Annotated in this window: 60 protein-coding genes and 4 pseudogenes (1 of these 64 cut by a window edge); 21 read left to right on the plus strand and 43 right to left on the minus strand. The window is 69.2% G+C overall.

The window, feature by feature from the left end; genetic code table 11:
• Positions 1–106: 106 nt before the first annotated feature.
• Together L1066_RS28425 and L1066_RS05715 are read left to right on the plus strand one after the other, a co-directional pair.
• Positions 107–259 (plus strand): P1 family peptidase, encoded by a 153-nt coding sequence (locus tag L1066_RS28425; protein WP_376707644.1) that lies wholly within the window; start codon positions 107–109, stop codon positions 257–259.
• Positions 231–407: a hypothetical protein gene (locus tag L1066_RS05715; protein WP_235735397.1), complete on the plus strand. Its 177-nt coding sequence runs from the start codon at positions 231–233 to the stop codon at positions 405–407. The genes L1066_RS28425 and L1066_RS05715 overlap by 29 nt, the downstream gene beginning before the upstream one ends.
• A gap of 217 nt (positions 408–624) precedes the next feature.
• Here L1066_RS05715 and L1066_RS05720 read toward each other — a convergent pair whose 3' ends face one another.
• The 6 genes from L1066_RS05720 to L1066_RS05745 all read right to left on the minus strand — a co-directional run bounded on the left by L1066_RS05720 (position 625) and on the right by L1066_RS05745 (position 5,174).
• On the minus strand, positions 625–1,164 hold the full coding sequence (locus L1066_RS05720; RefSeq protein WP_235735398.1) for a hypothetical protein: 540 nt from the start codon (positions 1,162–1,164) through the stop codon (positions 625–627).
• Positions 1,165–1,346: 182 nt separating this feature from the next.
• Entirely contained in the window at positions 1,347–1,694 is a 348-nt protein-coding gene (locus tag L1066_RS05725; RefSeq protein WP_235735399.1) for a hypothetical protein, read from the minus strand.
• A gap of 51 nt (positions 1,695–1,745) precedes the next feature.
• Positions 1,746–2,192, minus strand: a complete 447-nt coding sequence (locus L1066_RS05730) for a sigma-70 family RNA polymerase sigma factor (RefSeq protein WP_235735400.1) — start codon at positions 2,190–2,192, stop codon at positions 1,746–1,748.
• Between the two features lie 6 nt (positions 2,193–2,198).
• A complete protein-coding gene (locus L1066_RS05735) occupies positions 2,199–3,326 on the minus strand; it encodes an alpha/beta hydrolase (protein WP_235735401.1) in 1,128 nt (375 codons plus the stop codon).
• Positions 3,244–3,864, minus strand: a complete 621-nt coding sequence (locus L1066_RS05740) for a TetR/AcrR family transcriptional regulator (protein ID WP_235735402.1) — start codon at positions 3,862–3,864, stop codon at positions 3,244–3,246. Before L1066_RS05740 ends, L1066_RS05735 begins: the two co-directional genes overlap by 83 nt.
• Positions 3,861–5,174, minus strand: a complete 1,314-nt coding sequence (locus L1066_RS05745) for a flavin-containing monooxygenase (RefSeq protein WP_235735403.1) — start codon at positions 5,172–5,174, stop codon at positions 3,861–3,863. Before L1066_RS05745 ends, L1066_RS05740 begins: the two co-directional genes overlap by 4 nt.
• A gap of 139 nt (positions 5,175–5,313) precedes the next feature.
• On the opposite strand from L1066_RS05745, the gene L1066_RS05750 reads away from it, so the two are divergent.
• On the plus strand, positions 5,314–6,081 hold the full coding sequence (locus L1066_RS05750; RefSeq protein ID WP_235735404.1) for an SDR family NAD(P)-dependent oxidoreductase: 768 nt from the start codon (positions 5,314–5,316) through the stop codon (positions 6,079–6,081).
• Positions 6,081–6,851: an SDR family oxidoreductase gene (locus L1066_RS05755; RefSeq protein WP_235735405.1), complete on the plus strand. Its 771-nt coding sequence runs from the start codon at positions 6,081–6,083 to the stop codon at positions 6,849–6,851. Before L1066_RS05750 ends, L1066_RS05755 begins: the two co-directional genes overlap by 1 nt.
• On the opposite strand, the gene L1066_RS26465 is transcribed toward L1066_RS05755, so the two are convergent.
• Entirely contained in the window at positions 6,797–7,798 is a 1,002-nt protein-coding gene (locus L1066_RS26465) for an FAD-binding protein (RefSeq protein WP_312007127.1), read from the minus strand. The genes L1066_RS05755 and L1066_RS26465 overlap by 55 nt on opposite strands.
• Positions 7,705–8,259, minus strand: a pseudogene (locus L1066_RS26470) (FAD-dependent oxidoreductase); the annotation flags it as partial. The pseudogene L1066_RS26470 and the gene L1066_RS26465, both read right to left, overlap by 94 nt.
• Positions 8,260–8,286: 27 nt before the next feature.
• Here L1066_RS26470 and L1066_RS05765 point away from each other — a divergent pair.
• The 5 genes from L1066_RS05765 to L1066_RS05785 are packed head-to-tail and all read left to right on the plus strand — an operon-like array spanning position 8,287 to position 13,309.
• Complete coding sequence (locus L1066_RS05765) at positions 8,287–9,477, plus strand: CaiB/BaiF CoA transferase family protein (protein WP_235735406.1); 1,191 nt, start codon at positions 8,287–8,289, stop codon at positions 9,475–9,477.
• Between the two features lie 29 nt (positions 9,478–9,506).
• The gene (locus L1066_RS05770) at positions 9,507–10,412 is read left to right on the plus strand and encodes a cyclase family protein (protein WP_235735407.1); all 906 of its coding nucleotides are present in this window, start codon (positions 9,507–9,509) and stop codon (positions 10,410–10,412) included.
• Positions 10,351–11,382 (plus strand): MmgE/PrpD family protein, encoded by a 1,032-nt coding sequence (locus tag L1066_RS05775; protein ID WP_376707645.1) that lies wholly within the window; start codon positions 10,351–10,353, stop codon positions 11,380–11,382. The genes L1066_RS05770 and L1066_RS05775 overlap by 62 nt, the downstream gene beginning before the upstream one ends.
• Complete coding sequence (locus L1066_RS05780) at positions 11,316–11,840, plus strand: MmgE/PrpD family protein (RefSeq protein ID WP_376707646.1); 525 nt, start codon at positions 11,316–11,318, stop codon at positions 11,838–11,840. Before L1066_RS05775 ends, L1066_RS05780 begins: the two co-directional genes overlap by 67 nt.
• Complete coding sequence (locus L1066_RS05785; protein ID WP_235735409.1) at positions 11,837–13,309, plus strand: dihydroorotase; 1,473 nt, start codon at positions 11,837–11,839, stop codon at positions 13,307–13,309. The genes L1066_RS05780 and L1066_RS05785 overlap by 4 nt, the downstream gene beginning before the upstream one ends.
• Positions 13,310–13,387: 78 nt before the next feature.
• On the opposite strand, the gene L1066_RS05790 is transcribed toward L1066_RS05785, so the two are convergent.
• Positions 13,388–14,314 carry a VOC family protein gene (locus L1066_RS05790; protein WP_235735410.1) on the minus strand — a complete coding sequence of 309 codons (927 nt, stop codon included), beginning with the start codon at positions 14,312–14,314 and terminating at the stop codon, positions 13,388–13,390.
• A gap of 17 nt (positions 14,315–14,331) precedes the next feature.
• On the opposite strand from L1066_RS05790, the gene L1066_RS05795 reads away from it, so the two are divergent.
• Genes L1066_RS05795 through L1066_RS05810 form a run of 4 tightly spaced genes read left to right on the plus strand, consistent with a single transcriptional unit; the run spans position 14,332 to position 16,151 of the window.
• Positions 14,332–14,700, plus strand: coding sequence for an MDR/zinc-dependent alcohol dehydrogenase-like family protein (locus L1066_RS05795; RefSeq protein WP_235735411.1), 369 nt, complete (start codon positions 14,332–14,334; stop codon positions 14,698–14,700).
• Positions 14,636–15,130, plus strand: a complete 495-nt coding sequence (locus L1066_RS27530) for a zinc-binding dehydrogenase (RefSeq protein ID WP_312007131.1) — start codon at positions 14,636–14,638, stop codon at positions 15,128–15,130. The genes L1066_RS05795 and L1066_RS27530 overlap by 65 nt, the downstream gene beginning before the upstream one ends.
• Positions 15,130–15,351, plus strand: a complete 222-nt coding sequence (locus L1066_RS05805; protein WP_235735413.1) for a zinc-binding dehydrogenase — start codon at positions 15,130–15,132, stop codon at positions 15,349–15,351. The genes L1066_RS27530 and L1066_RS05805 overlap by 1 nt, the downstream gene beginning before the upstream one ends.
• Positions 15,348–16,151 carry an SDR family oxidoreductase gene (locus tag L1066_RS05810; protein WP_235735414.1) on the plus strand — a complete coding sequence of 268 codons (804 nt, stop codon included), beginning with the start codon at positions 15,348–15,350 and terminating at the stop codon, positions 16,149–16,151. Before L1066_RS05805 ends, L1066_RS05810 begins: the two co-directional genes overlap by 4 nt.
• A gap of 687 nt (positions 16,152–16,838) precedes the next feature.
• Here the strand turns inward: L1066_RS05810 and L1066_RS05815 are convergent.
• From L1066_RS05815 to L1066_RS05845, 6 genes and pseudogenes are all read right to left on the minus strand, one after another.
• The gene (locus tag L1066_RS05815) at positions 16,839–18,422 is read right to left on the minus strand and encodes an HNH endonuclease signature motif containing protein (protein ID WP_235735415.1); all 1,584 of its coding nucleotides are present in this window, start codon (positions 18,420–18,422) and stop codon (positions 16,839–16,841) included.
• 336 nt (positions 18,423–18,758) lie between these two features.
• Positions 18,759–19,823: an Ig-like domain repeat protein gene (locus L1066_RS27535; protein ID WP_235735416.1), complete on the minus strand. Its 1,065-nt coding sequence runs from the start codon at positions 19,821–19,823 to the stop codon at positions 18,759–18,761.
• On the minus strand, positions 19,820–20,521 hold the full coding sequence (locus L1066_RS05825; protein ID WP_235735417.1) for a hypothetical protein: 702 nt from the start codon (positions 20,519–20,521) through the stop codon (positions 19,820–19,822). The genes L1066_RS27535 and L1066_RS05825 overlap by 4 nt, the downstream gene beginning before the upstream one ends.
• A 118-nt stretch (positions 20,522–20,639) precedes the next feature.
• A pseudogene (locus L1066_RS28430) lies at positions 20,640–21,490 on the minus strand (HpcH/HpaI aldolase/citrate lyase family protein).
• Positions 21,490–22,062 (minus strand): alpha/beta hydrolase, encoded by a 573-nt coding sequence (locus L1066_RS05840; protein WP_235735420.1) that lies wholly within the window; start codon positions 22,060–22,062, stop codon positions 21,490–21,492. Before L1066_RS05840 ends, L1066_RS28430 begins: the two are co-directional and overlap by 1 nt.
• Positions 22,063–22,183: 121 nt before the next feature.
• Positions 22,184–22,507 carry an antibiotic biosynthesis monooxygenase family protein gene (locus L1066_RS05845; RefSeq protein ID WP_235735421.1) on the minus strand — a complete coding sequence of 108 codons (324 nt, stop codon included), beginning with the start codon at positions 22,505–22,507 and terminating at the stop codon, positions 22,184–22,186.
• Between the two features lie 59 nt (positions 22,508–22,566).
• On the opposite strand from L1066_RS05845, the gene L1066_RS05850 reads away from it, so the two are divergent.
• Positions 22,567–23,394, plus strand: coding sequence for a hypothetical protein (locus tag L1066_RS05850; protein WP_235735422.1), 828 nt, complete (start codon positions 22,567–22,569; stop codon positions 23,392–23,394).
• Entirely contained in the window at positions 23,391–24,251 is an 861-nt protein-coding gene (locus L1066_RS05855; protein ID WP_235735423.1) for an NAD-dependent epimerase/dehydratase family protein, read from the plus strand. Before L1066_RS05850 ends, L1066_RS05855 begins: the two co-directional genes overlap by 4 nt.
• Before the next feature lie 91 nt (positions 24,252–24,342).
• Here the strand turns inward: L1066_RS05855 and L1066_RS05860 are convergent, their stop codons facing one another.
• Positions 24,343–25,584: an LPXTG cell wall anchor domain-containing protein gene (locus L1066_RS05860; protein WP_235735424.1), complete on the minus strand. Its 1,242-nt coding sequence runs from the start codon at positions 25,582–25,584 to the stop codon at positions 24,343–24,345.
• Positions 25,585–25,652: 68 nt separating this feature from the next.
• Between L1066_RS05860 and L1066_RS05865 the strand changes: the two genes are divergently transcribed.
• On the plus strand, positions 25,653–25,958 hold the full coding sequence (locus L1066_RS05865) for a hypothetical protein (protein ID WP_235735425.1): 306 nt from the start codon (positions 25,653–25,655) through the stop codon (positions 25,956–25,958).
• Here the strand turns inward: L1066_RS05865 and L1066_RS28435 are convergent.
• The 7 genes and pseudogenes from L1066_RS28435 to L1066_RS05895 all read right to left on the minus strand — a co-directional run.
• Positions 25,850–26,188 (minus strand): annotated as a pseudogene (locus tag L1066_RS28435) (neocarzinostatin apoprotein domain-containing protein); the annotation flags it as partial. The gene L1066_RS05865 and the pseudogene L1066_RS28435 sit on opposite strands and share 109 nt — an antisense overlap.
• A 26-nt stretch (positions 26,189–26,214) precedes the next feature.
• Positions 26,215–29,100 (minus strand): branched-chain amino acid ABC transporter permease/ATP-binding protein, encoded by a 2,886-nt coding sequence (locus tag L1066_RS05870; RefSeq protein WP_235735426.1) that lies wholly within the window; start codon positions 29,098–29,100, stop codon positions 26,215–26,217.
• Positions 29,097–29,837 (minus strand): ABC transporter ATP-binding protein, encoded by a 741-nt coding sequence (locus L1066_RS05875; RefSeq protein ID WP_235735427.1) that lies wholly within the window; start codon positions 29,835–29,837, stop codon positions 29,097–29,099. Before L1066_RS05875 ends, L1066_RS05870 begins: the two co-directional genes overlap by 4 nt.
• On the minus strand, positions 29,818–30,039 hold the full coding sequence (locus L1066_RS05880) for a hypothetical protein (protein WP_235735428.1): 222 nt from the start codon (positions 30,037–30,039) through the stop codon (positions 29,818–29,820). The genes L1066_RS05875 and L1066_RS05880 overlap by 20 nt, the downstream gene beginning before the upstream one ends.
• A complete protein-coding gene (locus tag L1066_RS05885) occupies positions 30,036–31,181 on the minus strand; it encodes a type 1 periplasmic-binding domain-containing protein (RefSeq protein WP_235735429.1) in 1,146 nt (381 codons plus the stop codon). The genes L1066_RS05880 and L1066_RS05885 overlap by 4 nt, the downstream gene beginning before the upstream one ends.
• 81 nt (positions 31,182–31,262) lie before the next feature.
• Entirely contained in the window at positions 31,263–31,871 is a 609-nt protein-coding gene (locus tag L1066_RS05890; protein ID WP_235735430.1) for a hypothetical protein, read from the minus strand.
• Entirely contained in the window at positions 31,787–33,232 is a 1,446-nt protein-coding gene (locus tag L1066_RS05895) for a hypothetical protein (RefSeq protein ID WP_235735431.1), read from the minus strand. The genes L1066_RS05890 and L1066_RS05895 overlap by 85 nt, the downstream gene beginning before the upstream one ends.
• Before the next feature lie 104 nt (positions 33,233–33,336).
• Between L1066_RS05895 and L1066_RS05900 the strand changes: the two genes are divergently transcribed.
• The 3 genes from L1066_RS05900 to L1066_RS05910 all read left to right on the plus strand — a co-directional run bounded on the left by L1066_RS05900 (position 33,337) and on the right by L1066_RS05910 (position 34,834).
• On the plus strand, positions 33,337–33,963 hold the full coding sequence (locus L1066_RS05900; protein ID WP_235735432.1) for a class E sortase: 627 nt from the start codon (positions 33,337–33,339) through the stop codon (positions 33,961–33,963).
• A 13-nt stretch (positions 33,964–33,976) separates the two neighbouring features.
• On the plus strand, positions 33,977–34,147 hold the full coding sequence (locus L1066_RS05905; protein WP_235735433.1) for a hypothetical protein: 171 nt from the start codon (positions 33,977–33,979) through the stop codon (positions 34,145–34,147).
• A 207-nt stretch (positions 34,148–34,354) separates the two neighbouring features.
• Complete coding sequence (locus L1066_RS05910) at positions 34,355–34,834, plus strand: dihydrofolate reductase family protein (RefSeq protein ID WP_235735434.1); 480 nt, start codon at positions 34,355–34,357, stop codon at positions 34,832–34,834.
• Here L1066_RS05910 and L1066_RS05915 read toward each other — a convergent pair.
• From L1066_RS05915 to L1066_RS05985, 15 genes and pseudogenes are all read right to left on the minus strand, one after another.
• Positions 34,828–35,577 carry a maleate cis-trans isomerase family protein gene (locus L1066_RS05915; RefSeq protein WP_235735435.1) on the minus strand — a complete coding sequence of 250 codons (750 nt, stop codon included), beginning with the start codon at positions 35,575–35,577 and terminating at the stop codon, positions 34,828–34,830. The two genes, L1066_RS05910 and L1066_RS05915, sit on opposite strands and share 7 nt — an antisense overlap.
• Positions 35,574–36,299 carry a hypothetical protein gene (locus L1066_RS05920; RefSeq protein WP_235735436.1) on the minus strand — a complete coding sequence of 242 codons (726 nt, stop codon included), beginning with the start codon at positions 36,297–36,299 and terminating at the stop codon, positions 35,574–35,576. Before L1066_RS05920 ends, L1066_RS05915 begins: the two co-directional genes overlap by 4 nt.
• Positions 36,300–36,304: 5 nt before the next feature.
• Positions 36,305–37,120 carry an SDR family oxidoreductase gene (locus tag L1066_RS05925; RefSeq protein ID WP_235735437.1) on the minus strand — a complete coding sequence of 272 codons (816 nt, stop codon included), beginning with the start codon at positions 37,118–37,120 and terminating at the stop codon, positions 36,305–36,307.
• Between the two features lie 97 nt (positions 37,121–37,217).
• The gene (locus tag L1066_RS05930; protein ID WP_235735438.1) at positions 37,218–38,045 is read right to left on the minus strand and encodes a hypothetical protein; all 828 of its coding nucleotides are present in this window, start codon (positions 38,043–38,045) and stop codon (positions 37,218–37,220) included.
• A 22-nt stretch (positions 38,046–38,067) separates the two neighbouring features.
• Entirely contained in the window at positions 38,068–38,808 is a 741-nt protein-coding gene (locus L1066_RS05935; protein WP_235735439.1) for a hypothetical protein, read from the minus strand.
• Complete coding sequence (locus L1066_RS05940; protein WP_235735440.1) at positions 38,805–40,094, minus strand: aromatic ring-hydroxylating dioxygenase subunit alpha; 1,290 nt, start codon at positions 40,092–40,094, stop codon at positions 38,805–38,807. Before L1066_RS05940 ends, L1066_RS05935 begins: the two co-directional genes overlap by 4 nt.
• 12 nt (positions 40,095–40,106) lie before the next feature.
• Positions 40,107–41,027, minus strand: a complete 921-nt coding sequence (locus L1066_RS05945; RefSeq protein WP_235735441.1) for a dienelactone hydrolase family protein — start codon at positions 41,025–41,027, stop codon at positions 40,107–40,109.
• Positions 41,028–41,112: 85 nt separating this feature from the next.
• On the minus strand, positions 41,113–41,922 hold the full coding sequence (locus L1066_RS05950) for a hypothetical protein (protein ID WP_235735442.1): 810 nt from the start codon (positions 41,920–41,922) through the stop codon (positions 41,113–41,115).
• A gap of 108 nt (positions 41,923–42,030) precedes the next feature.
• Complete coding sequence (locus L1066_RS26475; protein WP_312007142.1) at positions 42,031–42,630, minus strand: aldehyde dehydrogenase family protein; 600 nt, start codon at positions 42,628–42,630, stop codon at positions 42,031–42,033.
• A complete protein-coding gene (locus tag L1066_RS26480; protein WP_312007143.1) occupies positions 42,627–43,463 on the minus strand; it encodes an aldehyde dehydrogenase family protein in 837 nt (278 codons plus the stop codon). Before L1066_RS26480 ends, L1066_RS26475 begins: the two co-directional genes overlap by 4 nt.
• On the minus strand, positions 43,460–44,680 hold the full coding sequence (locus L1066_RS05960) for an FAD-dependent oxidoreductase (protein WP_235735443.1): 1,221 nt from the start codon (positions 44,678–44,680) through the stop codon (positions 43,460–43,462). The genes L1066_RS26480 and L1066_RS05960 overlap by 4 nt, the downstream gene beginning before the upstream one ends.
• Complete coding sequence (locus tag L1066_RS05965; RefSeq protein ID WP_235735444.1) at positions 44,677–45,591, minus strand: isocitrate lyase/PEP mutase family protein; 915 nt, start codon at positions 45,589–45,591, stop codon at positions 44,677–44,679. The genes L1066_RS05960 and L1066_RS05965 overlap by 4 nt, the downstream gene beginning before the upstream one ends.
• Positions 45,588–47,086: pseudogene (locus L1066_RS05975) on the minus strand (aldehyde dehydrogenase family protein). Before L1066_RS05975 ends, L1066_RS05965 begins: the two are co-directional and overlap by 4 nt.
• Positions 47,083–48,411 carry an acyl-CoA dehydrogenase family protein gene (locus L1066_RS05980; RefSeq protein WP_235735447.1) on the minus strand — a complete coding sequence of 443 codons (1,329 nt, stop codon included), beginning with the start codon at positions 48,409–48,411 and terminating at the stop codon, positions 47,083–47,085. The pseudogene L1066_RS05975 and the gene L1066_RS05980 overlap by 4 nt, the downstream one beginning before the upstream one ends.
• A gap of 10 nt (positions 48,412–48,421) precedes the next feature.
• The gene (locus tag L1066_RS05985) at positions 48,422–49,699 is read right to left on the minus strand and encodes a flavin reductase (RefSeq protein WP_235735448.1); all 1,278 of its coding nucleotides are present in this window, start codon (positions 49,697–49,699) and stop codon (positions 48,422–48,424) included.
• A gap of 159 nt (positions 49,700–49,858) precedes the next feature.
• Here L1066_RS05985 and L1066_RS05990 point away from each other — a divergent pair, with 159 nt between their 5' ends.
• The gene (locus L1066_RS05990; protein WP_235735449.1) at positions 49,859–50,569 is read left to right on the plus strand and encodes a GntR family transcriptional regulator; all 711 of its coding nucleotides are present in this window, start codon (positions 49,859–49,861) and stop codon (positions 50,567–50,569) included.
• Positions 50,570–50,575: 6 nt separating this feature from the next.
• Here L1066_RS05990 and L1066_RS05995 read toward each other — a convergent pair whose 3' ends face one another.
• A complete protein-coding gene (locus L1066_RS05995; protein WP_235735450.1) occupies positions 50,576–50,992 on the minus strand; it encodes a carbon-nitrogen hydrolase family protein in 417 nt (138 codons plus the stop codon).
• Positions 50,989–52,248, minus strand: coding sequence for a carbon-nitrogen hydrolase family protein (locus tag L1066_RS06000; RefSeq protein ID WP_235735451.1), 1,260 nt, complete (start codon positions 52,246–52,248; stop codon positions 50,989–50,991). The genes L1066_RS05995 and L1066_RS06000 overlap by 4 nt, the downstream gene beginning before the upstream one ends.
• A gap of 82 nt (positions 52,249–52,330) precedes the next feature.
• Between L1066_RS06000 and L1066_RS06005 the strand changes: the two genes are divergently transcribed.
• A complete protein-coding gene (locus tag L1066_RS06005; protein ID WP_235735452.1) occupies positions 52,331–53,713 on the plus strand; it encodes an MFS transporter in 1,383 nt (460 codons plus the stop codon).
• A 51-nt stretch (positions 53,714–53,764) separates the two neighbouring features.
• On the opposite strand, the gene L1066_RS06010 is transcribed toward L1066_RS06005, so the two are convergent.
• The 3 genes from L1066_RS06010 to L1066_RS26485 form a co-directional block, all read right to left on the minus strand.
• Entirely contained in the window at positions 53,765–54,595 is an 831-nt protein-coding gene (locus tag L1066_RS06010; RefSeq protein WP_235735453.1) for a type IV toxin-antitoxin system AbiEi family antitoxin, read from the minus strand.
• 259 nt (positions 54,596–54,854) lie between these two features.
• Complete coding sequence (locus L1066_RS06015) at positions 54,855–55,439, minus strand: hypothetical protein (RefSeq protein WP_235735454.1); 585 nt, start codon at positions 55,437–55,439, stop codon at positions 54,855–54,857.
• Positions 55,439–55,453, minus strand: partial view of an isochorismatase family protein gene (locus L1066_RS26485; RefSeq protein WP_312007145.1) — the end only. It continues 273 nt past the right edge of the window; the window shows 15 of its 288 coding nt (coding positions 274–288); the start codon falls outside the window, past its right edge; its stop codon occupies positions 55,439–55,441. Before L1066_RS26485 ends, L1066_RS06015 begins: the two co-directional genes overlap by 1 nt.

Consider the following 55,453-nt stretch of genomic DNA (forward strand, 5'->3'; position numbering starts at 1 on the left):
ACCTGCCCGACCTGCGCCGCCCCGACGTTGCCGAGGCGGCAGCAGCGAGGAGCCGCCGCGAAGGAACTTCCCCTGTCGCGCGGGCGCCACTCGCCACCACGATCGGGTGATCGCCACCGACGCGACCCTGACCGAGGCGCAGTGCCAGAAGATGGCGGGCATCGGCCACGACGGGCTGGCGCGCGCGATCAACCGGTGCACACCATGTTCGACGGCGACACCCTCTTGCGATGGCCACCGGCGCCCGCGAACCCCGTGACGTCTTCGGCTACCAGGAGCTCCTCACGCACGCCGACGCGGTGGTGACCCGGGCCGTCGTACGCGCCGTCGTGGCTGCCACCTCGACCCCTGACTCCACCCCGCCGATGCGCTGTTACCGGGAGGCATTCGGCACCGCCTTCGCATGACCTCCCCGCAACGTCCTGCTCAGCGACTGCGGACCGACTTCCACACCTCACCGTCGGTGCTGACCAGCACCCGGTCACGGTCAGGGTCGCAGCCACGAGAAGATGGGCATCGGAACTGACGTTGTGCATGTCGAGCTGCGTCCTCGAATCCGATCGGCTCGATCTCGCGAAGATCGCTGCCGTCGGGGAGAGCCCTTGAAGAGCTGGGGCCGGTCATTCAGTTCCCGCCGAGCAACGCCATCACGAGCTCACCGTCTTCACGGATCATCCCGCCGAGATAGAACCGGGGGTCCAGGTCCACGTCGCGCGCCGCGCTCGTGCCGTCCGGGAAGAGTCGGACGACTCGCTGCACCGGGAACAAGGTGGCTCCGTCGCCGCCGAGCAGGATCACCCTGGTCCCGGGAGCCGCGCTCGGGACGAACGCCGTGAGATGTCCACCGCGGTCGGCGTCGTTGCGCATCCGGGTGTCACCGCCGTCGTCACTGGTCCACATCGAGTTCTCCCCCTCGGCGGTCAGGCCGCTCCGGTCGGCGAACACCGTGCGCAGCCTCTCACCCTCTGGCATCGGCACCGGATGGGTCGTCGCGGCGCGCGCATCCACTGCCCTCAGCGCCACGATGGGTACGCCGCTCCCATTGACCTGGGTCAGCAGCTCACCCTCCCCCAGTGGTCCCTCATCGGTCGACGCGTGCAGCATGATCTCGCCGTCCGCGTCGAACAGCCGAGGTTCGGCGCCGGGCTTGAACGGAGCAAACACGAACCTCCCCGCCCCCAGCAGCCGTCAACCTTCCTTCGGGCCGGATCGCGAACATCACGCGCTCGTCACCGGTCTTCACCACGAGCAGCTGCTTGAGTCCATCGCATGCCTTGGTGCACGCCCAGACTCCGGCCACCACGTCCTCACCGGGGGCCAACGTGAACTGGGTGAGATAGGAGTCCTCACCCTCGAACCACGCGGGCTCCTGCGCCAATGGCCTCCCGTCGTCTGGCGGACGCTCCCGGCCCTGCGTGGCCGACTCCTTCGGCTCGGTCGACGCCGTCTGGCTTGGCCCCTCGCTCCGGTGTCCCGGCCGGGGCACCGGCATCGTCATCCCCTCCGGCTCCGAGCCACACGCCGCCCAGCACCGCGAGCACGGCCAGGACCGAAGCGCCGCCCGCCAGCGCGTGCCGGCGGCGGCTGCGACCCACGCCTGCGGCTCGCAAGAGCCCGAAGGCCGGCGGTTGGACGTCGGCAGCCACATCGTGACCGAACTCGGGGTCGTTCAGCAGGTCGTCGATGTCAGGCATGGGTCTCCTCCTCGTTGGCGAGCAACGCAGCCAACGCCGTCCGCCCGCGGCTCAACCGAGCCTTGACCGTGCCGACAGGCACCCCAGCGTGTCGGCAACCTGCTGGATCGGCAGGTCCGTCAGGTAGTGCAGGGCGAGGGCTTCGCGCTGCCCAGTCGGCAACGCCCGCAAGGCCTGGACGAGCGCCATCCGTTGAGTGGAGAGTTCCGGGTGCAGCGGTGCTATGGCGTGGGTGACTCCCAAGCGCTCACCGAGTTTGCGGCGCCGGTGTCGCGAACGTGCGCTGTTGACGGCCACCGTGCGCAGCCACGCTTCGGGGTTCTCGACACGAGCGAACTGCCCCGGCCTGGAGGCGGCCTGCACGAACGCCTCCGCAACGACCTCCTCCGCCTCGGTGAGGTCGCCGCACACGGCGTACAGCTGGCCGACGAGGCGGCGGTAGGAGGCCTCGAAGCACTCCTGCACCCGATCCATCCCCATGCCGGTCCTCTCCGTCACGTCGACTCACACCCCACACGACCCCCGAGCCGGGTGAAAGGTTGCGTCATCGTGTCGAGAACCGCGGGTTCGCGCGATCCAACTGAAGGTTGGCGCGATCCAACTGAAGGTTCGCGGGTCAGGAGGGGTGGTGGGGGTGAGGTGTCGGCGCAGGAAGTGCAGCGCATGCTCGACTGCGGGCTGGTGCCACGGCTTGCCGGGGAACACGTCGAAGTGGTCGCCCGGGTAGTGGCGTACCTCGGCGCGGGCCCTGACCGCTGCTGCCATCGAAGCCTGCGGCGGCGCGCTGCGGTCGAAATCGGCGACCTGGACCAGCACCGGGCAGGTGATCTGGGCAGCGGCCTCCAGCGGCGCCTTCGTGCCGAGCTCGAGGCTCACGTCGGCAGCGACCTCGTTGCGCCAGGTGGGGCCGGCAATCGACAGGTAGTCCTCGTAGGCACCCGAGAGGGTGAGCGCGCCCGGCTGCCCGGGGTGCGCCACGACGGGCATCATCACCGGTCCACGTCCGACCTTGGTGGAGAGGCGGGAGCCGATGCCGGTCAGGCTCGAGCGCACCAGCTGCCCGACCGAGTGGTGCGGCAGTGCGTGCTTGGCCGCGGCCATGCCGTCGACCATCGGCACCACGCTGATCACCGCGGCGATGCCTTCGGTGTCGGCGGCGATCCGCAGCACGTGACCACCGGCCAGGGAGACGCCCCACAGCACGATCCGTTGCGGGTCCACGCCGGGCAGCTGTGCCGCGGCACGTACGGCGGCGCGCCAGTCCTCGACCTGCGCCCGGGTCGACACCACTTGACGAGGCGTTCCCTCACTGGCGCCGAACCCTCGGTAGTCGAAAGCGAAGGCCTCCACGCCCGCCGCGGCGAAGGCGCTGGCGAAGGGCACCAGCCCGGAGTCGACCGTGCCGGCCAGCCCGTGGGCCAGCACGACCACGGGACGACCGGCCGCGGTGCCGAGTTCGTCGTGGGCGGCCGGGATGTGGAAGCCGGCGCACCGGGTGCCGCCGGACTCGAAGGCGACCTCATGGGGGTCGCGATGTCGATGTCGATGCTCATGATCCGTAGATGCTCCTGACCCAGATGGCGACGAGCGCAGCGATCCGCTCGTCGGTGGTGTGTGCTCCAGCGCGCGCATGGCTCTCCATCGCGCGGTCGTTCAGGTCCAGCAGGGCCGTGGCCAGGGCCTCGGCGTCAGGCCCGTCGACAGCTCGGCCGCCCGACCTCTCGTCGCGGATCATCGCCGCGACCGCCGGGACGAACGAAGCCCGATCGGACTCCCACAGCTCGGTCACGACCGGGTTGGGGCCGCGAGCCGTCAACATGGCGAGGTAGAGCGGCAGCCGATCGCCGACCGACGCGAGCAGCGCTCGCAGTGCGGCCTCGATCCGTTCAGCAGGATCGCGGGAGACGTCGAGCAGGATCTCCCCCGCGGCGGCGGACTCGGCATAGTGCTGGTCCATCAGCGCGGCGACTGCGATGGCCTTGCTCTCGAAGTAGAAGTAGAACGCCGACCGGGTCACCCCGGCCCGTCGGGAGATCTCTGCGATCTGCACGTCCTCCAGCCCGACACCCTCCTTCAGCATCTCCTCGAGGGCAGCCAGCAACGCCGTCCGTCGCTCGTCTCCCCGCTTGGGACCGCGACGGTCGAGGCGATCGGCAGCAGCGCTGCTCATCGCACCCGGGCCCGACCCTGCGGCAGCTCCTTGGTGCGCAGGTCGTGCTCATAGATGAAGTAGTCGAGCTGTTGCGTGTGCCGCGCGCTGGGGACCATGTGGGCGGTGTACTTCTCCTGGTCGGCCGTGATGACGCGTTCCATCTCGTCGACGCCGGGCAGCTCGTAGTTGCCCGTGAGGTGCGCCGCCACCAGCCGCGCCTGCGCCTCCACGAAGGGGAACAGCGTCGGGGTCGCCTGCGCGAAGCCCACGAAGGCGAGGTCGTCGACACCGGGCTTGAAGATCCGCTTGAAGAGCCGGATCTGGTTGTCGGGTGCCGAGATGAACTCCGGGTCGAAGAACGGGAAGGTGATGTTGTAGCCGGTGGCGTGGATGATCACGTCGAAGTCGGCGCAGCTGCCGTCCTCGAAGTGCACCGTCTCGCCCTCGAAGCGGCTGATGTTGCCCTTGGCCGTGACGTCGCCGGAGCCGAGACGCAGCGGCAGCTCGACCGACTGCGTCGGGTGTGCCTCACCGAACTTGTGGTTGGGCTTGGGCAGGCCGTAGTTCTCCGGGCGTCCTGAGATGAACGGCTGGCCGACCTGCGACATCCAGCGCTGCCACGACAGCGGGATGTGCGGCGAGGTCTTGTAGTACTTGTCGGCCGGGACCCCGGCGAGATACTTCGGCACCACCCATGCGCCGGAGCGCGTCGACAGGGTCACCTCGGTCTCGAGGGCCCGGGACGAGAGCTCGACCGTGATGTCGGCCGCGCTGTTGCCGATGCCGATCACGAGGATCCGCAAACCGTGGAAGTCCATCGGCGTGCGCGGGTCGATGTAGTCGTGCGAGTGCATCTGGATGCCGGTGAACTCACCGGGGAACGACGCCATCCGCGGGTCCCAGTGGTGCCCGTTGGCGACCACGAGGAACTCGAACTCCTCGACCGCGCCGTCGAACGTCTCGATCTCCCAGCCACCGCCTGCCTTCGGCCGCGCCTGCTCCACGCCGGTCTCGAAACGGATGTGGCGGCGTACGTCGAACGCATCGGCGTAGTCGTCGAGGTACTGCTTGACCAAGGTGTGGTGCGGGAAGTCCGGGTAGTGCTCCGGCATCGGGAAGTCCTTGAAGGACAACTGGTGCTTCGAGGTGTCGATGTGCAGCGAGCGGTAGGCGCTGCTGTGACCGTTGGGGTTGCCGAAGGCCCAGTTTCCACCGACCCGGTCCGACGACTCGAAACAGGTGATCGGCACGCCGTAGTCGAGGAGCATCTTGCTTGTCGTCAGGCCACTGATGCCGGCGCCGATCACGGCGGTGCGAGGTGCGCTCATCGCGACTCCCAATCAGTTGGAGGGGCGAGTTCCGACCCCGCGGTGATGTCACCCTCGAAGCGTCAGGGGTGACGTGACTCACTTTAGGCACTAGAGTTGACACACGTCAATTAATCTCGACAAGAGTCAGGACCTGCACATGAGCAACCCGCGCACCACGGTCGTGATCGGTGGGGCCTCCGGCCTCGGGCGATCCACGGCAGCACACCTCGCCTCCCTCGGCCACCGCGTGACCGTCGCCGATCTCGACGGCCCCGGAGCCGCCGACGTTGCTGCCGACCTGGACGGCAACCACCTCGGCGCAGCCGTCGACGTCACCGACGAGACGAGCGTGGCCGCGCTCTTCGACCGGACCGTCGACCACTTCGGCGCCTTCGACGGCGTGGTCAACTGCGCTGGCGTGAGCACCCTGGCTCCCGTCGTCGACCACGACGCGGCCGAGTTCCGTCGCACCGTCGACGTCTGTCTCAACGGCTCCTTCCTGGTGCTCAAGCACGGCGGCAAGCGGATCACCGACGGCGGCGCCCTGGTCTCGCTCGCCTCCCTCAACGCTCGCCAGCCCGGCCCCGGCCTGGCCGCCTACTGCGCCGCGAAGGCCGGTCTGGTGATGCTCAGCCAGGTCACCGCACTCGAGCTCGGGCCGCGGCGGGTGCGGGTCAACACCGTCTCCCCCGGCCTCGTCGTCACCCCGTTGACCGCTGGCGCCGTCGAGATCCCGGGCGTGCGCGACGACTACATCGACAACACCCCCTTGGGCCGCAGCGGGGAGCCCGACGAGATCGCCCGGGCCGTCGCCTACCTGCTCGACGCGGAGTGGGTCACCGGCGAGAACATCGACATCAACGGCGGTGCCCACCTCGCCCGCTACCCCGACCTCCCCGGCCTGATCACCAAGGCCTTCGGTTGATGCAGTCCCCCTTCCGGACCGACCTGCTGACCGGATCGGTGGCGCTGGTCACCGGCGGCGCCACCGGCCTGGGCCTCGAGGTGGCCCGGCAACTGGGCAGCCACGGCGCCGCCGTCGCGATCTGCAGCCGCAAGGAGCCCAACCTGCGCGAGGCCGTGGCGACCTTGCACGCCGAAGGCATCCGTGCGACGTACGCCGTCTGCGACGTGCGCGACGCCGAGCAGGTGCGCGCGGCGATGGACGCCGTGCTCTCCGGGCACGGCAGGCTCGACATCGTGGTCAACAACGCAGCCGGCAACTTTCCTGCCGCGGTGGCCGAGATGAGCACGAACGGGTTCCGGGCGGTCGTCGACATCGACCTCGTCGGCACCTTCAACGTCTCGCAGGCCGCGTACGTCGCCTGGTTGCGCGAGCACGGCGGCTCGGTGGTGAACATCTCGGCGGCGACGCAGTACCGGGGCATGGCGCAGCAGGCCCATGTCACGGCTGCCAAGGCGGGCATCGATGCCTTCAGTCGCAGTTGCGCGATCGAGTGGGGCCCCGACGGCATCCGGGTCAATGTCGTCGCGCCGGGCGGCATGGCGGGCACCGAAGGGGTGCGGCGAGTCGCCGGTGGCGACGAGAAGTCACGTTCCGGCAACGCTCCGCTCCGACGTCTCGGCACCACCACCGAGGTCGCTCGGGCCGTGCTCTACCTCGCCAGCGACGCCGCCTCCTACGTCACGGGCGCAACGCTGGTCGTCGACGGCGGTGGCTGGCTCACGACCTGATCCGCCAGACGCACCCCCAACAGCCGACCGAGCGTGAGCGCCGGCGTGAGCAGCATGCCGCCGCAGAAGCTGTTGCCGCAGGTGGCGGCAGCACCGATCACCTCACCGACGGCGAAGAGGCCGGGCACGACCACACCGGCCTCGTCACGCACTCCGCAGTCGGCGTCCGTGTCGAGGCCTTGGAAGGTGACCAGCGTGATCGCGTGGTTGCGGATCGCATAGAAGGGCCCCCGCTCGATGGGCGCCGGCAGGTGCATGCGCCCGAAGTCGGGGTCGACTCCCGTCACCACCGCGGCGTTGTAGGCGCGGACCGTGGCGGCCAACCCGTCGGGGTCGATGCCAGCGGCCTCGGCCAGGGCCGACACCGACTCGGCCGCATGCACACCGGGGCGCGCGTTGGCCATCGCCCGCACCTCCTCGGGCTCCTTCCCGACCACGATCTGCTGCTCCCCCGTGGCAGCAGCAAGTGCGCGGTCGTCGAAGACGGTCCAGAACGTCTGCTCGGGCACACTGGTCAGGGCACGCTCCTTCTCGTCGATCGAGGGCTCGTCCTCGGCCACCCAACGACTGCCCTCACGATCGACGTAGATCTCCCACGGCGGGCGCTCGCTCGTGAGCCGTTGCCGGTCGTGCCAGTTCGCTCGCCCCGGCGAGATCGGGTCGGGCAGGCCACCGAAGGTGGGCAGGTGGCTGCCCGCCCCCTGGAGCCCGGCACCGATCGACCGTCCGAGATGGATGCCGTCACCGGTCGAGGTGCGCGCCCCTGCCGACACCAGCGGCACCCCTCCAGCTCCTCGAACAGCTCCGGGTCGGCGGCGTAGCCTCCCGTCGCCAGCACGACGTACGCCGCCTCGACGGTCTGCTCCCGACCGCGGCGGAGCACCTCCACCCCGGTCACGGGTGACTCCCCGCCGCCGACGAGCCCGGTCACGGCGGCGCCGGTCCACAACTCGAGGCCATGGGACGCGCGGACCTCGGCGACCTCGGCCTCGAGCACGGCGAGGATCGACAGTCCTTCGTCGACGCCATAGACGGTGCGGGGGATGCGGTAGGGCTCGTGGCCGTGAACGATCCGCGGCGTCGCGGGATCGAAGGCGAAGCCGCGGTCGGCCAGCCAGTCGACGGTCGCGGGTGCGTGCTCCGTGACCACCTCGACGATGTCGTCGCGCGCCGTCCCGCGGCTGATCCGCGCGACGTCGGCCCGGTGTTCGGCGGGTGAGTCGACGATGCCGAACTCCCGCTGGCGACGCGATCCGCCCGCGGCGAGGTGGCCGCCGCTGAGGTGCAGCGTGCCGCCAACCCGGTCGTCCTTCTCGACCACCAGGACCCGTGCACCCCCGCGGGCCGCGTGCAGGGCGCACATCAGACCAGCTGCTCCGGCTCCGACCACGACTACATCAACCCGCATGGTCCTAGATCATATATGATTCTTCTCATGGGTCCTCTGCACGGAGTCCGCGTCCTCGACGCGTCCACCATCCTGGCCGGTCCGCTGGCCTGCCAGCTGCTCGGCGACTTCGGCGCCGACGTCATCAAGATCGAGCACCCCACCGCAGGCGACGGGATGCGCGGCCACGGTCCGTCGAAGGACGGTGTGCCGATCTGGTGGAAGGAGATCTCCCGCAACAAGCGCACACTCGGGTTGAGCCTCAGCAAGGAGGACGGCGCCGACATCTTCCGGGCCCTGGCCGCCCAAGCCGACGTGATCGTGGAGAACTTCCGCCCCGGCACCCTCGAACGATGGGGCGTCGGTCCGGACGTCCTGCATGCGATCAACCCGGGTCTGATCATCGTCCGGGTCACCGGCTTCGGGCAGACCGGGCCCTATGCCTCCCGCGCCGGATTCGGCACCCTTGCCGAGGCAATGAGCGGATTTGCCCACCTCACCGGGCAACCCGAGGGACCACCCACCCTGCCGGCCTTCGGCCTGGCCGACTCGATCGCCGGCATCGCCGCATCCTCGGCAGTGTCGATGGCGCTCTATGCCCGGGAGAAGAACGGCGGCACCGGTCAGGTCATCGACCTCAACCTGCTCAACCCGATCATGACCGCGGTCGGCCCCGGCCCATCGGTCTTCCAGCAGACCGGCGTCATCGGCGAGCGTCACGGCAACCGCTCCACCAACAACGCGCCCCGCAACACCTACCGCACCTCCGACGACCACTGGGTCGCGATCTCCACCTCCGCCCAGGCCATCGCCGAGCGGGTGATGCACCTGGTCGGCCACCCCGAGGTCATCGCCGAGCCGTGGTTCGCCGCCGGTCACTCCCGCGCCGAGCACGCGGACGAGCTCGACGAGATGGTCGGCTCGTGGATCGGTGCCCGCACCCGCGACGAGGTGGTCGACGCCTTCGCCGACGCCGGCGCTGCGATCGCCCCGATCTACACCGCCAAGGACATCGTCGAGGACCCGCATGTCCGGGAGACGGAACTGCTCGTCGAGGTCCCCGACGACGACTTCGGCTCCGTGCTCCAGCACAACGTGATGTGGGGGATGTCCGAGACCCCCGGCGCGATCCGCTTCACCGGCCGCGACCGCGGCCATGACACCGACGAGGTGCTCGAGGCCCTCGGGCTCGACCGCGAGACCCGTGACCTCCTGCGCTCCCGCGGCGCCATCTCCTGATCCCGACCCGTGAGGAACTGAACGCACCCATGGCAGCCACCAACACCCCGGCCACCAACACCACCGCACTCCTCCTCGACGCCGCCGCCCGCGGGCTGGAGGTGCACGACCTGGGCCGCACCCTGACGGTCGGGATGCCCCAGTCGCCCAATCACCCGGCGTACTGGCACGCGATGCCGCGCCGCCATGGCGACATGGTCCGCCCCGACGGCGGGTCCGCGGCCAACGACATGATCTCGATGGGCACCCACGTCGGCACCCACGTCGATGCGCTGGCGCACGTCTCGCAGGATGGCAAGCTGCACGGCGGGACCGACGCCGAGGCGGCGCAGGTCGGTGGGAAGTTCGTCGATCACGGCGCGCACACGATCGCGCCGATGGTACGTCGCGGGGTGCTGCTCGACGTGCCCGGAGCGCTGGGCGTCGGTCGCCTCGAGCCCGGCGAGGAGATCACGGTCGCCGCCCTCGAGCGGACCCTCGCCGAGCAGGACACCGAGATCCGCGAGGGTGACGTCGTGCTGGTGCGCACCGGCTGGGGACAACACTTCGACAACGGTGACGGCGACACCTACCGCGGCCTGTCGACCGGGGTGCCGGGCGTCTCGGCCCCCGGCGCCACCTTCCTGGCCGACTTCGGCATCCACGCCACCGGCGCCGACACGATCGCCTACGAGCAGCTCAAGCCGGGTGCCGGTCACGGGCTGCTCCCGGCCCACCGGGTCCTGCTCGTCGAGCGCGGCATCTACATCATCGAGGCGATGGACCTCGAGGGCCTGGCGGCTGCCGGCGTCCACGAGTTCCTCTTCGTGATGAGCCCGCTCAAGTTCTTCGGCGCCACCGGCTCCCGGTCCGCCCGTTGGCGGTGGTCGGAGCATGAGCGCCTGGTCCCCCGCCGCCGATGCCCAGCTCGCGGGCAACCCGACGTACACACCTGACGGTGGCCCCACGCTGTCCCAGCAGCTGGCGTCGTTCGCAGCGCACTGCGCAGCCGAGGGCGTGCCCGACGACGTCGTGCGTTCGGTCAGCCAACGCACCCTCGACGTGCTCGGCCTCTGCGTGGCCGCCCACCGGCTGCCGACCAGCGCCGCAGCCATCGGACACGTGCTCGACCAGGGCGGGCACCCGCAGGCGACCGTGGTCGGCGAGGGGACGTTGGTCAGCGCTGCCCAGGCAGCGTTCGCCAATGGCGTGCTGGCGCACTCCCTCGACTACGACGACACCCACCTGCCGTCGGTACTGCACCCCAGCGCCAGCGTGGTTCCCGCAGCTCTGGCCGCGGCCGAGCATGCCGGCGCGTCGGGCGAGCTCACCGTCCGTGCGATCGCCGTCGGCCTCGAAGTCGCGGTGCGGCTGGGCATGGCCGGCTACGACGCCGACCTCGGCAACTCGGTCTTCTTCGAGCACGGGCAGCACGCCACGTCGATCACCGGCGCGATGGGCGCTGCCGTCGCCGCTGCCATGGCCTACGGCCTCGACGAGCAGGGCATCGCCGATGCCCTGGGCCTCACCGCGTCCATGGCCTCCGGCGTCATCGAGGCCAACCGCACCGGCGGCACCGTCAAGCGGCTGCACTGCGGCCTGGCTGCGCAGGCGGGTGTCACCGCCGCCCAGCTGGTGCGGCGCGGCTTCACGGGTCCGCCGACGGTGCTCGAGGGCCGCTTCGGGTTCTTCGAGGCCTGGCTCCACGGCCAGTTCTTCCCCACTGCCGTGACCGACGGACTCGGCACCGAGTGGTCGGTGCCCGGGATCTTCTTCAAGCCCTACCCCGCCAACCACTTCACGCACACCACGGTCGACGCCGGGCGAGCCTTCCGGGAGCGCGGGGTCACCCCTCCGACGTGGCCCGGGTGGTCGTGGGGGTGGCCACCTCCACGGTGCGCACCATCGGCGAGCCCCTCGAGGTGAAGCGCAGCCCCGAGACCGGTTACCAGGCCCAGTTCTCCGGTCCCTACGCGTTTGCCGCCGGCCTGTTCGGCGGGGGCGGGCTGGGCACCGCACTCGACGACTACTCCGACGAACTCGCCCGGGACCCGGCCCGCCGGGCGCTGATGGCCAAGGTCGACGTGGTCGGCGACGAGCGGTGCAGCGCGATCTATCCCTTCCAGTTCCCGGCCGTGGTCACCGTGACCACCACCTCCGGCGAGGTGCTGGTCGAGGAGGTGCTGGCCAACCGCGGCGGCCCCGCCCGGCCGCTCTCCGACGAGGAGCTGGCCACCAAGTTCCGCGACAACGTCGCCGGGCGGCTGCCCGACGACGCTGCCGCAAAGGTGCGTGACGACGTACTCGCCCTGCAGCACGCCACCGACCTCACGTCGGTCCTTGAACCACTCTCCACCACCTTCCAGCGAGGAGCAGCCCAGTGAGTGAACTCGACCTGATCATCACCAACGTCTCGGTCGTCGTCGACGGCGAGAGCGAGCCGCAGTCGGTCGACATCGGCATCGTGGACGGAAGGTTCGTCCGGATCGAGGCCGGCCTCGATCCGGCGCTCGCCGTCGAGGTCGTGGACGGCGGCGGCAAGGTCGCCTTCCCCGGCGTCGTCGACGCGCACCAGCACTGGGGCATCTACAACCCGCTGCCGGAAGACGTGCGTACCGAGTCCCGCGCCTCTGCCCAAGGCGGTGTCACCACCTCGCTGTCCTACATGCGCAGCGGGCAGTACTACCTCAACAAGGGCGGCCCGTATGCCGACTTCTTCCCCGAGGTGCTCGCGTTGAGCGACGGCAATGCGCTGATCGACTACGCCTACCACCTGGCGCCGATGAGCAAGGAGCAGATCGGCGAGATCCCCGCGCTCGTCAGCGAGCACGGAGTGACCTCGTTCAAGGTCTTCATGTTCTACGGCAGCCACGGACTGCACGGACGCAGTGACGACCAGTCGGCGTTCCTCATGACGCCGCCCGGTGAGCGCTACGACTACGCGCACTTCGAGTTCGTGATGCGTGGCGTCCAGAAGGCACGCGAGGCGCACCCCGAGCTCGCCGACCAGATCTCGCTGTCGCTGCACTGCGAGACCGCCGAGATCATGTCGGCCTACACCAAGCTGGTCGAGGAGGAGGGCTCCCTGACCGGGCTGCCGGCCTACTCCGCCTCGCGGCCGCCACACTCCGAGGGCCTGGCCGTGACCATCGCCTCCTACCTCGCCCACGAGACCCAGCTGCCGACGATCAACCTGCTGCACCTGACCTCGCGCAAGGCCGTCGAGGCCGCGCTGACGATGGCTGCGGCGTTCCCACACATCGACTTCCGTCGTGAGGTCACCGTGGGCCACCTGCTCGCGGACTGCGACACCGCGCACGGCGTCGGCGGCAAGGTCAATCCCCCGCTGCGCCCGCGCGAGGACGTCGAGGCACTGTGGGGCTTCCTGCTCGACGGCAAGATCGACTGGGTCGTCTCCGACCACGCCTGCTGCAAGGAGGAGCTGAAGTTCGGCGAGCCCAAGGAGGACGTGTTCCTCGCGAAGTCCGGCTTCGGTGGCGCCGAGTACCTGCTGGCCGGCATGGTCAGCGAGGGCCGCAAGCGCGGCCTGTCCTTCGCCCGCATCGCCGAGCTCACGGCGACCAACCCGGCGCAGCGCTACGGCCTGGGCGGGCGCAAGGGTGCGATCAGGATCGGCCTCGACGCCGACATCGCCCTCGTCGACACCGACCACACTTGGACGGTGCGTGCCGCGGAGTCCGAGTCGACGCAGGAGTACACGCCGTTCGAGGGCGCCGAGCTGACCGCCAAGGTCACCGACACCTTCCTGCGGGGCAAGCAGATCATGACCGACGGCAAGGTCACCACCGACGAGCCCGGTGGCCTCTACCTCAACCGATCCGGCGTCAGCTGAGGTAACCGGCGCGGCAGCAGGACAGCGGCAGTCTGGTGTCTCTGAGTGACACCAGACTGCCGCTGTCTTTGGTGGGAGCTACTTCCGCTCCACCACCAGGTGCGGGGAGCCGAAGGGCGCGTTGACGGTCGCCGCGCGCGTCAACCCGTACGGCGGGAAGTCGAGGTCCACGGTCGCCGCGCCCGCCGCGGTGACCACATCGTCCAGGTCGTCGGTGAGCACGGCGAGGCCCAGCAACCCACGGCGCGGTGCAACGCTGCGGCCGGCCAACGAGCCACCGGCATCGGTGGCCAGGCCGTAGTCGACGATGTTGACATAGGTCTGCTGCCGGCTCGGTCCGACGGTCACCGACCGCACTCGGAGCTCCTCCTCCACACCCATGAGGGCCGAGAACGAAGCGTCGACGAAGTCGTACTCGTAGACGACCTCCCAGCCGAAGGTCTCGCGATACCAGTCCACCGTGGGCGCGGCGTCGGTGAGCGGAAGCGAGATGCTGATCGGCTCGCTCGCGATCCGGTCCCGCACCTCGGCGAAGTCGGTGAAGAAGCCGGCGTCGCCGTGCAGGAACGCGGTCACGACGTTGTCGGCACCCGTGTGGTGGGCCTCCTTGAAGGCCCCCTCGTTCGTCTCGTACGACGCCTCTTCGGTGTGCATCGCGAAGCCTGCGGCCGCCGCGTGATCGAGCGCCGCAGCAAAGTCGGGAACGTAGAAGTCGATGACCCGGAAGGCGTCACGGAGGATCCGGCCATCGGCGTCCCGCACCGGCTGCTGGGCCACGGGCGAGTCGGCGTCGAAGCGGACCAGCACCGCCCCCGTTTCGACGCCGGGCGTCTGCAGGGCGACCAGCTCGACGGGGCACTCGGTGCCGAAGAGGTGTCGGGCCTGCTCGGCGCCCAGGGAGGCGCCGCCAGTCACCTCCATGCCGAAGACATCGACCAGGAGGCGCTCGTGCTGGGCAATCTGCGCAGTGGAGATCAGCGGACCGTAGATCCTGGAACCCGTCATGTATATATTATATCTACATGACATCTTTGCTTGGAATGACCTCCCGGGCCGTCGCCGTCGCACGCACACCCGATGGTGCGCCGTCCGCCGACGACTTCGAGGTCGTCGAGCTGGACCTTCCCGCACCGTCCGACGGTGAGGTGGTGGTCCAGGTCGAGGCGCTGTCGCTCGACCCCTACCTGCGCTCGCTGCTCGATGTCGGGCACCTCGGCGAGCCCGCCGTCGGCATCGGCCAGACCCTGCCCGGCCGGGGCGTCGGCACGGTGGTCGAGAGTTCCTCCCCGGCCTGGCGATCGGCACGCGAGTCATCGCCGACGTCGGGTGGCGCGAGCACGTCGTACTCCCGGCGACGCAGGCGCAGCCGGTCACCGTGCCCCCGGGCGTAGCGACCTCTGCCGTCCTCGGCGTGCTCGGCATGCCCGGCCTCACGGCGTACGCCGCCCACACCCGCCACCTGCAGCCGGAGGCGGGCGACACCGTCGTGATCGGCTCGGCCACCGGTGGCGTCGGCTCCTCGCCGGCCAGCTCGCCAGGCTCGCCGGCGCTCGGACCGTGGCGCTCGTCGGCGACCGGGCGAAGGGTGAGATCGCCACCTCGCTCGGCTACGACACAGTGGTGGTGCGCACCGCTCCCGATTGGGTCGAGCAACTGCGGGCGGCCGCGCCCGAGCGGATCGACGGTTACCTGCACATGGGCGACCAGGCAGTGCTCGACGGCGTCATGGAGCACCTGGCGATCGGCGCACGCGTCTCGCTGATCGGCCTGATCGACCAGAGCAACGGCGCTCCCCGACCCGGCTCCGCGCCGGAGCATTGATGGCGGCTCGCGCGACGGCCCACGGCATGGTCGTCTACGACCACCAGGACCTCGCCGCCGAGCACGTCAGTCGCGTGGCCCCGTTGCTGGCGGACGGCCGCATCCACGCACCCGAGGACCGCTACGACGGTCTCGAACTGGCCGGCGAAGCCTTCGCCGCACTCATGTCTGGCCGCAACCGCGGCAAGGTGATCGTCCAGGTCTCCCAGGAGGAGCAGTGAACAACGTCGTCATCACCGGCAGCACCCAAGGGGTCGGCTTCGCACTGGCCCGCGAGTTCCGGCGCCGCGGCGCCGGCGTGGTCGTCACCGGCAGAAGACAGTCCAGCGTCGATGAGGCTGCCGAACGCCTGCGTCAGGAGCCCGGCTCCGGCACGGTCGTCGGCCGTACCGTCGACGTGAGCGACCCGGAGTCGCCCGTCGCCCTCTGGGAGGCGGCCATCGACGCCCTGGGCCACGTCGACATCTGGGTCAACAACGCCGGCTATGCGCACACCACCACGCCGATCGTCGACACCCCGACCGACGCCGTGCGCACGATGGTCGAGACCAACATGCTCGGCACCATCTTCGGGGCGCAGGCCGCCGTGCGCGGCATGAGCGCGCAAGGATCCGGCAAGGTCTTCAACGTGCTCGGCGGTGGCAGCGACGGCAAGGTCCGCCCCAACATGGGCGTGTACGGCTCCACCAAGCGCGGGCTCGACTTGTTCACTCGCGCGCTGGCCAAGGAGGTCGAAGGCACCGGGGTGAGCGTCGGCCAGGTCCGGCCGGGGATCCTGATCACCGAAGGATGGTTGCGCGAGGCCGCTGCCGACCCGGAGAGCGTGCGCTCGCAGCGCAGGATCCTCAACATCCTCACCGACCACGTCGATGACGTTGCACCGGAGTTGGTGGCACGGATGCTGGCCAGCACGAAGAACGGCGACGAGATCGCCTGGTTGACCACCAGCCGGATCGCGCGGCGCTTCATGACTCCCGGCATCAGCCGCAAGCGCGACGTCCTCGCCCGCTACGGCCTCTGACTCTCACCCCTGCCCCGATCCCGTCGAGCCGGACCCTCCGCCGCCCCACCCCGCCGTTGGTCGAGCTTGTCGAGACCCCTGCCGCACCCCCGCTGGTCGAGCTTGTCGAGACCCTGCCCCGGGCCGTGCCGTCCGGGGCAGCCTCCTCGCTGGGGCGGCGCGTCGTGCGCACGGCTCTTTGGGTGGGTTGCGTGGGGTGGGCGCCCGCCGCGGCCAAGCCCCTTGACGCTCCGTCGGCAACCCCGGACGTCCCACCCCGCCCCTGTACTCCGTTGGTCGGCCTGTACCCCGTTGGTCGGCCTGTACCCCGTTGGTCGGCCTGTACCCCGTTGGTCGGCCTGTACCCCGTTGGTCGGCCTGTACCCCGTTGGTCGAGCTTGTCGAGACCATGTACGCCTGTTGGGTCGACCTGTACGCCGTTGGTCGAGCCTGTCGAGACCTTTCCCCGCGGGTCAGAGGGGTCTCGACAGGCTCGACCACCGGCATCCTGTTCTCGAACCCACGCCATCCCCGCTGGTCGAGCTTGTCGAGACCACCCCGCCGCCCCACCTCGTTGGTCGAGCCTGTCGAGACCTGCCTCCGGTGTGTGGGCGTGCCTGTGCCCCGGGAGAGCGTGTGTTCTCCCGGGGTGGGCGGGTGGTGCTTGTTTGGCAGGCGCTGCTTGTGACCTGTGCTGCTCAGCTGGGCTCAGCTGGTGTTGGTGGTGGTGGTGTCGAGGGTTCCCTGTGGGGTGACCAGCCAGGTCCTGCCGTGCTGGCTGGTCCAGATATAGGTTCCGTCCCTGGTCCGGCGGTAGCGCCAGTGGCCGTGGGTTTTCATCAGGTGGTGACGTCGACACAACGGCGCGAGGTTCTCGGGCCGGGTTTGTCCGGGTGGGCCACCCTCACCGGGTGGTTGGTAGGGGTCGATGTGGTCCAGATCGGCGTCCCAGCTGGAACGTTCACAGTTGGGATACACACAGTGTGGGTCACGGAGTCGGACGAGGGTGTCCATCCATTCGGGTGGATCGTGACGATCCACCGCATCGGTGCGGTTCAGGTCGACGACTGGGGTGATGGTCGCAAGGGAACCGTGGCGGGTGATCCAGTCTCGTAGCTGGGTGGTGAGGACCTGCCCCAACCGGTCGGTGGAGGTGATCCCGTCGCCGTCCAACCCCAACTCGTGGGGGTCGAGGCCCAACGCGAACAGGTCCGCGAGGTTGACGTGGGCCATCACCCGCAACCCACGACGGCGTCCGAACGGGCCCGGTGTCGTCACCAACCGACCCGGCTTCACCCCAATCACCAGCTCGCCCAGCACCGGGTTGCCCAGCACCGGCTCGCCACCCGCCGCCGCAACGGCGGAAGAGGTGCCGGTACCGGTGCTGCTGCCGGTGCCGCTCTCGCTGTCGCCGATACCCGCGTCGATACCGATGTCGGTGCTGTCGGTGCTGCTGTCGTCGTCGGTGAGGGTGGGGTAGGTGAGGGTGGGTTGTTCGGTGTCGTCGGTGAGCCGCCCGATCGCCTTCGCACGCCGCTGGTTCACGTCGTCGGTGTCACCGAGGCGCCGCATGGCTTCGGCCTCGGAGTTGAGGAGATCCATGAACCGGGTGAGATCCAGCGAGTCGCCGACGGCTTGCAGCTCGGAGGTGCCGGCGATGCCGCCGGCTCCTTCTTCGTGTCCGGCGTGGGGGTGGTGCAGCCACACACCCCAATCCGCCTTCCCCTTCGCCGCGCTGGGGTCCTTCACCAGTTCGGGGTGGAACTTCGCGATCGCCATCGCCAACCACTTCTCAATCGTCGGCCACCCCGACAGGCCGGTCGCAGCGAGCTGCTCGTCGAACCACCGTGCAGCGGCGTACGACAACTTCCTCGTGAGTAGCGCGACACGGCGGGCGTTCCACCCCGGAACCTCCAGGGCCTCGACCTTCGCCCACAGCTGCGGCAACCGGTGCACCAGATCGAGGGCGTCGGCGACCAACGCGAACCCAGCAGCACGCGACATCCCACCTGATGCGGCGAGCTCCTCCACCGCGAACAACGCGACATCAGGAGTGCCGTCACCCGAGATCCTGTCTTCACAGTCGGTGGGGAACAGGGTCTCGTCACCCACCACCGCCTTCGGCTTGTCCGGAGACGGCGGGTGCATGATCGCCCACTGATAAGCCAAACGCAGCTTCTTGCGGACCATCTTCAACTCGACGACCCGGTCTTCGGCCAGGAAGCCGAGCAGCGTCCCGCCATCAAGGTCAGAGACCTCGTACGGCTGGTGCCGGGCGTCGATTTCGATCATGGAACCAGTCCAACATTTGACTCCGACACAACCCGACGATCACGAACTCAACCTGTGGACAACCACCGGCCGCGCTGCCGGAACGAGGTCTCGACAAGCTCGACCAACGGCGGCGGGGTCTCGACAAGCTCGACCAACGGGGTAGGCGCGGGGTCTCGACAGGCTCGACCAACGAACCGGGCTCGACATCCGAGGGGTGGGGCGGGGTGGTCACGAGGGGCGCGACCACTCGGCAAGGGCCCCGGAGCTGTTGCTCCGGGGCCCTTGGCCTTGTCTCGCGTGCCGCCAGCGTCGATCAACGGCGCTTCGGGCTTGTCCCTCCCGAGGGGGTGGGTGTCACTTGACCTTGAAGTTCACGTTGGTCTTGGACTTCTTGAACTGCTTGTTGCCCTGGTAGACGGCGTTGACCTTGTACTTGCCCTTCTTCTTCAGCTTGGCCTTCTTGAGGACCAGCTTGGCAACGCCCTTCTTGTTGACCTTGACGTTCTTGGCGACGACCTTCTTCTTGCCGGCCTTGACGACGATCTTGACCTTGCCATTGGGGGTGCCGGAAGCGGCCTTGACCTTGATCTTGATGGTCGCCTTCTTGGCCTTCTTCGCGTACTTCGCCGTGGCCTTGCTGCTGGTCTTGACGGCCTTGGGGGCGGGCGGCTGCGGCGCTGCAGTCACGGGCACGTTGAACTCGGCCGGCGTCGCAAGGGTGCAGGGAATGGTCGCGGCAGAGCCAACGGCGAGGGTGAACTCTTCGACCGACACCGCAAGAGTGTCACCGGCCCCGGCAACAGCACCGGTCATCGTCGGGATCGCCACCGGAGTGCCGCCCTGGAAGTCACCCGTGCGGGTGCCGGTCAGGTCACCGAGATCGGTGCCGAGCGTGGCCACGAACTCCTGCCCGGGGAGGCTGACGAACGGCGGCGCAGTGTTGGGCATGTCCTCGAGGTCGGCGGAGAGTTGGACCGAGCCGCCGTTGGTCGCCTGAGCGCTGAACTGGACGTCCGTGTCATACGCGAAGTCGTTGCCCGAGAACGTGCAGTTCAGGGCGAGGTCCTTCACGATCGGCTCCACCGGGAGCTCAGTCACCGGCACCTCGAACTCCACGGGAGCCTCGAGGGTGCACGGAATGCTGGCCGACGAGCCCACGGCGAGGTCGAACTCCTCAACCGCAATGGCCAACGAATCGCCCGAGCCGGCAACCGAACCGCTCATCACGGGGATCGCGACGGGGGTCCCGCCTTGGAAGTCACCCGTCCGGGTGCCGGTCAGGTCACCGAGATCGGTACCGAGCGTGGCCACGAACTCCTGTCCCGGGAGGCTGACGAACGGCGGCGCTGTGTTCGGCATGTCCTCCAGCTCCGCAGTCAGGTCGACACCGGTCTCGGTGGCCTGCGCTGCGAATGTCACGTCCGTCTCGTAGGCGAACTCATTGGAACCGAAAGCACAGTTGAGGTTGAGGTCCTTCTCGATCGACGGCTCTTCGTCCTCGATCGCACCGACGGTGTCGATGATCGTGGCCTCCCCGAGTCCGGGGTGCAGACGGTCGGGACGGTCGTGTTGCTCGGGCTGAAGGAGGTGCCGATGTAGAGGTCACCCTCCAGGGTCGAGACGCCGAGTTCGATGTCGGTGGCACCACCGGTGATCACGGACCAGCTCCCGGTCCCGACCAGGTCGAAGGCCTCCACGTCGGTGCCCATCGCACCCTCGCGGTCCCACTGCGCGAAGGTGAGCTCGGCGCTACCAGCAACGCCGGAAGTGTCGGTCGTGGCCGTCATCGTGCCACCCATCCGGTTGACCGGACTGGGCTTGAACAGATCGATGTAGGCCTGGTCGAAGCGCAGTGCCGCAGTCAGCGTCGGCGTCGCGGTGTCGCCGTCGGCCAACTCGTCCGGGGCGTCCGTGTCGAATGTCAGCGTGGCTGCTCGCTCCCCGCCGTAGGAGGCGAAGCCGCCAGCCAGCTGAAGGTCACAGGTGTAGCTGATCGGGCCAGCCGCTGCCTGCGCCGGGGCGGCCAACAGGACTGCAGGCACAGCAAGCGCGCCTGCAGCCAGGGCAGTGGTCGCGAACGCCGCCACTCCCCTGCGCTTGTTTGATCGGAACTGCATGTTTCCTCCTCGGGCGGCCACGACTCGGGTGTGGCCTACGTCTCACGAGGGAGAATATACGATATCTGATAGTAGGCATAGCCCCAGTCAAACGTTCCCCGCAACTTTTCGTACGTCGTCAGCGACCGGCCCGCGCCAGCACCAGCCGGGCCTGCCTGGCCACGGCTTCGTCAAGCATTCGACCCCGGGAGTCCAGCGCGATCCCCGAGCCAGCGGCAGCCATGGCGGCCAGCACGTCCCGCGCCTCGGCGACGACCTCCTCGCCCGGAGTGAAGACGTCGTTGACGACCGCGACCTGCGCAGGATGGATGCACGCCCGCCCGACGAACCCCAGGCGCGCCAACGCCTCGGTCGAGGTCCGCAACGCATCGAGATCACGGAAGTCGGTGGACACCGGAGCGATCGGCGGCGCGATGCCCGCCGCCGCCGACGCCACCACGATCTGCGAGCGCACCCACAACAGCTCACGCTCGTCAGGCCCGAGCGTCACACCGAGGTCGGCCCTCAGGTCGGCCTCCCCACCTGGAGTCGGTGCACCCGGGGAGCCGCTGCGATCTCGGCAGCCCGCAGGATCGCGGCACCACTCTCCAGGAGCGGCACGATGCGCGCCCCGGATCCGAGCGAGTCCAACAGCCGCGCGGCCGCGACCACGTCGTCGCGGACCTCGGCCTTCGCGAGTACGACGCCAGACAGCGCACCGGACGTCGCAATCGCGCGAATGTCATCGAGGCCAACCGCCCCCGAGTTGACCCGCACCCAGACCCCCACGTCGGTGTTCGGCAGCCCGTCGAGCCACGCCGCCACGATGTCGCGCGCCAGCTCCTTGCGGTCCGGCAGCACCGCGTCCTCGAGGTCGACGATGAGCTCGTCGGCGCCGCGCCCGAGCGCGGAGCGCAGCTTGTCGGGAGCATCCCCGGGCACGTAGAGCGCAGAGCGGGCGACTCGCGGAGGCACGGCTTCGGTGGTCATCAGGAACCTTTCGGGGAGACGGCGGCAGCCAGCTCGAGCAGCAGGAGTGCCACCTCGGCAGGGGCGGTGATCGGGGCGTCGTGGCCGGACTCGAGCGTGCGGTGGGTGCGCCCCGCGGCGGTGAGGCGCGCCCGAGTGACCTCCGACGGGTAGCCGGCGGGAGTGCGAGCACAGAACACGTACTCCTCCGCCACATCCGGCGGAACGGCAGGAACCGGATCGAGCGCCGGGCCCACGGGAGAGCGGGTCATCCGGGCATCCACCCATGCGGAGAGCTCGGCGCCGTACTCGCCCGCATCCGCCTGTCGTGGCGCCATCGACATGTCGCGCGGAGGATCGCCGCCGGGTCTGGGCAACAGATCGACCGCCCGCTGGCCCGGCACCGGCACGGCTCCGTCGAGATGCACCAGCAGACCGACCCGGCCGGGGAGGCGAGCAGCGACGCCAGTCGTCACCAGGGCACCTTGGCTGTGGCCGACGAGGACCGCGTCGCGCAGGTCCTCCAGCTCGACCAACCTCGCGACCTGGTCGACCCAGACGTCGAGCGACGTGACCTCCGCGAGCCGAGCCACGTGCTCCCCGCTCCGATCAGGCTCGGCGCGTGCACGTCATGACCGGCTGCGATCAGCAACGGCCTGACGCGCGACCACGCCCAGCCGCCACGGAAGGCGCCGTGCACCAGCACGAAGGCCGTCACGGTCGCCGCGGATCCGGCTCGTCGAGCACGATCTCGAGGTATTCACGCGGGTAGGAGTCGTAGGGCTCGAGGTGCTCATACATCAGTTCGGTGTGGGCGACGTACCCGTCGGCCTTCGTGCACTCCTCGTAGCTCTCGACCGAGTCGAAGAAGCGCAGGTGAGTGAAGTGCTGACGGTCCTCGACCCCGCGTACCAAGCGGCGACCCCGAAAGCCCGGGTGGGCCCGGAAGAAGCGGCCGAACCGTTGGTTCAGCTCGATGTAGGCGAGAGCATGCTCCTCGCCGTCCTTCGTGCGTGCCTGACTCACCACGACGATCATCAGCAGCCTCCTAGCGCAGATCCCTGGCAGAATAGATCATATATGTATAGCCTGCACGGGTGACCAGCAGCAGACAGACCAAGACCATTCCCGAATTCCTTGCCGAAGCGCCCGACGTCGACAGCCATGACCTGTGGCGTCAGTTCTGGGAGATCCTCAGCGAAGCGAAGGACAAGATCACCGCCGTCCTGCCCGTGCAGCCCCACCCCAGCTCGGCAGGGCTGGGGGCGTGGGACACCGGCGACGGCAACTACGAAGGTTCGCTCAACACCTTCAGCGGCGACCCCGACAACGGCGCCGAGTGGCTCGTGCACTCGTGGATCGGCAACCGGAGCGCGTCGATCCTCGACATGAACCTCCAGGTCTGGCTCGGTCCACACATCGACGTCCCGCACCTGATCATCGTCTTCGGCACCGTGCCCAACGTCTTCCACTACAGCGACCTCGTGCCGCGCCACGACCTGATGGTCGACCTCGACCATCTGCACCGCTACTACGAGCCCCAGAACGAGGAGTGGCTCGGCCTGCGCGGCGACGACCGGTTCACCTGGTCGGTCAGCCACGGCACCTACATGCGTGCCTTCCTCTCCCCCTTGGGCAACTCCTATTTCGCCGACCGGAACGACGACGTGGTCGAGACGCTCCGCAAGGCCGTCCACCGGCGTGTCGACACCTGGTTGCAGTGGGTCGCCGAAGCCGAGCCCGTGCCGGTCGAGGAGCGCGCGGCACTGCGCGCCCGCGACCACGCCGTGCGCGTCAACGGCTACACCCTCGACCCGATGAACGAGCTCTCGAAACGCTTCCTCGGCGCCGAGCGCGTCGACGAGCTCGTCGCGGTCCGCGCAGGTCTCTCGCAGATCGCCGAGATCGAAGGACGTGCCCGATGAAGGTGCTCGTGATCGGAGCCGGTTTCGTCGGCTCCGCAGCTGCCACCAGACTCGTCGAACTCGGCCATGAAGTGACCGTCACCGCCACCAGTGCCGAGAAGGTGGCCGCCCTGCGCGAGCGCTTCGACAACGCCGTACTCCTCCGTGGCTCGGAGGCCGACACCGTCCGCGGCGCCGTGGCGGGCCAGGATGCGGTGGTCGTCACCGCAGGCCCGTCCGCCCAGGGCTCGATGACCCCCGAGGGTCGCGCCAGGACCTACCACGACGTGCTCGTGAGGACGGCGGAGAACGTCGCCGCCAACGTGGGCCCGCAGACGCGCGTGGTCTCCTTGTCGTCGCTCTCCGTCTACGGCAACGCGGCGAACCACCTGCCACGCATCGACGAAGGATCGCCGGTCACCGACTCGGACGACCCCAGCCCGAGCAACTTCTTGGCAATGGAGAAGACCTACTCCGCGTTGGGCGAGCGTGCAGTCGTGCTGCGCTGCGGAGACATCTTCGGGCCCGGCGACCCGCCGATCGCCGAGAAGGTCGCGATGGCGCACGAGTACCTCGGTGGCTCGGTGCCGTTCTCGGGCGACGCCCTGCTCTATCGGTTGTACGTCGAGGATGCGGCTGACGCTGTCGTCCACGCGCTCGAGCACGACTTGTCGGGCGTCTTCAACCTGACCCATCCGGAGCTGCCGCCGACCAACGCCGCCCTCTTCGACACGTTGTCCGCCGACCAGGGCCTACCGGCACTGGTCTATCGCGACGAGATCGCCTCCCCCGCGTCACCGATCTCGGTCGCACGACTGACCGAGGCCGGCTTCACTGCCACGCGCTCCTTCGATCCCGCACTCGCCGACCTAGGTTGACACTTCGCTGGAATGAACTTCCATCGAAGGCAGAAGCCCCGGACCTCGATCGGGTGAGGTCCGGGGGCTTCTGGCTCTCAGGCCAACGGAGTCAGGCTTCGTTGCGGCGCCGTGGCAGGAAGAGGAAGAGCGCTCCACCCAGCAGCACGAAGGCGCTGGCCCACAGCCCGAACATGAGCAGCGGTGCCCCGGATCCGGTCTTCGGCAGCGACGACGTGCTCGTCGAGGTGGTGTTGGTGTCCCCGGTGTCGCCGGGGTCGTCACCACCGTCGTCACCGATGCCGACGACCATCTTGCTCAGCTTTCCGCTGCCCTTGCACTCGGAATAGATCTTGACGCCGGCCATCTCACCGAAGTCGAAGTCGAAGCCGGTGATCTCGACGTCCAACTCGTCCTCATCGGTGGTGATCGACGCAGTCATCGTCGGCACCGCAACCTCGCCGTAGGAAGGAGCATTGACCGTGGAGGTCTCAGCGAAGGAGACCTTCTTCCCGCCGACCTCGGCCTTCGCGGTGACCTTCATCCGCCCGTTCTCGATGGGCAATGGCGCCAGGCCCGGGATCTTCGAGAAGTTGAGCCGCAGGCTCACCTTGCTGTCGTCGGCCGAGGCCCGGGAACCCGACATCGTGACCGTCGGCTTGTAGTCGAAGGGACTGCCGAGCTCCTGCAGGACGCAGCTGAACGAGACCTTGCCCTTGGCGGGCGTCCCCTTCTTGTTGCCCTTGTCCGTGGGCTCGTCCGTCGGCGTGGCGGTGGGGGTCGGCGAAGCGGTGTCGGTCGGAGTGGGCACGACGACCGTGCCGTCCTCCACCGTGATCGGGTCGAGTGCCCAGTCACCCGTGCCCGTCACCGGGCACTTGGTGGTGAGTCCGGACACCGTGAATGCGACGCTCTTCACGGTCACGTCCAACGTGTCGTGGGTGTCGTCGAGGATCCCGACGACCGGCGGCACGGGCACTGGAGCGTTGGGGGCCGCGGTGACCGCCGCGGATCCGGTGAGCGTGACCGTCGAGGTGACCCCGTCGACCTCGACGACGACTTCGCCGGTCATCGGAAGACCGTTGATCGCCACCGGCGCGATTCCCGGCAGGTTGCTGAACTGCAACGACAGCGACGTCGTGGCGCCGTCGGTGATCGCCTCGGCGTCCACCGTCGCGTCCCAGCCGAAGGCAGGGAACGTGGCGGTCTGGCAGTTCATCGTCATGCCACCGGCAGGGGCCGGAGCGGCAGTGGCCGCACCGCTGCCGAGCCCGACCGTGGACGTCACCAGGCCGACCGTCGCCAGCGCGACCGCAGCGGGACGACGCCAGCGAGGAGTTGGAGTCACCGTCATGCCACACCCCCGGGCGACGGAAGGCAACGCGCAGGGCACCACCGGCGAGCAACAGGACGCCGCCGCCGATGACGAGGATCGGCAGCAGGTCGCCGGCACCGGTCTTGGGCAGCTCACCGGCCGCCTCGTCGTCGGACGGCGCCTCCGGCTCCGGGTCGGTCGGCGCCGGCGCGGCGGCCCCGAAGGTCACCGGCTGGTCGTGGGAGTTGGCCGCAATCGTGGCGGCATCCGACGTGGTGGGCAAGGGGCCGATGCCGATCACGCACTTGTCGACACCGCAGTCGATGCCGGAGAACTTCTGCATCACGGTGATCTCGAACTCGCCGATCGAGCCGTTGGCGTCCGCGTTGCGGAACGTCGCGCCCGACAGGTAGCAGTCGCCCGGACCGGTGTAGCCGTCCTTGCACAGGCCGACCGCGATCTGCTTGAGGTTGGGTTCGAACCCCGTCCCGCTGACCGTGATCTTCTGGCCGTCACTCAGCCCGTCGAACGCGCTGATCTGGACCGACGGGGCCGCAAGGCTCGGCGGCGCACAGATGATCGCGACGACGAACAGCGCGATGGTTCCCGCCAGGAACTTGGTCAGTCTCTTTGCGCTTCTCACGTGTTTCTCCTCGGTGGGACGGAACTTCAGTGGTTCGGGACGCCCGGGAAGTCGAGCGGGTCGGACAACGCGGCCGCAGGACGCACGGCCGACCGGGTGATCGCGTTCTCGTCGGTGCCCAGATAGGAGCGGACGACTTCGGGGTGGGTACGCACTTCATCGGGAGTGCCCGAGGCGATGACCCGGCCCAGATTCATCGCGATCATCCTGTCGCAGAGGTGCGACAGGAGCGGGAGATCGTGTTCGATCACGATCATGGTGGTGCCGAGCTCGCGGCGGATGCCCAACAGCAGCTCACCGAGCGGCTCGCTCTCGCTCTGGGCGATGCCTGCCGACGGCTCGTCGAGCAGCAGCACCTTGGGCTCGAGCGCCAACAGGCTGGCCAGCTCGACCACCCGCCGGGTGCCGGTGGAGAGCTCCGAGACCGTACGCCGGACGAAGGGTTCCAGCCCCATCCGTTCGACCAGCTCGTCAGCCTTCGCAGCCTTTCGCCGCTCAGCAGCTCGACCACCCAGTGCAGCGGCCCAGATCTGGGAGGGCTCGACGCGCTCCTGCGCCAGCATCAGCGTCTCGTGCACGGTCAGGGTCGGGAACAGCGCCGCGTCCTGGAAGGAACGGACCAGGCCCAGTCGCGCCCGGTCCTCGGGCGGCCGTTTGGTGACGTCGATGCCGTCGAAGCCGATCGCGCCACTCTGCGTGGCGGTGAAGCCGGCGATCAACTCGAAGAGCGTGGTCTTGCCGGCGCCGTTGGGACCGATGATGCCGACGATCTCGCCGGGTGCTGCGGAGAGACTTGCGCCATCGACCGCGACCAGTCCTCCGAACCTGCGCGAGACCCCCTGCACCTCGAGCATGGGCAGGCCGTCCTCGGCCTCCCTGGCCCTGCGGCCACCGCCCAACCCCTCGAGTCGCAACTCACGTGAGAGCGGGGAGACCGCAGCTGACGTGGTGCCGTAGCGGGCGTGTTCGACGTCGATCCCAGCGCGCCTGGCGACACCGTCTGCCCACCAGTCGCGCGCCTTGGCGATGAGCCCACCGAGACCGTCCGGCAGGAGCACGACGACCAGCAGCCAGCCGATGGACAGGGCGGCCTGGCCAACCAGGCCCATGGGCCAGATGCTCGGAATGCCCACCAGGATCAGCGCGCCGAGCACCGGTCCTCCGGTGAGCAGCAGGCCACCGACGACGGCGATGGCCACGACGTCGATGCTGGCCGAAGCCGGGAACGAGTTGACGGTGAGCGAGGTCTGGCTGTGTCCGATGACCGCACCGCCGAGCCCCGCGACCGCGCCGGAGATGGCGAACATCTGCAGCTTGCGCATCCGACTGCGCACCGTGAAGGCGCGGGCCGCGTCCTCGTTGTCACGCACGGCCTGCATGGCGCGACCGAAGCCGCTGTGGCGCAGGTTGCCGACGACCCACATGGCGAGGAGGAGCATCAGCAGGGCGAACAAGTAGTAGTCGACTGCCAGGCTCAGCGCATAGCCGAACCACGTCGGCTTCGCGGGCTGCACCCCGAAGCCGAGGAAGCTGTCGAGCTTGAGCAACCAACCGCTGGTCGCCAGCGCCAGGGCCAGCGTCGACACCGCAAGCGCCAGGCCCTGCAAGCGCATCGCGGGGATTCCGACCAGGGCCGCTGCCGCAGCCGCAGCCAGGACGCCGGCAGCCACCCCCAGCACGAAGTTGTCGGTCGAGGCAACGGTGTGCACCGAGACCGCGGCCCCGATGCCGGCATAGGCGAACTGCCCCAGCGAGAGCTGTCCGGAGACGCCGGTCAGCAGCCCCACGCTGAGTCCGACCAACGCGAAGCCCGCCACGTTGGTGAGCGCCGACGCCGTGGCGTTGGTGACCACGTAGGCCGCGCCGACAGCGGCACCGACCATCACGAACGACATGATGCGCGGGAACCAACGGACCGCCCACAGCTTGCGATAGGCATCCGGCAACGGGGTCATCACGATCCGCGTCCAGCCGCCGCCCTCACGGGCCGCGCGGCCAAGTGCGGGCTGGCTGAGCAGGGCGATCACGATGATCAGGCCCAGCGCGACCGGCACCATGTTCCGGGTGTCCGGGTTGGAGAGCAGGACCTGCTCGAGCACGCCGACGCCGAGAGAGGCCACGACCGCGATCGGGATCGAGGTCATCCGGGCGATCACCGCGCCGGCCAGACCCTTGAGGAGCATGTCGGGGCCGAGCGTGTCCATCGACTGACCAGCCGTGGTGGGCGTGACCATGATGGCGGAGAAGGCTGCGATGCCAGCCGCGATCGCCCACGCCAGGGTGGCCATCCGCGGCGCGCGGATGCCGTTGAGCAGTGCCGCGTCGTTGTCATCGGCCGCGGCGCGGATCGCGATGCCGACGCGGTGCTGACGGAAGAAGAGCGCCAGCCCGATCAGCAGCAGCGGTCCAAGGATCGCCATCGCCACGTGTGGCGTGAAGATGTTGGTGGTGCCGATGGTGAACTCCGGCAACCCGGGCGGCCGCGGGAAGGTGAAGCCACTGACCCCGTCGGCGTTGATGATCAGCGCGAAGATCAAGATGAACTGCGACAGGCCGAGCGTGGCGATCATGCCGATGATGCTCGGACGACCGGTGAGCCGCCGTACGACGAGCCACTCGATCCCGGCGCCGAGGATCGCAGCCACGCCGAGGGCCAGCACGAAGGAGACCCAGTAGGGCATCCCCCAGTCATTGACCAGGAGCGCCAGGATCGCGGCACCGAAGGCACCCACCGAACCATGGGCGAAGTTCACGAAACGGCTGGACCGGTAGACCAGCACCAGGCCGATGGCGAGCAGACCGTAGGTGAGGCCGCCGAAGAGGCCCAGCACCAGCCGGTCGATGCCGAAGTCGAAGCCGAGCCAGGTAATCCGGTGGTCCGTCAGCGCGAGGGCGGTCAACATGGGATTCATGCCACCTCACCTCCGAGCATCAGAGCCTGGATCCGACTGGGGTCGGCACTGAGCACCGCCGCCGATTCCTCGGCGATGATCGCGCCCTTCTCCATGACGTAGGCGCGGTGCACCAGCGAGAGCGCAACGTTGACCGACTGCTCCACCACCAGCACCGAGGTACCGCGCTCGTTGAGCCGACGGACGAGCTCGCACAGGCCACCCACCACGACGGGTGCGAGGCCGAGGGAGAACTCGTCGATGACGAGCAGCTTGGGATCGTTGACGACAGCCTTGGCGAGGGCGAGCATCTGACGTTCACCGCCGGAGAGCGTCGACGCCGGTTGGTTCCGGCGCGCATTGAGCCGTGGAAAGATCGCCAGCGCGGCCTCGACTGCTTCGCGGACCCACTTCTGGTCCTTCGTCGCATAGCCGTGCATACGGAGGTTGTCGACCACGGTGAGCGAGCCGAACGAGGCCTGACCGATCACCTGACCGAGCCCCTTCTCCACCCGCTTGCGAGGCGACCAGTACGTGCTGTCCCACCCGCCGATGTGCACGGACCCCGAGTCGGGCTTGAGCAGTCCACCGATCACCCGGAGCGTCGTCGACTTGCCCACCCCGTTGGGGCCGAGCAGGGCCACCATCTCGCCCTGCTCGACGTACAGGCTCGTGCCGAAGAGGACCTGCACCGGTCCGTAGGAGGCGTTGACATCGGCCAGGCTCAGCGCCGGCGCTTCACTTCGAGAAAGAGACATCTTCGCCCTCGTAGACGAAGCAGGCGCAGCCTTCGTCGAAGCGCATCATCCGGTAGGCACCCGCGGCCGCACGGCTACCGCCACCGAGGCCGTTGCCGAAGCCGGAGGCCGTCTCGAAGGCGGCACCGTCCCGGTCCACGGCCGCGCTCCACGTCGTCGCGTTGAACGTGCCGTCGCCGACCCCGTCGCTGCCGAGCTTCAACAGTCGCGCCGCGTCGCAATAGGGAATCGCGAACCGCGCGTTCTCCCGGGTCTCGAAGGTGATGCCGCCTTCGGCGTAGATGTCGAGGCACTCCTGCTCGGCGCCCGGCTGGGGAAGCTCAGCTGCTCGTCCGCCAGGTCCTGCGCCGGCTGGAACCCGATGCCGACCATGCCGACCATCGTCTCGGCCGGGACCGTCTTGGGGTTGTTGACGAAGAACGACGGGTTGTCGAACGTCGAGATGCCGTACGTCGCATCGAGGCCCTTCGACCCGGCGATCGTCGCGAAGATCGAGGCCAGCCGGGAACCACCGAGGAAGAACACCCGGTCGATTCCCTTGCTGGCGAACGTGATCGCCGCCTGCTCCTCGCCCATGAAGATGGTCCCCATGTCGGTGGTGTCGACCCACCCGACCTCGACATCGAGGCCGAGTTCCTCGAGCTGCTTGACGGCCTTGCCCTCGACGGCTCGACGATTGACCGGGTTGTCGGCCGCCACGATCGCGACCTGGTCACGTCCGTCGAAGAATCCCTGCGCGTCCATCGCTTCGATGTAGGAGCGGGTGAAGGCGTCGTACTCGGGGTAGCTGGCGGTCCACAGGTGGGGGTCGAGCTCCGCGTAGAGCTTGGCGTCGCTCGCGACCAGCGTTGCGTCGAGCACCAAGGTGTTGCGCTCGTCGTAGCACGGACGGGCATTGGACTGGAACTGTCCGGTCAGCACCACGGCGAAGGCCTGGTCGTCCTGACTGACCTGGTTGCAGAGCTGCTCCTCCGCGGCCGGCGAGTCCACCTCGGCGTTGTACCAGCGGAAGACCGCGTCGAGTTCGCGTCCACCGAGCCCGCCGTTGTCGTTGACCCACTTCTCCAGGGCCTCGACCTGCTTCTCCGGATCGCCGATCGACGCGGTGTTGAACCCCGTGGCGTCCTGGACCCCACTCAGGTCCACACCCACGAAGACGACCTTCACGCTGTCGTCGGTGACGCCCGGACCCGCGACCGTGGGGTCGGCGCTGCCACCGCCGCCGGGCATCAGCGCGCCGCAGCCCGCCAGTGCCAGCGCGGCGACCGACCCTGCCGCGGCAGTGCGCAACCAAAGGGCGTTGTCGCGACGCCGTGTGGCGTTGCGCTCCGCTGCCTGTGCCATGTGCTCCCTCTCGTCCGACACCGTGGACGGACCAAACTATATACGATATCTACTTGCGGGACGAGACTCCCGTCACAGATTTCACAGCTGGGTGAGATCGCGCTCTCGACAACGCTCGATCCACCGGTCGACGGCCCCCTCGTCGACCACCGCATCGGCGGCCTCTCCGCTCGTGGCGACCTGCAGGGCCCACCAGCGTTCGAGCGTGTCGAGGTCGATGACCGCTTCGCCATCAGCGACCCCGAGGGTCTCGGTCACCGGCGGGGTGCCAGCTGCGATCAACGGCGCGGCGGGCGCCATGAAGCGGCGCTGGAGCGCCCAGGCGACCAGGAGCACCCCGAGCCCGTTGAGGCCGAGGAGACCCCAGGGGTAGGTCTCCCAGGTGAGTCCGAACTCGCCCCTCTCACCGTCGCCGACTCGACCGGTGATCGTGTAGGTGCCGTGGGCACCGACCGGAAGTGCGATCGGCACCGTGATGCGCGCGACCTGCCCCGGCTCGAGCCGGCCGATGCCGTCGCTGAGGAACACCGGCTCCGGGTCTCCCTTGCCCACCGCGATGCTCAGCCCCGGCGCGGTGATCGCGACGTCGCCGAGGTTCTCGACGGTCAGGCGCAGCTCCCGCTCCGGCGCAGCACCGAAGAGATCCTGGATGCGGGTGGCCCCACGAAGCTCGGCCGAGGTGACGGCCACGTCGCCCTGGGCCGCAGGCAGGTCTGCACCGGGAGCCGGGACCTCGTTGACCGGCAGGTCGACCGTCGGCGGGGTCTCCATGGATGGCGCCGCCTGCGACGTCGTCGACGGGCTGCTGCTGGCAGAGGTGTTGGGGCTGGCGGTGCTGCCCTTGCTCTCGTCATCACCACCCTCCTTGCCGGGGGCGCAGTGCCTCCGAGGTCAACGTCGATGGCCGCCTCCAGGGCGCCGCCGGCACGCGCCTGCTGGGCACGCAGCTCACTCACCTCGATGCCCTTCTTGACCTTGACCACCCCGGCGACCCTGCCGAGCCCACCGGCACGCAACCGACGCTGGCCGACCTGCTTGCCGTTGTCGTCGAAGGCACGCACGCGCACGTGGCGGGTCGGATCCCAGTCGGCGCCGGCGAAGCGCAGTCGGGTGGCCTTCGCGTTGTCGCGCAGGGAGAGGGTCGGCGCCCCGAGCAGTCGAAGTGGAGCGACCGCCTCGTTGCCGAGCTCATCCTTGACCGCGACCGTTCCCCCTCCCGGCACGACCGAGGCGATCACGGGCAACGTGGCCTGACCGGCGCCGTCGGCCGAGGAGGTCGGCGTGCTGACCGGCTCACAGGTCGCGGCGTCGCACACGGCGGCACTGACTGCACCGTCCGAGGCAAGCCCGGACCAGCTGATGCTCACCGCATCACCAGCGCGGGCGGCGTACCGGACGTCCTGCCCCTGCACGGAGTCGATGGCGACCGATGGAGCCGGAGCGACGTCGAAGGCTGCCGTCACGTTGGTGTCGAGCGGGTCCGTGGCGGGATTGCTCCCGCCGACGTCACTGGCCTCCGGGTTCGTCTGGCCGTTGCAGACGACACGCTGATCGAGATCGGCGACAGTGAAGACCACGTTGCGGAGCACCAGGGTGGTGCCACCCGGAGCCGCGAGCTCGACCGCACCCTCGACACTCACCTCGGGCAGCGACTCCGTCGCATCCTCGGCAGTGAGGTCCACGGACACCGGCGGCAGTTCGGTACGCACCTGGTCCGCTCCGACGAGGTCGAACCAGTACGTCGCCGAGTCAGCTTCCTCGAGTCCCGTCGGAAGGGTCATGGCGAGGGCGAAGGTGCGTTGACCCCCGACCGACGTGGCTCCGGAGGTCGTGAGGTCGAGCAGGTTCTCGCTCCCCCACGGGATCTGCGGGTCTGCGGCATCGATGCCACCGGTGGCGTCGTCGAGGTCCGTGCCCGCCGCGGGCACGTAGCTCCAGCACCCGCCTTCCAGCGCGACTGGCGCAGCAGAGGCACTGGCCACGAACCCCGGCAGCGCGGATCCCAGCACCACCCCCATCACGAGCAGGGGCCTTACGCTTCGGTCCAGCATCGAGCAATCCTCCAGCGGTCGTCCTGCGGATCCACCCGGATCACTGACGCCTAGATGATATATCTGTTTCTGTGAGGAGTGCATCAGGTCACATCATTTCGGCAGTGGCCCGCGTCGTGGCGGAGCTGCTGCTGACCGTCGGCCTGCTCTTCGCCGCCCTCGCCTTCTACCTCCTGGTCTGGACCAATGTGCAGACGCAGGCGGCCCAACGCGACCTGCTCCAGGAGTTCCGGTCCCAGCAGGAGAAGAGTCCCGGGCGCAGCACCGAACCGAGCACCGGCGAGGGCGTCAACGTGCTGCACATCCCTCGCCTGGGCAAGGACTGGGAGTGGGTCGTGGTCGAGGGCGTCGACCTGGACACGCTCAACGACGGCCCCGGACACTTCCCCGACACCGCCCTCCCGGGCGAGAAGGGCAACTTCGCGGTCGCCGGTCACCGGGCCACGCACGGCGAACCGTTCGCGCACCTGGACACGCTCGTCGAGGGCGACAAGATCCATGTCGAGGCTCCGGACGGCTGGTACACCTACCAGGTGACCTGGAGCCAGATCATCGCCCCGACCAGCACCGAGGTGCTGGCTCCGTCCCCTGGACAACCCGGCAAGAAGCCCAAGGTCCAGTCGATGACGCTCATCACCTGTCATCCCCGCTGGGGCTCGACCGAGCGCCTGGTCGTCGGGGCCCAGCTGGTCGAGCACCGCGCCCTCGGCGCTGGCGCTCCCCGGACCTGAAGGACTGAACGCCGTGTATGCCTTCCTCTGGCGCCACCTGCCCGGCCCCACCCCCGTCAAGGTCATCGAGGCCCTCGCACTCCTGGTCCTCGTCTTCCTCCTGCTCATGCACGTCGTCTTCCCCGCCCTCGAACCCCACCTCCCCCTCGACGAGGTCACGGTCGGCCAGGGCTCCCCCACCTGACCCGACCTCGACGTCACCGGGGCTGCCGTTGCCGGCGTGGCCGACTCCGGCTCGGCGCGCACGCGCAGATGAGAAGCGGTGCCGGCAGTAGTCTGGGCGCGGGGGTCCTCGAGGGAGCAACGAGATGAGACCACTTCGATACTCGATCAACGTCACGCTCGACGGCTGCTGCCATCACGAAGCAGGCCTCCCCCGGACGAGGAGTCGATGCGCCACTGGACCGCCGAGATGGCGCGGGCCGATGCCCTGCTGTTCGGCCGGGTGACCTACGAGATGATGGAGTCGGCGTGGCGCCGGCCGGACACGGGCACGTGGCCCGAGTGGATGGATGAGTGGGAGATCCCGTTCGCCGAGACCATCGACCGGGCAAGGAAGTACGTCGTGTCGAGCACCTTGCGCGGGGTCGACTGGAATGCCGAGCTGGTACGTGGCGACTTGGGTCAAGCGGTTCAGCGGCTCAAGCAGGAGCCGGGCGGTGGCCTGTGGGCGGGCGGGGTCACGCTTCCCCTGGCGTTGGCGGACCTCGGGCTGATCGACGAGTACGAGTTCGTCGTGCAGCCGGTCCTTGCCGGACACGGGCCGACCCTGCTCGCCGGTCTGCGCGAGCGGGTCCAGCTCGAGCTCGTGGATCGCCAGGAGTTCCGGTCGGGAGCAGTCGTCCTGCGGTACCGGCCCACGGGTCAGTGATCGCGCAGGAGACTGCCGTAGCCGTGGAGCTTGTCGTCGATCCCGTTGTCACGCAGCGCCATCCACCAGGTGGCGGCGTTGATGGCGATGACGGGCTTGTCGAGCCAGCGCTCGGCCTCATCGGCGAGCTCGGTCATGCACAGGTTGGTGCCGCACTGCACGATCGCGTCCACGTCCGGGTCGTTGACGGCCAGCATCGACTCGCGCAACGTCTGCTCCGAGACGTGGGCGATCGACACGGCGCTGGGGCAGCTGAGGCCCTTGACCTCCCCCACGTCGAACCCGAGTTCGGTGAAGAACTTGCGCACGTTGGCATCACCGATCGGCGTGTAGGGAGTGACGACACCGATCTTCCTCACCCCGAAGAGCTTGAGGGCACGCTCGCACGCCTCCGCCCCGGTCGCCACTCCGAGGCCACCGGAGAGATCCTGGATCTGCTTCACGAACTCGCGGTTGCCCTCGACGCCGTCCCAGAAGGTCTCGGCACTCATGCCCATGACCATGTAGTCGGGTTCCATGGTCATGATGCCCTCGACGCAGTCGGCCATCGAGGCGCGAATCTGCTCGAGGAGCGCCTCCATGCCCTCGTCATCACCGATGCGACCATCACGGATCAGGATCCGCCCGTAGTGGGAGGTCACCCCGGGCACCCGCATCATGTCGAACTCGGGCTGCACGATCGTGTTGGTGCTCGGCGCGATGACGCCGAACTTGCGGCGCCAACCCAGTCGGTCCACGCTCACGCGGGCACTCCTGACTGCTCGTCGGCGGAGCTCTCGTCCGCCTTGTCGGACAGGTGGTCACGCAGCCACAGTGCTCCCAGCAGGAAGCAGAGCTGGACCGCGGAGTTGGTCAGCTGTTCGGCCCACTGCAACTCCAGCGACTGGTTCGGCTGAGCGGCCAGCGGCGGCAGGATGTTGGTGCCGAGCGTGTAGATCACGAACAGGTAGCCGACCGACTTCTTGCCCGCCCGGAAGGCGATGACCGCCAAGCTGATGGCCATCACGCAGGCCGCGACCGCAGCGGCGATCAGCAGGGGCCAGTTCTTGTACTCACCGGCAGACCAGCTCATCCAGCCGGCACCCAGTCCGGCAGCGAGCGGGAAGAGGACGAACGGCCACGGGCCGACCTCGCGCCCCTTCGCCAGACTCAACGACGCCCACGCCACGGCTGAGAATCCGAACGCCAGGCACGGGAAGAGCAGGTTCTCCAGCACCGGGTAGTCCCAGCAGTTGCTCGCCACCAGGATCTTCCACAGCGCCTTGCACAACCCGCCCAGGGTGACCAGCAGGCCACCCACCAACGCCACCGAGTAGGCCCGGGGCACTCGGAGCCGGACCGCACCGGCCAGGATCCAGAACGCGGCTCCGGCAAGCAGGACCGGGACGAAGTCCTCCACCGCCAACGGAACGTTGTATTCGGTGCAGACGTCCACACCGCGAGCGAGCACCACCTGTGTCGACACGATTCTCAGGCCTCCCCGGTGGCGAAGATGTCGCGCTTGCGGAAGCCTGCCGACATGAAGCGACCCATCGCCTTCGGCTTGGTCAACCACGCGACCCGGGTGCCGTGCTTGGTGGCGCCGAGCATCTGGTCGACGAGCCACGGCGTCACGGTCTCCACGCGGTCGCCCAAGATGTTGAACACGCGCCTGACCTTCTCGAAGCCCTCCGGGTCACCCGCGTAGTCACCGACCAACAGGTCGGTCGCCACGATGCCCGGCGACAGGAAACCCACCTTCACGGGCGTTCCCTTGGCGTCCTTCACGAGCGCCTCGGTGAGATAGTGCACGGCGCGCTTCGAGGCGCCGTACGTCGCCATGCCCGGCTGGTGCTCACCACGCGAGCCGAAGCCCTCCATGTTCCAGATCCAGCCGCCGCCGGCCTGCTCCGCCATGCCCGCCTGAGCGATGGCCGAGCCGTTGAACGCACCGATCAGATTGGTCTGCACCACGGCGTCCACGGTTGCCGGCAGTTGGGCGACCAGCGGACCACGAGGCGCGGACAACCCAGCGTTGTTGATCCACAGGTCGACACGTCCGAAGTGCGCAGACACCGCGTCCCAGAGCGCCTGCACCGCAGCGCGGTCGGACACGTCGGTGACGAGGCCGAGCACCCGGCCCGGGTCGGCCAGGCCCGCACGCAGGACGGTGACTCCCTCGTCGATCGACGCCTGCGAACGAGCGCAGACCGCCACCTGGTGCCCCCGAGCCAGCAGCTCGCGCGACAGGCCGAGGCCGATCCCGCGCGTGCCGCCGGTGACGACGACGACCCGTGCGGCACTCACCGCGGCTCCCAGGCCAACGACCCGTGCACGAAGTGCGTGGTGGTCTCGCCGTGCAACAGCTGCCAGACGATGGCGAGCTCACGGGTCTCGGGATCGATCAGGAACTCGCGACCGCGGATCTTCTCGACACCGGTCTTGTCGGCGCCGACGAGGTGCTGGACCGTGAAGAGGGCTCGACCGTAGGACGTGGCGTTGCCGAAGACCTCAGGGCCCTCGAACATCGTGCGGGCGCCGTCGCGGTGGCGGTCGAACGTGTAGGCCCGCTCGAGGTCGCCACTCCAGGTGATCGTGTGCCGGGCCGAACGCAGCGACGTGGGCTCGTGCTCGATGCGCACCCGCACCTCCCCTCGGTCGTCTGATCGGCGCCGTTGAGGAAGAGGGTGCCGGTCCAGGCACCCGCCTGCTTGGTCGGGAGCACCTGGGGACGCGGGCCCCGCTCCACCTCGAGCTCGCGCCAGTCGTCGACCAACTGCTGCGTGGCCGGGTTGGTCTCCCGGTCGGTGGTGCGCTTGTAGACACCGTTGAAGACGGCGCAGACGGCCCAGCCGTCGTGCAGCACGGACGAGTAGACCTGCGTCTCCCCGTCTGCAAGCACCTGGTTCCAGGTGCGCAGGTCGGCCTGCCAGCCCGGCGAGTAGTAGTTGGCCTCGACGAAGAGGCCGTAGGGCTGCCCGGTGCCGTAGAAGTCGGGGCCGGTGTAGACCCGGTTCTCGTCGGAGTCGACGACCCCGAAGTCGAACTGCGCACCGAGCTCGAAGCGGTTGCGCAGCGGACCGGCTCCGGAGAGCTTGGAGTCCATCCAGTAGCGGGCGCCTTCGGCGGTCACCTCGCTCGCGCGGGCGATGTGCTCGAACCCGACGTGGTTGCCCTGGGCGTCGAAGAGGCCCGGGATCCCGTGCCACTCCCCTCGATCCGCTTCTGCCACTCGCTGGTCTCGACAGCCTCACTCACCGGACGACCTCGTTGGTGACGAGTTGGAGGCGCACGCTCTCGGCGACGTCCTCGCCGAGCAGTCGGCTGATCTGCGCCCACACCTTGTCGACGTCGGCGCTGAAGAGCAGGCTCCGGTTGCGCGCGTCGCGCACGGCGAGGTCGGTGTCGGCCAGGTCGTCGCGTACGTCGGCCGGCACGTCGCCCTCGACCAGCGAGAACCAGTGCTCGAGGTAGGCTTCGACCGGACCGTCGAGCTGCCCAAAGGCCTCTTCACTGGCGCGGTTGGCGAGCATCCACGACGACATGACGGTGAGCTGGCGCGGATCGAGCTGCGCCCTGGAGAGTCCCTCCATCTCGTGCACCTGGTGGAACGTCTCCGTCAACGGGGTGTGCGCCCAGTCGTTGTAGACCATGTGGGTGCCCGCGTCAGCTCGCTGGACCAGGTCAAGGTGGAACGCGTAGTAGTCACCCGAGTGGACCGAGTCCAAGGTGAAGTGCGGCACCGGCGATCCGTCGGGCATGAACGCGAAGACCATGTGGCTGTCGAGTCCGATCTGGGGCACCACGATGCCGACGTAGACCGCCTTGGCGATCCGCTCGCCCCGGAAGATCCGCACGGAGCCGACCGGGTCTGGCCCCATCACGGAGACCAGCGTCTGGAAGGGACCGCCGTCGGCTCCCTCCACCTCGGTGAGCCCGGTCCGGGCCACGATCTTCTCGACGGTGCTGACACACAGCTTCTCGGGCAGGCTCACGCCTTGGCCTCCTCGTTCTCACTCTTCACGGCAGATTCGGTGGAGCCTTCCGGCTCGTCGCCGGCCCCACCGGCCGGTACGTCGGCACTCGGCTCCGGGTCGGGCATCACCAGGCGGCGCTCGACGCGGGGCTTCACGTCGGGCGAACCGGCGAGGATCTCGCGGCTACGCACCTCCTTGAAGTTCCACGCGCTGGCGAGTTCGGGCACTTCCTTGCGGATCGGCGACGGGATGACGCGGGCCTCGACCCGCGCTGGCCCCTCGCCGACGATCGTGTTGCCCTCGACGCTCCAGCCCTGGTCGATGAGCTCCTGGCGACGACGGCGATAGAGCACTGCGTTGTAGTCGCTCTTCACGTGCAGCTCCGACGAGAGGTCGAACGGCAGCAGCTCCGGTCGGACCGCGTCGACGATGCCTTGGTCCTCGCGCAACACCTTGAAGATGCGGCGCTTCGCGTCGAGATCGGCCCACGCGCCCTTGAAGAAGCCGCGCAGGGCGACGAACTTGACCAGCGTGGTCTCTTCGTCGATCGGGATGTTGGTGTCGAAGATCTTCATCGGCCCCATCGGGGTGTTGACCTCGATGAGCACCATGTTGGGCAGGAACCAGGTGGTCGACACCTCCACCGGGGGCCGGTTGGCGAGGTCCTGCTTGTTGGGGTTGATGAGCCCCCACAGTCCCTTGGACCGCGGCGGGTGCAGGGTCACCGAGGCCTTGCAGTGCCACGGCGACTCCTCGGTCCGGAACTCCGGCACCTCGGGCTTCTCGCGGTTGCCGAAGACGCCTCCGTGCACGAACGGGGTGTGTGCGACGTCGACACCGTTCTCGAGGATCCGCTCGTAGTTGGACTTCCACAGGAACGAGCCGGTGACGGCGCGGTAGTTCACGGTGTCGTCGATCGCGGACCAGTCGGGGATCGGCGGCCGCTCCTCCTCGGGGAGGTCACCCATGTAGACCCACACGAAGGAGTAGCGCTCAACGACCGGGTAGGAGTCGACGCGCGCCTTGCGCGGGATGCCTCGGTCGGGGTGGGCGGGGATCTTCACGACCTCGCCACCCGGGTTGTACTGCCAGCCGTGGTAGGGACACACGATGCAGTCGTCCTTCACCTCACCGCCCGACAGCGCGGCACCGCGGTGCACGCACAGGTCGGAGAGGGCGACGATCGAGCCGTCGCTGCCCTTGCGATAGAGCACCAGCTGCTGGCCCAGGATCTTGATCTTCTTGGGCTTCCCTGCGACGACGTCCTTGCTGAACTCGACGGCGTACCAGAAGTTCTTGAACATGAGGGGCTCCTCCTAGCGTCGACGGGCGTCGGCGATTTCAGGTTGGTGATGGCCCAGCCATCGGTCTCGGGCCGCCAACGCCGAGGGGTCATCGCCAAGCGTGGCAGCAAAGAAGGTGACGAGGAGGTCGAACAGCACCTCTCGCAGGTGATCCTGGTCGGCTGCCGGCGGAGCCTCGAGGAAGCCGCGGGCCGAGGTCGGGTCTTCGGGGGCTGCCGGCAGCATGTGGCCGGCGTCGGCGAGTTCCACCAACCAGGCTTCGGTGGTCTCGGGCAGCGCCTCGCTCCAGGTGCGCTCGATCGGGTCGTGTCCCGGCGCGCCGGCCTCCTCGCCGTAGCGGATCGCACTGGCGGCCACGATTCCGTCAGCAGTGCCACCCACCAGCAGCACCGGCACCTCGACCGGTGCCGGCAGCAACGTCCCGGGGGCGTGCCCCAGTTGCTGCGACGCCATCGTGTGGGAACCGTAGGTCGCCACTGCCCGGACCTGCGGAAACCACTGCGGGCGTGCTGACTGCAGCGCCACGGTGCCACCGGCCGAGTGCCCGAAGAGACCGATGTTGCCGAGGTCGAGCAGCCCGGCCAACGGGCCGGCCTCCTGCGCCTGGGCGACCGCGTCGAGCACGGCAGCCAGGGCGGGGGTGGTCGGCTTGCTCCCGTAGGTGTCGGGCCCGACCGCGCTCAGGTCGACCCCGGGCGTCAGGCCGACCTGGCCCGGGAACAGCTCGGCCACCCAGTCGAAGGTGACCGCGACGATCCCGGCGCGCGCCAGTGCCACGGCAAGGTCGAGATAGCCGACGGACGCGACGTTGATGCCCGGCAGCACGATCACCACGGGGTACGGCGCTCCGGCAGGATCAGCGGCCAGCATGCCGCTCATCCGCTCGATGTCGTTGCTCGCCTCGAGCGCCGGGTGGCGCATCGTGAGGTGCACGGTGTCGAGGGAGCCGCGGCGCCGGGCACCCGGACAGCCGTCCGGTGGGTCCGGACCAGCGCGGGCTCAGCAGGCATCGTCTTCCTCAGCGCTCGTGTGGGCGGGGCAGGGTGCGGTCGCCACCCCAGAGCGCGCGCACCAGTTGCTGGGTCATGTCGGGTCCGAAGAACCGCTCACCCATCTCGTTGGCCGGGTCGCGCTCGGCGATGTTGCGTCGGGTGGCCTCGTCACTCGCTGCCAGGGCGGCCTGCTCCTCGAGTGGCACCCGCTCGGCCTCGTCGACCCACTGCAGCCACCGGTCGAGATGGCGCTCGGCCACCTCGGTGACCAGCTTGGTGGTGCGCTCGTCGCCCGGTGCCATGAAGCACATCGCGGTCGGCGACAAGCTGGCGCGGACGAAGGCACTGCGACTGACGAACGGCTGCAGGAAGTCGTTCTCGGCGGCGATCTGCTCCCACTCGTCGTTGAGTGGGCCGTAGTAGCGGTCGAAGGAGTCGGTGTCGACCAGGATGTTGGAGCGTGGCACCGAGTCCAGGAACATCCAACCCTGCGGAAAGGCGCCGAGCGCCATCCCGAAGTGCGGGACCTTGACCTGCGGCCCGAGCCAGATCGTCAGGTGCACGTTGACGAAGCCGAGGGCCGCGTTCTCCATGTGCGAGTGGATCATCCAGTCGATCTCGGGACCGGCATAACCTCGCACGCTGCCGGAGGGACCACCCTCCGAGCTGAACGACTCGAGCACCTCGGTCGAGGGGTCGCGCTCCAGGTCGAAACGATCGGCGACCTTGGTCGCCATCCGGTCGACCAGCGCCTTCCAGTCGGCAAGGAGTGCGGTGACGTCGGTCGGACCTGCCTCGTCGAAGTACTCCTGCACCGACTTCAGGTTCTGGCTCATGCGGTTCCTCATCCCTCCATCAAGAGCATGTGACACAGATAATATATTCTATCTACTCCGGAAGTGCGAGGGAATCACCCAACCTTCGAGCGGTGTCTCGCGATCCGGTCATGGCGTCGGATAGGCGCTGGCTGCCAGCCCGGCGGCGCCCGCCCGAAAGGCGCCGGGAGCGTGGATGACGCAGGGTTGCACATATTCGAGGAGACCCTCGTCGCCGTACTCCCGTCCCCAGCCCGATCGCTTCACTCCCCCGAAGGGGGCATGCAGCGCCATGCCGGTGCGGTTGTGGGTGTTGACGAAGGTGAAGCCGGCCTCCAGCCGGGCCGCCACCTCGAAGGCGCGGTCCTCGTCGGCGGACCACACCGAGGCGCCCAACCCCAGCTCGCCGGCGTTCGCACGCGCCACGACCTCGTCGAGCGACCCGTAGCCGAGCACCGGCAGGGTCGGGCCGAACTGCTCGGTGACCACGATCGGGTCGTCGTCCGCAGCGCCGAGCACGAGGGTGGGGCGGACGAAGTGTCCGCGGGCCAGGTCTCCGACCACCGTGCCCAGCTCGCGTACGTCGGCTCCTGCGGCCCGCGCTCCGTCGACGAGCTCGCGGATGCGGTCGGCCGAGGCAGCGCTGACCACGGGCCCCATCGTGACCCCCGGGGTGAGCGGGTCGCCGACGTGCAGCACCCGCTGCGCCGCTGCCTCCAGCCCGGTCACGACCTCCCCAGTCGAGCGGCGGGCACATAGAGACGCTTGATCGCCATGCAGACCTGACCGCTGGTCGCGAAGGCCGCCATCAGCATCCGCTCGTAGGCGGCGTCGTCGAGATCGGCGTCGTCGAGCACCACGGCAGGATCGTTGCCACCGAGCTCGAGCACGCTCGGCGTCAGCGACCTGCCAGCGAGCGACGCGATGGCACGACCCGCCGACTCCCCGCCGGTGAACGCCACCCGAGCCACCTGCTCGTGGGTGACCAGTGCGGTGGCGGTCGCGGCCTCGCCGTGCACGACCTGCACGAGCCCTGCGGGCAGTGCGCCGGCGATCACGTCGAGCATCCGCGCAACTCCGAAGGGTGCCAGCGGGGAGGGCTTGACCACGATCGCGTTGCCGGCGACCAACGCCGGTGCCACCTTGAGGGTCGTGAGGATCAGCGGGGCATTCCAGGGCGTGATGGCGCCAACCACTCCGAAGGGACGGTGACGGACGGAGAGGCGACCGCGTTGCTCGTCGCTGGCCCGCTCCCGGAGCAGCTCCTCACCACGGCCGGCGTAGAAACGCAGGACGGTGGCGGCGAACCCGGCCTCCCCGCGGGCGTCGCCGAGCACCTTCCCGGTCTCTCGAGCGGTGAGCTCGGCAATCGAGTCGAGTTCCGGGTCGAGCAGGTCGACGGCAGCCCGCACCAGGCGGGTCCGTTCGGCGACCGGTGTCGCCGCCCACAGCAGCTGGGCCTCCGCCGCGGTCCTGACCGCGACGTCGACTGCGTCCGAGTCGGAGACCTCGACCGTGCCGACCACCTCGTCGGTGCGCGCCGGGTTCTCGCGGGCGATCACGCCCCAGCTCCTCCGAGCACGGCAACGGGCCTGCCGCTGCGCAGGGAGTTGATCATCGACGTGTTGAGCAGGTGTGCTCGCATCCGCTCCCGGTCGGCGGCCAGCGCGCGCAGTTCGTCGTGGTAGGCCCTCTGGGCATCCGGGTCGGTCTGGCGCAATCGTTCCCAGTTGTCGTGGGTGATGGTCTTGACGTAGGACAACGCCACCTGACGCCGTCCCTCGCACGCAGCGTCGAGGTCGTCGAGGTGGCCGTTGCCGTCGAGGAGCGCGAGCAGCGCCCGCGCCTCGATGACCGCGTCGTGGACGCCGCTGTTCATGCCCATCCCGCCGAGCGGGTTGTTGATGTGCGCGGCGTCGCCCATGAGCACCAGCCGGCCCTTGCGGAAGGTGTCGGCGACACGCTGGTGCACGCGGTAGAGCGTGGTGTGCAACACCTCCCAGTCACGGCCGAGGTCGGCCACCCCGGCGAGCCGTACCTGGATCCGGGTCGGGTCGATCTCGACCTCGTCGGCCGTGTCCTGGTCGGTCGGGAAGAGCACCCGCCAGTGCTCCGGGGTCCGCAGCACCACCAGCCACTCGCTCGGGTCGAAGACGTAGTTGACCGCCGCGATCCCGGGCAGGATGCTCTCGAGGTCCTCGGTGGTGGAGGCCACCAGGAAGCGCTCCGGATAGGTCATCCCCTCGAAGGTGAAGCCGGCGCTCTGGCGCACCTGGGAATTCGAGCCGTCGGCGCCGATGACCCAGTCTGCCGTGAAGGTGTCGCCGACCTCGGTCGTCACGCTCGCAGAGGTGTCGGTGGTCGTCGCCTGCACCACCCGCTGCCCGAAGCGCACGGTGACCTGGGGCAACGCCTGCAGCGCCTCGAGCAGGATCGGCGTGAGCTTGCTCTGCTCGCACTGCACCCGGAAGGGGAAGCGGGTGTCCTCCGCCAGGATCCCCAGATCGAGGTCGGCGATGGGGCCGGTCTGCCGGTCCCGGTACTGGAAGCCCGTCGACACGATGCCGCGCGCCATCAGCGCATCGAGCACGCCGAGGTCGTCGAGCATCTCCAGCGACGGCGGGTGGAAGGTCGAGGCCCGCGACTCGGTCGCCAGTGCGTCTCCGGCTTCGAGCACGGTGACCCGGACCCCGCCCCGGGCCAGCACGAGTGCAGCCGTCAGTCCCACCGCACCGGCTCCTGCCACGATCACCTCGGTGGCGTTGCGCTGCTGGCTCATGAACCCTCCATCTCCCGGGCAGCCGTGGGGACGGCGTACCGCAATTCGTCTCTCAGTAGTTCGGGGAGCCCGACCAGGGCGGTCAGGTCGTCCCAGGGCATGCGCTCCACTGCTGCCGCGTGCCCGGTGCCGACGATCGCGGTCATGGTGCGTCGCACCGCGGCGGCCGCAGCCAACACCGCGGAGACCGGATGGATCACCAGCCGTACGCCGGCACGCGCCAGCTGCTCGTCGCTCGGCCCGGCGTCGATCGGCCCACCGGCCTCGGACCGGTTGTAGACCTGCGGCAACGGACGTCCGTCGGCCGCCAGCGCAGAGCGGACGCTCAGCAACACGTCGAGCGTTGCCCCCTCCACGAAGACGGCGTCAGCACCTGCCTCCGCGAAGGCGCGACAGCGGTGCACCACCGCGTCGACTCCTCGCACCGACAGGGCGTCGGTGCGGGCAACGATCACCAGGCCGGTGCCGGAGTCGGCGGCGGCCCGCACCCGATTCGCAGCCTCGTCGACGTCGACGACCTCCTTGCCGCCCAGGTGACCGCAACGCTTCGGCGCGACCTGGTCCTCCAGGTGAAGGCCGGCGACACCGGCGGCTGCATAGACCTGCGTGGTGCGCCGGGCCTGCAACGCGTTGCCGTAGCCGGTGTCGGCATCGGCCAGCAACGGCACCGCGCCCAACGCCGGCACCAAGGAGCTGGCCCTGGCCGCGATGTCGGTGCCGTGCACGAAGCCGAGGTCGGGCAGGCCGAGGTCGATCGCGGAGACGGTCGCACCCGACAGGCAGGCCCCACGGGCCCCCGCCGCCACCGCCAACGCAGCCGAGACGGCGTCGTACACCCCGGGCAACCGGACCACGTCGGGGCCGGCGAGCAACTCCCGCAGTCGGACCGCGTTGGGGCTCGCGACGCTCATCGCCCGTGCAGCGCGAAGCCGCCCTCGACCCCGACGACGCGGGTGCCGGTGAAGACGCGAATCGTCTCGACCGTGCCCTCCTCGCCCATGCCGGAGAGTCCCCAGGCAGGACGCGGGGTCATCAGGTGCAGGCTCATGATCGTCGAACCGTTGACCTTGACCTCTCCGGCACGGACTCGGCGTGCTGCAGCGAGCGCGGCGTCGGTGTCCGTGCCGACCACGTAGCCCTCGAGGCCGAAGGGGTCGCGTTGGCGAGCCGCACCGCCTCGTCGAGGTCGCCGTAGGTGTGAACCGTGGCGACGGGGCCGAAGACCTCGTGCACCGCGGACCCGCTCGGCACTGCTGAGATCAGCGTGGGTGCGAGAAAGTTTCCGCCCGCGGGCAGGTCAGTGCTGACGTGTGCCTTGCCCCCGGCGGCCAACCGCTCGTCGATCTGCTCCAGCAACCGGTCCCGGTGCCCCGCATGGACGATCGGCCCGAACTCGGTGGCCGGGTCGAGCGGGTCGCCGACGCGCAGGTCGGCCAGTCGCTCACCGATCCGTTCGAGCACCTCGTCGGCCCGGTCGGCAGGGAGCACGAGTCGACCGAGGGCACGGCACCACTGTCCGTTGAGCGTGGTGAGCAGGTCGGCGGCGGCCCTGGCTGCCGCGTCGACGTCGGCGTCGGGCATGACGAGCAGGGGGTTGTTGCCGCCGAGCTCGAGCTGCAGTGCGGTGAAGTTGGCAGCGCAGGCGGCGGCGATGGCCCGACCCGCCTCCAGGCCTCCGGTGAAGGAGACCGCGCGGACCCGCTGGTCGTTGACCAACTGGCCACCGACCCTGGCACCACCCTGCAGCAGCTGGAAGGTTCCGGCCGGAGCGCCTTGTTCGGTCAGCACCCGCTCGACCACCTCGGCCAACGCAGTCGTCCCCCAGGCGGCGTACTCGCTGGGCTTCAGCAACGACGGGGCGCCGGCAGCCAGCGAGCTCGCGATCTTGTGGGCAGCCATGGGGGCCGGGGCGTTCCACGGGACCAGGCTCAGCGCGGGCCCGAGCGGCAGCCGGTGCACCTCGACCTCGTTGCCGTGCTCACCGACGGTCGTGTCGAGGAGTACGCCGTCGCGCAGTTGCTGCGCCGCGAGGTGGAACGCACCGGGAACGATCACGCCGACGATGCTGGTCTGGGTGACCGGCACCCCGGTGGCCATGGCCTCGAGTGCGGCGATCCGGGGCACCTCGGCGCCCAGTGCCGCGCCGATCGCGTCGAGGATCTCCGCCCGGCGCTCCGTCGGCACTGCCTGCCACGCCTCGGCGACGTGCACCCGGTGGGCAGCCGCGAGCGCCTGCTCCACCTGGTCACTGCTGCTGGCCCGGGCACGGCCCAGCGACTCCCCCGTGAACGGGTCGGCCAGGGCCAGCTCGAGCGTCTCGGCCGGGTCGCTCCAAGCGCCGTCGACCAGTTGCCGCAGACGCGGGACCTCGAGGTCGCCGCGGCCGACACCGGTCTCGTCGCTCACTTGCCCTCCCCGCCCTTCGTGAAGCTGTCAGTGGTGGTGAGACCGGCCCATCCCTCGTTGTCGACCAGCATCTTGGCGAGATCGAGTTTGCCGCGTTCAGCCGGGAAGGCCTGGACGAGTCCCATTGTGGTGTCGCGCAGGGCGCGACCAATCTGATTGCCCATCAGCGCACCCGAGGTGCCGCACATCTTGAGGGCCAGGAGCGCCACCTCATGAGAGTGCTCGCAGATCGCGCCCTTGGCAAGCTTCCACGACTGCACGACCTCCTGCTTGGGCAGGAGGGGCGGGTCGCTCGCCTCGAGATCAACCTGGCGACGCAGCCACAGGTTGGCCTCGGCCAGGTGCTTCTCGCCCTCACCGATCATGACCTGGTGCATCGGGCTGGATGCGATCGGCTTGCCGGTGTCGGCGAACTTCGCCCCCATCGTGCGGTCGATGGCGTAGCCCCACACGCCCTGGGCGATGCCGGCATAGATCGCCGCGATCGCGATCTGGTTGCCGACCCATGAGCCACGCGACATCTGGGTGGCGCGGGTGAAGGCACCGGGCACGGCGAGCGACAGCTCGTCGGGGACGAAGCAGTCCTCCATGACCAGGCCGTTGTTGTCGGAGGCGCGCATGCCCAGACCGACCCATGCGGCGCGCGGCCGCGCACCCGGGGTGTTGCGTGGCACCAGGAAGAGGGTGAGCGAATCCATGCCCTCGATGTCGTCGCGACGAGCAGTCACGAGGTAGTAGTCGGCCGAGCCGGAGAGGCAGCCGAACGACTTCTCCCCGTTGAGCACCCAGCCACCGTCGGCGCGGGTGGCCGTGGTGCGGATCAGCACGTTCGCGTTGGAGGCCTTGACCGCCTCGCTGGCGAAGTTCCCGATCGCCTTCTTGTCGCTGCCCATCAGACGGAGCACCTTCTCGGCAAAGGCACGTACGACGGGTGCCTCCTCCTCGTCGTAGAGCCCGGCGTCGAGCGCAGCCAACGGGAGCATGCCGCGCGACGACGAGGAGCAGTGGAAGAAGTAGGCCAGAGCGGTGGAGCCGCACACCGTGCCGAGGGCATAGGTGGTGGCGGCGAGGTCGCGCAGGCCGCCGCCGAGACCGCCGTACTCCTTGGGCACGACGAGCCCGAGCAGGCCTGCATCACCGAGCAGCTTGAGGTGCCCGTGGGGCAGCGCCCCCGCTTCATCGGCCGACTCGGCCGCGTCCGCAATCGCGGGCAGGACCGATTCGACCAGACTGGCCCGCCACCGCTCCTCCTGCGTGAGGTCTGGGAAGACTCGTTCGGCGGTCAGCCTCGGGGTCTCGGTCTCTTCCACGAGCTTGGCGGTCATCCTGCTGCTCCTACGATCTGTGGGGTGCCGACCCGGGTCGGCACGGTGGGGGCTGGGCGGTGCCGCTGCCGTTGGGGGCAGGACCTCGCAAGGTCTGGGCAAGCTGGACAAGGGCCTCTGCGTCGACGGGGGTGTCGACGTCCACTTCGTCGAGCAGCCGGATCAGGTCTTCGGTGGCGACCGCCTCGTCGAGACCAGCAACCGTGGTGTCGAAGTGGCGCACCCCGCTCTTGAGGGCAGTGAGCGCCTTGACCAGTCCCAGCCGGTCGCGGTCGTGCAGCCCCAGTCGCAGCGGCACCGGGCGAGCCAGTGCCACGGCTTCCTGGAGCAGGCCACGCACCGTCAGTGGGGTCGCCCCTCCGGCCGTGTCGGGGAGCGCGATCTCGGCCACTCCGGCGCGGGCGAACTGTTGCACCGCGGAGAGCACCAGATCGAGCCGGACGGCGTCGAACGGATCGATGACCGTGACCGCAGCGCGGTCGGCGATGCCGTCCAGGGCCTCGACGGTGCGGGTGACGGCGGCAGGATCGGTGGGGTCGACGATGAACTCGACGGTGCCGATCCCCGATGCCAACACCCGGTCCGCCTGGGCACGGTCGGCGACCACCACACTGGCGCGATCCATCGCGACGAAGCGTGGGAGCACACCCTCGACGGGCGTCCGGCCGTCGGAGATGTCGGCGACCCGCACCCGCACCCCGGCATCGGCCACCTGGCCGGCGATCCGGGCGGTCTCCGGTCCGTGGCCCGCGGCGACCAGACCGGACACCACGCCACTGTCGGAGAGGGTGGCCACGTCGGGGAGCACATCGGCGAACTGTCCCCAGCCACGCGAGTGGAAGAGCAGCGGCGCAGACTTGCGCGCAGCGTGGCCCTCCATCACCTCGCCGACGAAGATCGTGTGGTCGCCGCCCGGATAGGCGTGCACCACCCGACAGTCGAACCAGCCGAGCGCCGAGTCGAGCAGCGGTACGCCGGTGTCAGCAGTGGTCCAGCTCTCGCCGGCAAACCTGTCCTCGACCTTGTCCATGCCCGCGAACCGTCGACCGACATCGATCTGGTCCTTGGCCAGGACGTTGATGCCGAAGACACCGCTCGCGCTGATCAGCTGGTGGCTGTAGAGCGTCTTCGTCAGGCAGATCGACACCAGTGGCGGGTCGAGACTGACGCTGGAGAACGAACTGGCAGTCATCCCGTGCCAGGCGTCGCCCTCCCCCAGTGTCGTCACCACCGTCACACCGCTGGGCCACTGCGACATCACGTCGCGAAACGTTGCTGGATCAACCACAGGTCACCTCCTCTGGTAACAGAATATACGATATCTACTCTGATGTGAGAAGACCCGCGCACCCAGGTGCGCCTAAATGAGGGCCCCGGAATATATGATCCGAAGGGAGGACTGCCCCGTGGCAGTCGCCGTCCCGCAAGCCACAGACTGGGGAGCCCCATGAGCCGACGTAGCAACGGCGCCGCCGGTGTCCGCCCGATCGCACACCAGTCGCTGGTTGACCGGGTGACCGACGAACTGCACCGCGCGATCCTCAACGGGGACCTGGCCCCGGGGTCGACGGTCTCCATCGTCGACCTGTGCGAGCGGTTCAGCATCAGCCACATCCCCGTGCGGGAGGCACTGCGCCGCCTCGAGAGTGAAGGCGTGATCAGCCTGCGGCCCGGCCGTTCCGCGCTCGTCGCCTCGGTGACGTCGGAGGAACTGCGCAACATCTATGCGTTGCGCAAGCTGATCGAGGGCGACCTCTGCCTGCGTGCGAGCAAGGCGATGACCGAGGAGCGTCTCGCCGACGCCCGCGAGGCGCTGGCCGAATACATCGAGATCGAGCGGGAGCCCGCCGCTCTGGCGGCCAAGCACCACGCCTTCCACGAAGCGATGCTGCTGGACGAGATCGGCCCCGCCGACGCCAACGTGCTGCGGCTGTTGTGGAAGGCCTCCGACCGCTACCTGCACCTGCTGATGGCCGACCTCGACCACCAGCCCGAGACGCAGAAGAGCCGCATCGACGAGCACACCGAGCTCCTCGACCTCGCCGAGGCCGGCAAGGTCGAGGAGTTCCGCGACTCCTGGGTGGCCCACCTCGAGAGCACCGAGAAGGCCCTCCTGGCCGCACTCACCCGCCGCGAGGTCGAGACCGGATCCGCCTGAGGCGGCTCAGCGGCTCGGCTCACCCACCAGCACGGCGGCCAGCTCCCACGGCCGACCGTCGACGACGTCCGTGCCCTTGCTGACCAGGCGATTGGTGGCGCACGCCGGACGCAGGGTGGCGATCTCGACGGCCCCCGCGGCGAACACCGGCTCCGGTCGACTGATCACGCCGGCGAACGGGTTCTCCCAGTCGCCCCACAGCGTGAAGTCACCGGAGAGGGGCACCAGCACCGAGCCGCCGTACGCATCGTGCCAGCGGGAGGCGACCGCCAGGTTGACCCGGTTCTCCGCCGCCCGCTCGAGGAGCAGCAGATCGGTGTCGTGCGGCTCCGCCACCGCGAAAGGCACTGCGACCACGTCGGCGTCGCCGAACGCCGCCAGGCGGAAGGTCTCCGGATAGAGGGCGTCGTCACCGACGATCACCGCCAGGCGTCCCCACGGCGCCTCGTGGACGACGAGCCCGGCCGGCCCCGGCTCGAGGGCTGATCACCGTGGCGAACGCTGCGGTGCAGCTGCGGTTGGACCAGCTCGACCCCGGAGGCGCTGAGCACGGCTCCGACATGCCTGCCGGAATCCGCGAGGAGGCTGGTGACGACGAGCGTCTCCGTGCCCGAGAGCGCGGCGACGACAGCCTCCGGGAGCAACGCCGCATCCGCCGGCTGCGCAACGTCCCCACCCGGGTGGGCAGCAAGCTCCGGCAGCACGACCAGCTCGACACCGGCGGCGATCGCCTCGTCGAGGAGCGGGCGGATCGACTCCCCCGCCTTCGGACTGAGTACGGCGGCGCGCACCTGCGCGGCACCGGCTGCGGCGGTGCGGCCCGTCGGGGCGTCCCGCGATCGGGGCATAGGCCTCCGGGCGCCGTGCCGCCATGACGTCGGTGCCGTCGGGGCGGGTCTTGACGTCCGCCAGGTCGATGTCGATGTCGGCGACGACCACGGCCTCACCGCTGCGCGGACCGATCGCCACGATCGTGCCGTCGGGCGCCACGATCTGGCTCTCCCCGCCCCGTGCAGACGATCGACCGGCACACCCACCTTGCTCGCCACCTGGTCGATGCTGTGCGCAGGCACCAGCGGACCGACCTTGTTGGCCGCCACGACCCAGACCTTGTTCTCGACCGCGCGCACGGGCACGTGCAGCGACGCCTCGTCGAGCGCGAAGGAGTTGAGGCTGTTGAGCAGCACCTGTGCGCCTTCGACGGCCAGCATCCGCGGGGTCTCGAAGATGACGCCGTCCATGCAGGAATAGAGGCCGAGTCGCCCGATCCCGGTGTCGATGACGCCGGCGCGATCGACGGCAGGGTCGAGGTGGTCGCGCTCGGAGCCCATCAGCACCTGCTTGTCGCTGACGGCCAGCACCGCGCCGTCGGGCCCGAACAGGATGTTGCTGCCGGTCACCCGCCCGTCGTCCTTGAGCAGGGTCACGTTGGCCATCAGGTGGAGTGAGTGCTCGGCGGCCTTTGCCGACAGGCGCTGCACGAAGCCACCGTCGAGGCGCTGGGCGAAGCGGCGCGCGTGCTCCCGGTCGGCATACCACGAGACGTGGTTGCCGAACTCGGGCAGCACCACGAGCTGAGCTCCCTGCTCCACGGCGGCGTCGATCATCCGCAGCGCGGTGGCGAGATTGGCCTCGACGTCCTCACCCACGGCGTACTGCACGGCAGCTGCGCGAATCATCGCACCCTCATTTCATATATCGTCTACGATCTTGCTACATGGTAGCCACATGGCCGGCCCCACGAGTGCGAGGAACACGGTTTTGACCGACATCCAGCCCGAGACCAACCCAACCGCATCGACGGTCTCCCTGCAGGTGCATGCGCGCGGCGGACGAGAACGCGTCGACCTGGCCGAGGACGCGCCCTTCGGCTGGTGGCCGGCCATCGTGATCGGCCTGGTCGCCTTCATCGACCGCGTGGAGATCAACCTCATCGCCGGGGCACTGCCCGCGATCCAGGACCACTTCGGCTTCAGCGACACGATGGCCGGCGCCATCCCGACCGCGGCCAGCATTGCGGCCGCCGCGCTCCTCCTGCCGGCAGGACGCCTGGCCGACCGCGCACCTCGCGTCGCAACCGTGGTCGTCGTGGTGCTCACCTGGTCGCTCTTCTCGGTGCTCAGCGGACTGGCCACCACGTTCGTGATGTTCTTCCTGGTGCGCATCGCGATCGGGGCGGCGGGTCAGCTCTACAACCCGCCCGCATCGAGCCTGCTGGCCGACTACTACCCCAACACCAGTCGTGGCAAGGCATTCGGGATCGAGCGCGCCGGCTACTACATGGGCCTGCCGGCAGGCGTCATCATCGGCGGTGCGGTCGCCGAGGCCCTCGACTGGCGGGCTGTCTTCTTCATAGCCGCCGTCCCCGGCGTGGTGATCGCGCTGCTGATGGCCACCGTCAAGGAGCCGCTGCGCGGCCTGGGCGACGCCATCGACCGCATGCGCGCCGCACGCGAGGAGACCGGCGCGGTCGGGGCGCCCGACGGCGCACAGGTGCCCGAACACCCGACCAGCAGTGCCGGCCTGCTCACCGATGCGAAGGCACTGCTGCGGATCGGCACCCTCAAGGGCGTGATCCTCACCCAGGCGATCCTCGCCCTCGGGGTCGCCGGGCTCTTCTACTGGCTCCCGACCTTCCTGGAGCGGGTGGAGGGGCTCGACGTCGATGCCGCCTCCGGCCTCGCCGGAGGGGTCGGCGGCACCGGCATCGTGGTCGGCATCATCATCGGCTCACGCCTGGGCGACCACGATCGCGGCACCGGTTGGCGGATCCGCCTCTCGGCGGCGTGCCTGCTGATCGGGGCCATCGGCCTCACCGTGGCGGTCACCGTGCCCGGTCTCGGGCTCCGCCTGGCCATGATCACGCTGGCCTGCGTGGGCTTCGCGGGCGCGATGCCCAATCTGACGGCGGCGGCCGCCAACGTGGTGCCCTCGAGCACCCGCGGGATGGGCTTCGCCCTGCTGCAGTTCCTCACCACCCTCGGTGGCGCCTTCGGCCCACTGTTGGTCGGAGCGATGTCGGACGCCTTCGGCGACATCGGCACCGGCATGCTCTTCCTGCTGCCGCCGGTCTTCCTGGCCGTGATCATCCTCTGGGCGGTCCGGGGAAGTTACGAACGCGACGCATCCGCCGCCTCCGCCTAGCGCCAACCTTCACTCAGCACCCGCGAACCTTCAGTTGGAAGAAGCGAACCCTCAGTTGCGTCGCCGCGGACCGCGCTCCGTCACCGACCGGGGAAACGTACGGCGGAACTCGGGAGCGCGTTCGGCGACCGCGGCTCGGACCTCGGCGATCCACTGCTCCCGCGCACCGGCGGCGAGATCCTCCTTCTCCACCACGATCACGATCCATCCCTCTCGGCGCAGTGCCTCACGGCGCAACCTGTCGTGCTCCTTTCGTTCCGGGTCCCGGTGGAACTCCTTGCCGTCGTACTCGACGGCGATCTTGAGCAACGGATAGCTCAGGTCGAGTCGCACCTCGCCCCAGCCATCGACCTGCAACCTCCACTGTGGTTCGGGGAGAGGCAGTCCGGCTTCGACCAGATACCACTTGGTCATGGACTCGCCGGGCGACTCCACTCTCGACGAGGCGATCTCGACGAGCCGGCGCGCCTGGATCACTCCACGTCGGCCACGGTGACGGCGAAGCTGCCGCTCGAGATCAACCCGCACCAGGGAACACTCCCGCATGATCGCCTCGAGGGCCGCCAACGCCAACGCGGGACCGCGCAGGCAGGCAAGGTCGATCGCCGTACGCAACGGCGTGGTCACGGGTACGCCGTTGACGACGGTGATCTCATCGGGCCGGAGATCTCGCTCGCCGCCGTACATCTCCTTGCGGCGCGTGGGAGATCCTGCTGCGCTCACGACCTCCAGCGGTGGCGGTGCCTCGGTCTCGAAGTAGCGCAGACAATCGACTCCGTGGAGCCAGGCTGCCGAACGGTCCGCAACCACGACGTGCGCGGGAAGCACCAAGGCCGCACACGCCGCACGCGTGGCCAGGTCGTCGGGCAGTGCGGAAGGCAAGTAGACCCCCGGCAGGGATGCCGGAGCTCACCGTGCTCGGTCAGGCGCTGCAGGGCCGGCTTGTCGAGGCCCATGTCGTGCGCTTGTTTCGTGGTGAAGGGCCGATCAGGAAGCATCATGCCCGCCGATGTTGCCCGGTTCTTGACGATCGCGCCGGCGTCATCCACAGGGCTCGTCAGCAGCGACACGATCGAGCCCATGCCCAAGTGCAGGCTCGATCGTGCTGAGTGAAGGTTCGCGGCTTCTGAGTGAAGGTTCGTCAGTAGGTGTGGACGAGCGCGAAGCCGGGGATCGTCGGCACCGCGGAGCCAACGGGGACGAACGCCCATCTCCGCGCCTCGAGCCAGAGCACCTCGACGTCACCGTCGAAGCGCGCGCCAGCAACGTCGTCCCGTCCGACCAGGTTGCCGACGAGGCCCGGCACCGGGCCACGGTCGAGGGCGGCGTCAGCGGTCAGCACCCTGACCTCACCCGCATCGTCGGCCTCCCCGTCGGCCCAGCCGCCGCCCGGGCCGGAGAACCACACGACAGCGAGCGTGCCGTCGCCGGTGACGGTCGCTGAGCGTGTCGCTCGCGGAGCGACGACCAGCACCTGGCCCACGGCGCAGGCATGACCGCTCATCGTCAGGCTGCCCGCGAGCAGGACCATCTCCTCCCCGGCTGGCTGGTTGCCGGTGCTGTCGCGACGCCAGCCATCGGGAAACCGCACCATGACACTGCGGGTGCCCCGTCGGGCGTCGGCGTGCAGCATCACGATTCCTGCTGGCTGGTCGGCACCGGCAATGGCGTGCTCGCCCCAAGCGAGGTCATCGGCATCGAGGTCGACAACGGTCAGGTCAGTCATCACGCACTCCTTCG

Source organism: Nocardioides alcanivorans, assembly GCF_021555175.1.
GTDB classification, from domain to species: domain Bacteria; phylum Actinomycetota; class Actinomycetes; order Propionibacteriales; family Nocardioidaceae; genus Nocardioides; species Nocardioides alcanivorans.

Coding starts and splice junctions, on each gene's coding strand:
- L1066_RS05715 (WP_235735397.1), top strand. CDS start 231: ATGGCCACCGGCGCCCGCGAACCCCGTGACGTCTTCGGCTACCAGGAG.
- L1066_RS05725 (WP_235735399.1), bottom strand. CDS start 1,694: ATGCCTGACATCGACGACCTGCTGAACGACCCCGAGTTCGGTCACGAT.
- L1066_RS05735 (WP_235735401.1), bottom strand. CDS start 3,326: ATGCGCGCGCTGGAGCACACACCACCGACGAGCGGATCGCTGCGCTCG.
- L1066_RS05740 (WP_235735402.1), bottom strand. CDS start 3,864: ATGAGCAGCGCTGCTGCCGATCGCCTCGACCGTCGCGGTCCCAAGCGG.
- L1066_RS05745 (WP_235735403.1), bottom strand. CDS start 5,174: ATGAGCGCACCTCGCACCGCCGTGATCGGCGCCGGCATCAGTGGCCTG.
- L1066_RS05750 (WP_235735404.1), top strand. CDS start 5,314: ATGAGCAACCCGCGCACCACGGTCGTGATCGGTGGGGCCTCCGGCCTC.
- L1066_RS05755 (WP_235735405.1), top strand. CDS start 6,081: ATGCAGTCCCCCTTCCGGACCGACCTGCTGACCGGATCGGTGGCGCTG.
- L1066_RS05765 (WP_235735406.1), top strand. CDS start 8,287: ATGGGTCCTCTGCACGGAGTCCGCGTCCTCGACGCGTCCACCATCCTG.
- L1066_RS05770 (WP_235735407.1), top strand. CDS start 9,507: ATGGCAGCCACCAACACCCCGGCCACCAACACCACCGCACTCCTCCTC.
- L1066_RS05775 (WP_376707645.1), top strand. CDS start 10,351: ATGAGCGCCTGGTCCCCCGCCGCCGATGCCCAGCTCGCGGGCAACCCG.
- L1066_RS05790 (WP_235735410.1), bottom strand. CDS start 14,314: ATGACGGGTTCCAGGATCTACGGTCCGCTGATCTCCACTGCGCAGATT.
- L1066_RS05795 (WP_235735411.1), top strand. CDS start 14,332: ATGACATCTTTGCTTGGAATGACCTCCCGGGCCGTCGCCGTCGCACGC.
- L1066_RS05805 (WP_235735413.1), top strand. CDS start 15,130: ATGGCGGCTCGCGCGACGGCCCACGGCATGGTCGTCTACGACCACCAG.
- L1066_RS05815 (WP_235735415.1), bottom strand. CDS start 18,422: ATGATCGAAATCGACGCCCGGCACCAGCCGTACGAGGTCTCTGACCTT.
- L1066_RS05825 (WP_235735417.1), bottom strand. CDS start 20,521: ATGCAGTTCCGATCAAACAAGCGCAGGGGAGTGGCGGCGTTCGCGACC.
- L1066_RS05845 (WP_235735421.1), bottom strand. CDS start 22,507: ATGATCGTCGTGGTGAGTCAGGCACGCACGAAGGACGGCGAGGAGCAT.
- L1066_RS05855 (WP_235735423.1), top strand. CDS start 23,391: ATGAAGGTGCTCGTGATCGGAGCCGGTTTCGTCGGCTCCGCAGCTGCC.
- L1066_RS05860 (WP_235735424.1), bottom strand. CDS start 25,584: ATGACGGTGACTCCAACTCCTCGCTGGCGTCGTCCCGCTGCGGTCGCG.
- L1066_RS05865 (WP_235735425.1), top strand. CDS start 25,653: ATGACGAGGATCGGCAGCAGGTCGCCGGCACCGGTCTTGGGCAGCTCA.
- L1066_RS05870 (WP_235735426.1), bottom strand. CDS start 29,100: ATGAATCCCATGTTGACCGCCCTCGCGCTGACGGACCACCGGATTACC.
- L1066_RS05875 (WP_235735427.1), bottom strand. CDS start 29,837: ATGTCTCTTTCTCGAAGTGAAGCGCCGGCGCTGAGCCTGGCCGATGTC.
- L1066_RS05885 (WP_235735429.1), bottom strand. CDS start 31,181: ATGGCACAGGCAGCGGAGCGCAACGCCACACGGCGTCGCGACAACGCC.
- L1066_RS05895 (WP_235735431.1), bottom strand. CDS start 33,232: ATGCTGGACCGAAGCGTAAGGCCCCTGCTCGTGATGGGGGTGGTGCTG.
- L1066_RS05910 (WP_235735434.1), top strand. CDS start 34,355: ATGCGCCACTGGACCGCCGAGATGGCGCGGGCCGATGCCCTGCTGTTC.
- L1066_RS05940 (WP_235735440.1), bottom strand. CDS start 40,094: ATGTTCAAGAACTTCTGGTACGCCGTCGAGTTCAGCAAGGACGTCGTC.
- L1066_RS05950 (WP_235735442.1), bottom strand. CDS start 41,922: ATGAGCCAGAACCTGAAGTCGGTGCAGGAGTACTTCGACGAGGCAGGT.
- L1066_RS05960 (WP_235735443.1), bottom strand. CDS start 44,680: ATGAGCCAGCAGCGCAACGCCACCGAGGTGATCGTGGCAGGAGCCGGT.
- L1066_RS05965 (WP_235735444.1), bottom strand. CDS start 45,591: ATGAGCGTCGCGAGCCCCAACGCGGTCCGACTGCGGGAGTTGCTCGCC.
- L1066_RS05980 (WP_235735447.1), bottom strand. CDS start 48,411: ATGACCGCCAAGCTCGTGGAAGAGACCGAGACCCCGAGGCTGACCGCC.
- L1066_RS05990 (WP_235735449.1), top strand. CDS start 49,859: ATGAGCCGACGTAGCAACGGCGCCGCCGGTGTCCGCCCGATCGCACAC.
- L1066_RS06000 (WP_235735451.1), bottom strand. CDS start 52,248: ATGATTCGCGCAGCTGCCGTGCAGTACGCCGTGGGTGAGGACGTCGAG.
- L1066_RS06015 (WP_235735454.1), bottom strand. CDS start 55,439: ATGACTGACCTGACCGTTGTCGACCTCGATGCCGATGACCTCGCTTGG.